Raw genomic sequence first — 49,456 nt, forward strand, 5'->3', positions numbered from 1 at the left:
AGGATAAACCCGCTCGACTTGCATGTATTAGGCACGCCGCCAGCGTTCGTCCTGAGCCAGGATCAAACTCTCCATAATAGTTGTCCCAAAAAAGTGAAGCAGATGCTCCGAGGAGAATTCCGATTACTTTTTCGGGGCCCATAAAGGGTTGATGATTTGTGCTCATTTGATGCTAGCGAGATTTTACAATCTCTTTTATAGTCGATTACTCGACTGTGCTTACTCACTCGTTGTTCAGTTTTCAAAGATCAATTCCCTACAATTTCCGTCTCGCTCTCGCGACCGGACTTACAATATAGCATAATCATCCAACCAGATGCAAGCTTTATTTTCTACAAATTTCGTTGAAAACTGCAACCCGTTTTGGCCGGATCAGTAATATACCATGGGCAAGTAGATTATGCAACACCTTTTCAAAAAGAATATCGATTGAGTTCTTGCTCCACAANCCTACAATTTCCGTCTCGCTCTCGCGACCGGACTTACAATATAGCATAATCATCCAACCAGATGCAAGCTTTATTTTCTACAAATTTCGTTGAAAACTGCAACCCGTTTTGGCCGGATCAGTAATATACCATGGGCAAGTAGATTATGCAACACCTTTTCAAAAAGAATATCGATTGAGTTCTTGCTCCACAAGTTCTTGTTCAAACTGCTCTTTTAGAGAATCATTGCTTGGCGAAGTGGAAAGCCCCATTTCCTTGAACTCACGAATCAAATTCTGAATCTCATGAAGATTACCTTCCTTCACATAATGCTCGGTCTGATTAATGACATGAAACGCCATAGCCTGATAAGCATCCGTGAAGCTCTGATCAATTCCCTCTGCACCTCTGTAATCCGCATAATACCGTTTAAATGTATCCATCAAGCTTTCATCCATCCTAAAACCACTCCTTTCATCATATAGATTAGCTTCCCACCTTCCCTGCCAAATTATGCAAGAAAAAGCACAACAAGCCCCCTGCATATGAAGCAAGGAGCTTGTCGGTAAAAAACGTTCTAACCTTTTCTATCTCTAATATTTCTATCTCTAATGTAGGAAGACGAATTGTCTATCTCTTATTTAACATCAATTGTTGTAACGGATTGATTTTGACCTTTCAACTGAATCAAATGACCAGCTGTAAAGTTAGCAAGATTTCCTGTCAAAGCAAACGTTGTCGCCACGTTGTAAGTCGTTGTTTGGTTGACACCATTCACGTTTTGCGTGATGGAGATTGTAGCAATTTTGCCTTGTGCATTAATTGTAGTTGCAGTTAGTGTACCAAGGATATCGAAAGTCGTATTTACCGGAGCTGAGCCCGTTACTTCTGCAAAGACAACTGTATTATTGTATAAACGTACTTTCACCGTGTCGCCTACAGCAATATCAGAAGCAGCTACTTTCACACCGTTACGCAAAATGAATGCATCTGGGTGAAGCGTATATACAGTAGTTGTACCATTTGTTGTTAAGGAAAGTACATTGTTATACACAGCTGTGTTTACTGTTCCTGTTTTTGTATTTTGGTCTTGATCTGGCAATTGCTCACCTGTACGATCCAACAATGCTGCTAGTTGTGCACGAGTTACATTTTGTTCTGGTCTGAAGCTGTTATCTTCAAAGCCGTTTACTAGACCTTTATCAACCGCTTCTTTCACATAACCTACAGAGCCAGCAGGAATTTTCTTAGCATCTGTAAAAGTAAGCGTACTGTTCATTTTCGTTTTAGCTTCTGCATCTAATTTCAATGCTTTCACTAATAGGGTTGTTGCCCATAGACGATTCGCTTCTTGGTTCGGTTGAACGCTATCATCGCTTTCAGTGAATAGGTCATTCTCAAGCGCTACAGCAACATAACCGACTGCCCAAGCAGGGATTTTGTCTGCATCTTTAAAATTCAATTTTGTTGCCATTTCGGCAGCAGATTCCGCTTGATCACGTAATCCCATCAAACGAACGGCAGCGGTAATTGCTTCGATACGGCTAACGGATTTGTCTGGTTTGAAAGATCCATCTTCATAACCTTCAAAAACACGCTTGGATGCCAAGCTAGCGATATAACGCATAGCCCATTGTGCATTTTTCATATCATTGAAATTAATATTAATTGTAATGTTCGTGTTCCCTTTGGCATCATATTTATCATTTTTTTGACTATAGTTGTTATTATTTCCTTTGTTATCTTTATCATGGCTTCCATTTGCAAATGCGGCAGTTCCGCCACCCAATGCCATTGTTAATACTAAACCTGTAGCTACGACTTTTTTCATAAGTTTGTTTTTCATTTAGAAAATCTCTCCCTTATTCAATATGATGTTATGCATAAGATGGAGCCTTCGCGAAGGGTTCCTGGTTATGCTACAAGGATTCGCCAAGGCTTGTCATTTTTTGGGGGTGTTGGTTTGAAATCTTTTAAAATCAAATCTCAAAGTCTATTAAAACCCCAGTGAAACTGGTACACTAAAGCCATATAGACTAACGCTAAAGGAGCTCTTTGTATGCGCTTACGTAACCCACGAGTTCAGCTCGTTCTTGCTCTCGCTTTACTCCTAATCCTTGTATCTGCCTTCTCCTTCGGCAAGATTTGGTTCAAACAAGGAAGCGCAAACGTAACTGCTGTAGCTCCAACGGTTACACATCATGACGTACCCGCTGCAAGTGAAGTGCCGGTTGCTTCAATCCAACCAACGAAAAATGAGAGTGCCGTCACGTATCCGACTGAAAACGTAGATGTCGTCGTGATTGGAAGCGAGTTAGAGGGACTCTATTTAGCCAGAGCTGCCGCGGATGAAGGTCTGAAAGTGAAAATACTAGATCCGCATCCAGCATTCGGTGGGCAAATTCTTCAAAGTCAGATGTTGTTTCTAGATGAAACACGTGATGATCAAGGGCACCTGCTCGTGCAGGGCCGTGCGAAAGAACTTTTCGATGGCTTCCGCAATGCCAAGATTCGCAAGCTGTCTGAATTTACAACTTACATGAATAAGTTAAGCAAGGATATCCCCATCGAATCCGGCATAACCATTCAAGATATTGAGCAAGTCGAGACACCCGATTATATGCACAAAATTCCATCTATCCTCTATCGTACGAACAGCAATGAGGTTAAGAAGATAACAGCCTCTTATTGGGTTGACAATAGTGATATGGCCGCATTACTTAGCCGGTTAGATACGAAGCGTCTCCCAGGCCTTGAGAAGTTCTACGGTCAGAAAAACATCGAATACATGAGTGCCGGTATGATGATGAAGTTCAAAAATGTCGATTGGAAGAAATTTAATACGACGTTCAATTCATTAAAACCTGAAGAAAAATCCAAACAATTCGGCGGTGGCAGTGTCAATGACAGCTATGCCATTGGTTTAAGCGGAATGACGAAAGCGTATCATGCTTCTAATGATCGTGTTTTCTTACGAGGTCTCAATGCTGTCAACCAGCGAGACGGAGAAGTCCTTATTAACGCATTGCTCATCTATACGGTGGATCCTGCCAATGCAGCTTCCGTACAAGAAGCCGTCAACTTAGGAAATAAAGAAACCGCGCTGATTCTACAGCATTTCCGCAAGACTTTACCAGGGTGGGAGAAAGCTGAACTAGGCGAACTGCCAACTTATCCTTACATTCGTGAGTATAATCACTATGAAATGGATTACACGCTGAAACCATCTGACCTCCTCGCAGGTACGATGTTCTGGGATAATGTAAGCATTGGCGGCTATCCCCTTGATTTGCAAGGAACGAGTGCGAACAAGTGGGGCATTGAGATGGGACGCCCAGATAAATACGGCATGCCATTGCGCAGCTTTTTGCTCAAAAATTATGAGAATGTTATCGCTGCTGGGAAAAATGTAGGCTCATCAGCCATTGCTTATGGCAGTACTCGTATTCAACCGAACACTAGTTTAGCCGCTGAATCCATTGGTGTTATCCTAGGTCAACTACATGGTAAGCAAAAGCTTCGGGAAATCACACCAGATCAAATGGCTACACTTCACCAATACCTAGCCGCTCATTATCAAATCAAACTGACTGGCGTGACAGCAACGAACAAAATTGCCGGTTGGAACGAAGAAGAAATCCGAAAGCTAGATGCAGGCGAGATTACTTATCCGAGCTACATTCAAACCCGAAAAAAACCAGCAGTTAAATAAAATTCACTTATAAACTGTGCCAGCGTTAGTTTAACGTGATGTACGGTTTTTTTTCTTGAAATAAGTATTGAAAGTAAGGCAATAAGGGATTACAATAAGCAATATACTTATATTCACTTATAAACGCTTAAGTAAAGGAGGTGCATATCCTTGTTTCAAGAAGAACGTCTGCATGCGATTCTCGATTACTTAAAATCAAATAAGCGTATCTCCGTAGATCTAATCTGCGAGTTATATGATGTTTCACGAGATACTGCTAGACGAGACATGGTTAAATTAGAAGAGCAAGGCTCGATCGTACGCACACGAGGCGGCGCGATTCTTCCAACACTTTCTAAAGAAGTCGGCAATTATGATCAACGTCTGCAAGCGGAATCCTCATCAAAGCTCACGATTGGCAAGACAGCTGCCGCTTTAGCGAAAGATGGCGATTACCTTATGATGGATGCGTCTACTACCGTTTTACATGCTGCCACTGCCCTGACCTCCAAGAACAACATTGTCGTCACAAGCTCTATCGAAACGGCGGCCATTCTCACCCGTAAAGATGAAATTACGATTCATATGCTCGGCGGTGTGCTGGATAATAAGCATCACAGTGTATATGGTGCTAAAGCGATTGAAATGTTAAAAGAATATCACGTCGATAAGCTTTTCATTGGTACCTGTGGCATATCGCAAGACGGACTCTCCTGCCCTAATGAGGAGGATTGTTATTTAGTCAGGGCCATGATGCAGCATGCGGATCAAGTGATCGTGCTCGCGGATCATTCAAAGTTCGGCAAACGATTGTTCCATCATGTCGTTGGTTTTGAAAGTATTGATATTCTTGTCACGGATCAAGCACTGAGTGAGGAAATGAAAGAACGTTTATTAGCCAATGAGGTTGAAATTGTACTTGCAGGAGGAGATAACGACCATGATTAAACTCATCGTTAGTGATTTGGACGGCACGTTGCTAGATCATCATAAGAAAGTAACCCAGCGGGAGATCGATACCCTGCAACAAGTGAAGGAATCAGGCATTACCCTTTGTTTAGCCTCAGGAAGAATGAATTTAGAAATGCAGCGAGTCCTTCAGGAGATCGATCATCAAGCTCATTCCGTCTCTCAAAATGGCGCTTTTATCCACTTAGTGGATGGGACACTTTTGCAATCAAAACTATTCGAGCCATCTCTAGCTACGCGTGTTTACCAGCTTTTCAAAGATGCAGATGTCGTTCAATTCATTTGTTCCGGTGATGCCAACTATATCGAAAGACTCAGCCCGGCAGCGGACGCGATCCAAGTCAGAATGTTTGAACCTTTTATCGTGCAAAACGACATGGAGCAGGCGCTGCAGGAAGCTTTTCCGGTTTGTAAATTTTCCTTATTTGGCAGCTTAGATATTTTATTAGGACTCAAGGCTCTGTTAGAAAAAGAACTCGGGGATCAATTGGACATTTATTTGTCAGATAAAGATTGTCTCGACATTATGCCTCACCAAGTTTCCAAAGGAAGTTCCCTGCTCACCCTGCTTACTCATTTAGGTTTGAAGCCTGAGGAGATCGCCTGTGTTGGAGATTCCTTCAATGATGTCTCCATGTTCCGCATTACACCACATAGCTTCGCGATGAATTCCGCACATCCCGATGTAAAAAAGCATGCCTCCTTCCAAGTGAATTCGGTATCCGAAGTGATTGCGCATGTATTAGCTCATAATGAAAAATGGACAAATGAACTTAAAGGAACCACGTCATTATGAAAAGATTGCTGATCATGGGCTGCTTATCTTACTTATTAACAGGCTGTACCCACGTTATTCTGGGGGCTGTATTGCCTGAATTACTGGCCCATTATGGTCGGAGCTACAGTGGCGGGGGTATACTCGTATTTCTGGAATTTGGCGGCTTCATGATAGGTGTACTTTCAATGCCTTTTCTAATTCGGCGTATCAGTCGGAGAAGTACGATTACATTGGCTTTTGTCTGTTTATTCATTGCGATGCTGTCGATTGCCTTATTACCTCCCTGGCCGTTATTCATAGGCCTAACTTTCATGGCTGGTGTCTCTTTCGGACTCGTGGAGTCCAGCATTAGCACCTTTGTTTTAATGGCTGCCAAAGAGCAACAAGCGGTTGCCTTCAGCAAACTTGAAGTATTCTTCGGGCTTGGCGCATTATTCATGCCGCTCGTCTCTAGCCTGCTGATTGCTGCTGGTTTATGGAAATATGCCTTCATGCTCTTAGCCATCAGTGCAATTGCAACAGGGATCATTTGGTCGAAGCTCTCCTTAGGCGAACATGATGAATTACTGGCGCATAAGGCGGACCGCACGCAGAAAACAATGAAAGCGCCGGTCCTTACCAAGAAGTCTTTACTCTTCTTAGGCTTGCTTATGGCCGTATTCTTCTTATATTGCGGTATGGAAAATACGATTGTTAATTTCTTACCGTCCATTTTCAAGGATCAGCTTCATGCTTCCAGCTCTATTTCAACGCTTGCGGTAACGGCTTATTGGATAGCGATGGTTGTGGGCCGGCTATTTACAGGCGTGATCGCGGAGAAAATGACGTATTTCCGTTATTTAGCTGTGTCGTTTGCCGGAAGCTTACTAACGGTACTAGTTTGGTTATTTAGCACGAGTCTGTGGAGCAGCTTTGCCGTCATTCTCTTATTAGGCATCTTCATGTCCGGCATGTTCGCAGTTGCCCTTATTTATGCCAATCAACTGTTGCCAGGACGTACTGAACAAACCACAAGCACGCTCATTGCAGCTGGCGGTTTAGGCGGAGCGATCTTGCCTCTCGGCGTAGGCTGGGGCATGGACCACTTCCATGTCGGTGTCTCCATTTGGTTTGTGTTGGTTAGTATGTGTGTGGTGTTTGGGATTATTTTGTACTCGGGTAAGTGGCGCGTGCCAGCATTGCGATCTGAAGCTTAAGAGAAAGAGAAAACCCTTCCGTTCCACTTGTGTGGAATTGAAGGGTTTTTCGTATACAAGTCATTATTCTTATTGGAATGCCTTTAATTGAATCACAATATCCTTGTTCTCAAACACGATATTCTTAATCCCAATTAATTTGGGTAAAAACGATTGCAGTGGAATTTCAACTGGTGCCACCTGAAGCCACGCACTCGGCAGCTGCCAGTTTCTAATCTGTGTGTTTACATGCTGGATGACCAAGTTTGGCGGCTCCCAAGCTAAGGTAAACGTCGTATGAGCACCAATTGGCACCTTATCCTGCCATCTGAGATTCACATCGGCTTCTATTGTAGAACCTTGTAAATTCAGCTTAGCCCCTTCCATGCGAAAATCATTCGGCAGTACGCTGTGATCGGCTAGCTGTTTCTTCACCAAATTGTTCACATCGTCTTCTGTTAAACGAACTTCCAGCTTCCGGGAAAGGATGATGTCTGCAACTTTGCTGCTAATTGAAATCTCCTTGTAGTGGAGATCGAGCGATTCCGTAGGTTTCACATACTGAATGACGATGACTAGCATCACCACAGCGATGACAGCCAGTGCCACAATAATAAGTAATATTTTCTTCAGCATGTTTCACACCCCGCAGATGATAATGAGTAGCTTACGTTAAGGAGCGTGCTACTCTTCCTTATTCTGCTGCTTCTCTTTGAGCCAGCGCGGCGCGCCTTTGCTCTTGCGATCGCGTTCGCGCTGCGCTTTGCTGACGGCTTTGCCCGCGGCAGCCGGTTTGGCCACCGCTGCCGGCTTCGCCGGAGCAGCCTCACGCTGGCCGCGCGCTTCAGGCGCCGCGGCACTGACACGCACCGCGCCCGCTGGCGCGGCAGCATCACGCGAAGCGGCGGTGCCGCTGCGCGAAGGTGCTGCGCCGCTTGGGCGCGCGGCTTCACGGCGGCTGCGCATCGTAGCCGCACTGCGATCTTGGGCCGGGTCAACCAACCGGCCCTCGTACATAGCCTTCGGCTCAATCGTGATGCCGAGCTGCTTTTCGAACTTTTCGATAATGAAAAGTTCCTTGGACGTCACGATCGAGATGGATGTGCCCTCGCGGCCCATACGTCCGGTACGACCTACACGGTGAAGGTAATACTCCGCATTCGTAGCCACATCCAAATGGAAAACGTGCGTCACACCTTCTATATCAAGTCCTCTGGCTGCAACATCGGTCGCTAGCAGCAATTGGAATTTCCCTTCACGGAAATTCCCCATCACTTTGGCACGGTCCTGCTTGCTTGCCTCCCCGTAGAGAGCTTCAACCGAAAGTCCTACATATTGAAGCTTGCCAACCACCTGTGCAATATCATCGGTCACATTAATGAACACGATGGCTGAGGTCGGCTTGATCATCCGAACGAGTCTTCGAAGTGTGTCGATTTTCTCCCGCTCTTGGCATACGACATAGTGATGCTCCAGCGTTTCAGCCGTGCGCTGCGATGGGTTAATTTTGATAATAACGGGATCCTTCAGCCACTTGGCAGCTGCCGTTTCCGTGCTTTGCGGAATCGTTGCTGATACGAATACCATTTGACTGGTACGAAGCATCCCTTTCAACACCGATTCTACATCCTGCATAGATCCAAGTTCAAACACTTGATCCACTTCATCGACAATGCCGATTTTGACATGATGCAGCGTGAGTTTTCGAATTTTCATAAGTTCAAGCAATCGTCCAGGTGTACCAACAACAATATGCGGGTGAAGGCGCAGTTTCTCCACTTGTCTAACAATGGCCGCCCCACCGATCAAAGATTGCGAACGAATGGGTCCACCACTCGTCAGTTTCTCAATTTCCTGCATAATTTGCATACCTAGTTCTCTCGTTGGAACAACGACTAGGACTTGCAATTGTTTTTGCGAAGCGTCGATCCGCTCCAATGCGGGGAGTAAATAGGCTAACGTTTTGCCTGTACCCGTCTGGGATTGAATAATTGCGTCTTTCCCTTGTAAAAGAACAGGGATGCCCTCGGCCTGTATGGGCGTTGGCTCACCAATCCCTAATTGTGCTAATTTATCTAAATAAGTTTGTGCAATCTGCAGCTGTTCAAAGCTTGTACTCAATGCTAAATACCCCTTTTCTCATCCAACCTCATGCCCATATTATATGCCAGAGTGCCTCAGCAAACAAATATCGACACGAAATCGGCCTATCTCACCGATCCCCACTCATTAACGAACTTCTGCTTAATGACATCGCGCGCACGAAACAGCCTTTGTCGAACAACGCCTTCTGTCACACAGAGTTCACTCGCCATTTCCTTGTAGGATAAATTATGAATCCATTTCATGGCGATAATTTGCCGATAAGCTGGGTTCAGTTCATTGATATAGGCAATTAATGCTTCCCGCATGACTTTCATTTCAACTTCTACGTCTGGCGGGGATGAATAATCCGAAGTTGGGGCTGATTCTTTGATAGAAAACATCATTTCCATTTCTGTTTCCAATTCATCTCGATTACGTCTATGTTTCCGCAAATGATTCAGTGTGACATTCCGGGTAAGCCTTTTGAGCCACCCTTCATATTTATCGATCTCCGTGAGCAAATAAGATTTATGAACCGCGCGAAGAAACGACTCTTGGATAATGTCCTCTACCATTGCGTGATCTCTCAAAATAAAGTTAATCATGGGATACACGAGCACATAGAAATCTTTATATATCTGTCCCTGTAAGCCCTTATCCAATGTGTTAAAGTCGCTGTTAAATATCTCTCTCAGTGACTCCATAGTTAACCCCCCTAGCCTACAGGTAAAAAGACCCATTTCATACTACCTTATTTTAGGATAAAAAAGGGGAGTAAACAATCGTTAAAGGAAAAATAATCGGAAAATCTTTCCTTGTGGGCTAGAATCGGTTGAAAATAGGCCTCTGCCTCCCACTTTTGACAGCATTCCCATCATCCAGTACACTAAAAGTGGTCTATCTACTCTATTTCCATCCGAAGGGATGATACGAATGAATACGGATTTCGAGAACGATTTTAATACCTTGGTTGCCAAAACAGCCGAACTGATTACAGGTGACACCTCACCAGAAATGATCGAGAAAATCAAGGTCTGGGCATTTTTTAACCACGTGCACAAAGCTCTTCCTGCGCTAACGTCCCATTGGAACCAATCTCATCCCGAGGGTAAAGCCGAAATGCGACGTATTTTCGAAGAGATTCGTGCGCTCAATCAAGCCAAGCAAGTTGCGAAGCCTGATTCGGAGTAAACGAACTTCGGTTACCAAGTCTTACCCACAAAAAAAGCGACCCCAATCCAAGGACTGGGAGCCGCTTTATTTTTTATTCATGATCCCTGAAGCCAGCTTGTCGAACAAGCGGGGGAACATATGGAATAGTTTGATCCCAACTCCTGCTACAAAAGGCAGATTCTTCTCTGGGATATTTTTCTCAACGGCATGGATAAGCTCTTTGACCACTTTTTCAGGCTTGAGCATGAACCACGCGATGTTTTTTACATAATTGCCGCTCGGATCCGCTTTATCGAAGAATGGTGTCGCGATTGGGCCTGGGTTAATGGCGGTTACAGAAACTCCTGACTTCGAAAGCTCTTGTCGCAAGCTATTCGTAAAACCAAGCACCGCATGCTTCGTTGCCGAATAACCAGTAGATTTCGCTGATCCAATTTTGCCTGCCATCGAAGCAATATTGACGATATGACCGCTGCCCGCCTTCAACATATGAGGAAGAACAGCTTGTGTGCATCGCACTAACCCCAAATAATTGACATCCATCATTTCTTCGAAGTGTGCCAACGGTGCATCCACAAAGGATTCGAATATGCCAAACCCTGCATTATTGATCAAAATATCAATACGCCCGAATTCAGCAATGATTTGTTGAACAACCTCATGAACCTCTTCGGTTTTCGTCACATCCATCGCATAGACCCCGTGTCGCCCTTGCAGGCCTGATGCAATCTGTTTCAATTTGCCTGTACTCCGTGCCGTCAAGACGGGAATAGCTCCTTTGGCTGCAAATTGCTGCGCCATCACGGCACCAATGCCACTTGAAGCCCCTGTGATCAAGACAACTTTACCTGTGATATTCAACGCTTGCCCGCTCCTTCCACAACAAAAAAATGGAGCTACCTTATTGTAGGCACTCCACTTGTTCTAACCTATATTACGTAATAATCACTTGAATGTCTAGTTCGCCAATGCCATCCATAATTAAAGGAATGGTTAATGCTTTCTTCGGCACAAATCCTGCTGCCGTTGCAGATTGGACAATCTTAGGTGGTGTGATATCAACCCGAACGCCCTGATTGAAGAGCATTGTGCTAGCATTACCACTAATCATATTACCAAGTTCGGAAATAGCACTCTTGCCCATTTCATCCATTTCGGTAATGACGAATCCGCCCATCATGGCAGACACCATTCTCAAAGCGACATCTTCAGCCAGGCCGAAAACAACATCGCCTTCCATTTGTCCGGTCATTCCAATTTGAATCCAGATGTACTTCTCCACAAATTTGACGTCTTTAACGCCGAGCTGCCCAGTGGTAGGACGAATGTTAGCAACTTGCTCAATGACGATTCTAGCCGACTCCAAAAAGGGATTTATGTACTCAGCCTTCATAGCTCCGCTCCGATCTCACTTGTGAATAAGTTCCGCAGAAAAACGACCTTTTTCAACATTATACCTAAAATTTCGGGACAAGTATACTGTCATTTTCACAAAAATAGTTCCATCTACTCAGATACACGCCCCCTATTTAACCTGCATACTTAAATTATCGAGGAGTAAATGGCGTGCACTTCATCTAATAAATCAAAAAAATATGAAATCTAACAAATAATCACCATTGGAAAATTATACAAATTGCTGTCTAATCCTGTTAAACTAGTAGTTAGAATTTCGAAAAGGAGAGCTGAAAGTCAATGACGATGCATCCCCCTTCAACTTCTTCCAGAAAATTGACTTTTTACCTTGCAATTGCACTTATACTCATTGGAATTGATGTCTTTTATTTACATCAACTATCCTATTTCCAACAAACCCATCTGGCAGTGATCTTTTTCGATATTGGTTTATTCGTCTTATTGGTACTACTTTCCTTCTTTGGAAAGCGAATAATTATGCGGCGTCAAGACTTCATCTCGGAATCGCTTGAACGATATAAATCACTGTTTGATAATCATCCTGATTCCATTATCTCATTTAGCTTAGACGGTGAGATTCTTTCTGCCAATCATGGATTAGAAAGTTTACTTGGATTCTGCCCTGAAACGTCGAAGTCTCCTTCTTTCCTTCCCATGATTCATCCACCTGATTTAGTCAAAACCTTGCATCATTTCCAGGTAGCTTCTACGGGAATGCCACAAAATTTCGAAGCTTCCTTCCTGCATCAAAATGGACAGCCCATTCCCTCTAATGTCACCTTCGTCCCTACGATCGTGGGCAGTGAAATCGTTGGCGTCTACGCGATACTCAAGGACTTGACCGAAATACGAGAGCAGAAAAAGGAAATTGATAAATTGTATAAACAGAATCAACTCATATTAAATTCGGTTTCTGAGGGCATTTATGGGATTGATACAAATGGAAGAACGATTTTCTGGAATAAAGCAGCGGAATCGATTACCGGCTGGAAAGTTGACGAAATGTTGGGACGTCGCATACATAATCTTATTCGACCTGCACAGCAGGATGGCTCTTTCGTTCCCATAGAGGAAAGCTCGACTGTAAGCACCATGCTGCAGCGTGAAGGCTCGATAGTTAATGAAGATCTTTTTTGGAAAAAGGATGGTACAAGCTTCCCTGTTGAATATATGTCTAGCCCTATGCTTGAAGGGAGCGGCCAACTTCTTGGCACTGTCATTACGTTCAGTGATATCACAGAGTTGAAGAAAACGCAGGAGTTACTTATCAAATCTGACAAACTCTCAGCCGTCGGTCAATTAGCTGCCGGTGTGGCACATGAAATTAGGAATCCATTAACCGCTTTAAAAGGGTTTCTGAAACTGCTCCATACAAGTTCCGCGAAGGAACAGTATTATGTAGAGATTATGCAAAAAGAGCTTCAGCGCATCGAATTTATCGTGAATGAATTCTTATTTGTGTCTAAACCGCAAGCTACCCATTTCGTTACAAGAACTTTGTACACGATCGTTATGAGCACGGTAGAGCTGCTTCAACCTCAAGCGTTGCTTGGTAATATTGAAATCGATGCCGAGGTTGACTCTGGGCTGCCGCCTGTTACATGTGACGAACATCAAATTAAACAGGTTTTTATTAATATTATGAAAAATGCCCTAGAATCCATGACGCAAGGTGGAACCCTGCATATCCAGGCTGAGCTTAACGGTCCAGGGGACCAGATTACGGTCCGTTTTATAGATCAAGGCTGCGGGATTGCGCCTGAGCGATTGCCGAAGCTGGGTGAACCCTTTTATAGTACCAAAGAAAAAGGAACTGGACTTGGCCTTATGGTCTGTTATAGGATCATTGAAGCACATGGTGGTTTCATGAATATACGCAGTAAACTGGAGGAAGGAACGATCGTTGAAATCACACTTCCAACAACAACTTACTCGGCCAAAGGAGCAGCAACAGGATGAACGGATTTTTAATCGATCTCGACGGTACTCTGTACAGGGGACATGAACCGATTCCTGGTGCCGCTGCATTCTTGCAGTGGTTGCACCAAGAACAACTCCCCTATCTCCTGGTGACGAACAACTCGTCTCGTACCCCGGAACAGGTTGCCGAGCATCTGCAAGCGCTCGGCATCGAAGTACCTGCGGCGGCCGTCTACACATCATCACAAGCGGCCGCTCAGTATTTAACCGAGCAGCATGCGGGCAATCGCGTGCACATGATCGGCGAAGACGGTCTGCGGATTGCCTTGGACGCAGCCGGCTTCGCTATCAGCGGGACGACGCCGGATTACGTCGTCCAGGGCATTGACCGCAGCTTCTCCTATGAGAAGCTGACGGAAGCGGTCCGCCTTCTGAAGCATGGCGCGACCTATGTCTTAACCAACCCCGACCGGATGCTTCCGTCGGATGGCGGGTTGATGCCAGGGGCTGGCTCCCTGGCCGCTTCGATCACCGCCGCCTCCGGCGTGGAGCCGGTGGTGATCGGTAAGCCTTCGCCGATCATTATGGCGTATGCCATTGATCGGCTCGGTCTGCCAGCCGCCGATGTCTGGGTCATCGGCGATAACGTGCATACCGACATCCGCGGAGGCGCGATGGCGGGGTGCCGCACGGCACTGGTCTTGACAGGCGTTGCGACGCCAGACAATGTGGACGAGCAGCTGGCGTCGGCGGGCTTGACGCCGGACTTGGTCTGTACGGATTTACTGGATTTCATTGCGCAGCTGGAATCAACTAACAAATGAGCGAAGTTTCAAACTTCCTCATCTCCCATTGATGGTTAGTTCGAATATATCAGACTAAAGCAGATAACACTGGATAATGCGCAGGTTACGAGCATTGGACACAAAACCGCACTACCTTGGATGCCAAGGCAGTGCGGTTTTCGGTTTTGGTTTTCAGTTTTCAGTATTGAGTTTCGTTCTCTGAGTTAACGTACTTTGCCCGTATCCTAGCCAGTATCCTTCTAGGTTGCCTACGCAGCGCTTCCTATCATATAATAAAGTTACAAAAGGTTTTTATGTCCTTTACAATTTCGATAAATTTTATTTGTATCCTAATCCAGCAAGCAGGAGGTATGCGCATGAATATGAACCAGTTAGAGACGCTGCTCACGATTTCCAAAACGATGAGCTTTCGTAAAGCTGGCGAGATTCTTAACTTGACCCAACCTGCCGTTTCCGCCCAAATTAAAAGCCTTGAAGACGAATTCGGCGCAATTCTCATCGATCGTAATCAGCCTGTTACCTTAACGGATAGCGGGAAACTTTTCTTAGAGCATGCAGAGAAAATATTGCGGATTGCCAACGACCTTAAGCAGCGTTTGTCCGATCTCAGTCAGACTCCGCAGGGTCATATCCATATTGGTACGACAACCTCAATTGCCATGCAAATATTGCCTCGTGTACTCTCTTATTTTCAAGATCAATTCCCATTAATCAAAACGACGATTCATTCCATGACTTCCTCTCAAATTATGACCTCAGTAGAAAACAGCCAAATTGATATTGGGATTACATACTTATTTGAGAAAAATCAATCCTTGGAAACATCGGTGCTTTACTATGATAATTTCGAATTGATTGTATCCACCAACCATCCTTTAAGTCGTTTCACTCACCTATCGATCGAGAAACTCCGAAACATTCCGTTTATCATGCTTTCGCCAGAAACAGCAGGTCGGCGTTTTGTCGATCAGATTTTCAAAAACTATGATGTTTCTCCTCATATCGTGATGGAGCTGTCGAGCAGCGAGGAAGTGAAGCGCATGGTTGAGCTCAATCTCGGTGTTGCGATTATATCGAAGATGTCAGTCGCAGATGAATTGCGACATGGCACATTGAAAATGGTAAAAGTAAACGAACTGGATATTACCCATCCGGTAGGCGTAGTATATAAGTCAGGACGTTACTTGAATTCTGCGATGCAGCAATTTCTGCGCGATCTTAAAGGAATGCCGGAAACGCAATTTATCGGTTCAGAATAGTTTGGCTTACGGTTTTGGTATGGCTAAAGCACATTCATAGAGGAGGCCTTGCAATGAAATTCGACCTACATACGCATCATGATCGATGCGGACATGCGCAAGATACGATTCGCGACTATATAGAAGCGGCCATTGCGAGCGGCCTTCAAGTGATCGGGATCTCTGACCATTCTCCATATTTCGGAAGTAAAGAAGATCATGCCCAACCCGCGATCGCGATGGCGAAAAGTGAGTTTCCGCGTTATATCGAGGAAGTGCTTCTCCTCAAACAAGAATATGCGAATAAAATCAACGTCCTTCTCGGCGTAGAATCTGATTATTTCCCAGAGTATGCGGATATCTATCGGCAAGAATACGCAAAATACCCGTTCGATTACATCATTGGATCTGTTCATCTTTCAGGCGGCGTTAGTATTTTTAACCGCAACCGCTGGAAGAGCCTGAACGAAGCCGAGCAGATCGCCCAAAAAGAAGAGTATTATCGCCTGATTGGTGAGTCGGCACGCTCCGGCATGTTCAATATCTTAGGGCATATCGATGCCATGAAGGGCTTCTATCCTGCTTTCTCCGATATCTCCACGCCCAAGGTTGATGAAACGCTGAAAATGATTGGTGAATCTGGTGTAGCGATCGAAATTAATACGTCAGGTAAAACCAAAGATGTCGGCGGCTGGTACCCCTCTCACGAAATTCTCGAACGTGCGCTGCATTACGGAGTTGAAGTTACCTTCGGATCGGATGCTCATGTGCCGAGTCGAGTAGCGGATGACTGGGAAGAGGTTCAGAAAACACTGAAGGAAATCGGCTTTCAACACTGGGTCTACTTCCAGCAAAAGCAGAAGCAAATCGTTGCACTCTAGCAGAAATTGCATACGTAGTTAACCTAAAAAAGAGGTGCCCCAGATCAATGGGACACCTCTTTTGGTTATATGAAGTAATGAATCACAACTACCTTACGATGTAGCGGCTAAGAAAGCTAACTTATCTTGTAACCGTTCGCTCAATGCCGCATGCATGTGCTCAGGTCTCATAGGTCGAAAGAAATAATAGCCTTGAATTTGACTGCAGCCATTCGTCACCAAGAAATCCGCCTGCTCTTCTGTTTCTACTCCCTCAGCAATGATCTGCAGCTGAAAAGCATTCGCAACAGATATGATCGCTTTGATCATATCGCGATCCTTTGCTTCCGTTTGTACGCCGCGGATAAATGATTGGTCTAGTTTGATTTTGGTCACCGGGAATCTTTTCAAATAGCTTAAAGACGAATAGTGCGTTCCGAAATCATCAACTGAAATCGAGATACCAAGTTGCCTTAACTTATGCAGTACTTCCATCTGCTCGTCCTGCATTGCCACGTTCTCGGTGATTTCCATCTCTAGATATTTGGCTTCCAGCCCCGATTGCTCGAGAATAGCGATCACCTTATCAACAAAACGATCATCATTCAATTGTTTGACAGAAATGTTTACCGATATGGAAAGGCGCTCATCCGAATCGCTATGCCAAGCTTTCATTTGATGGCATGCACCGCGGAGTACCCATTCGCCAATGGCATCAATCATACCCAGCTCCTCGGAGATTGGAATAAAATCCGCAGGTGAAATGTACCCTTTGGTCGTATGATTCCACCTCAGAAGTGCCTCGACACCTACGATTGTTCCCTTCAAGCAATCAATTTGTGGCTGATACACAATTTCGAGTTCATTCCGATCCAGCGCTTCACGAAGATGGTTCCCCATTTCGAGCTTCAAGATCGAGTGCATCGCCATTTGTTGATTGAAGAAGCTGTAGGAGCTGCCGCTTTCTTTCTTAGCCATATACATAGCGATATCTGCATTCTTGAGCAGCGCATCCCACGTTGTCCCCCCATGAGGGTACTGGACGATACCGATACTCACGTTAATAAAGAAGGCATGATTCGCCAGCATATATGCCGGCTGCAGGACCTCATTAATCTGTTCACAATAGGCTTGAATTTCCTGCTCCGTAGAGCAATGCTCCAACAAAATGGCGAATTCATCGCCACCGAATCTGGCAAAGGTGTGATACACCAGCTTGGATTCTTGAATCCGTTTCACGACCTCTTGCAGCATACAATCGCCCATATGATGTCCGTGTGAATCATTCACCATTTTGAAATTATCGAGATCAAAGAAAAGTACGGCCAGCGTAGTGCCATTCACTTCATTACAGACAATTTGCTCTTTCAAAACCATTTGAAAATGTGCCCGATTATGTATACCTGTTAATACATCGTGGTAAGCCATGTAAGATAATTGCTGCTCGGATTCCAGCATCCGTTTGGCCGACTCCTGCAGTTCCTGCTGCCCGGCCAGCAGTTCTTCATTCGCTGCGGTCAGATCTTCATTCGCAATTTGCAACTCCAGCGTTCTTTCCTTAACAGACTGACTTAAACGATCCCGCTGCCGGATAATATAGAAGATAAAGAACAACCCTAAAATCAGAACAAACAGGATAGCGCCTCGAATTATCACAATCTGCTCATCAATTGACTTAACGGCATCGGCCGTAGGAATCCCCGCAAGCTCCAATTTCGTATCTTGCAGATCGATCACAGTGATCAAAGCTGATTCTTGAAATATGTTATTGTCACCATAGAATGCAGCATTCCCATGGGTTCGAATCGCCATACGCAGCCCATTCGAGCCTTCCCCATCCATCCCTGCTTCAACAAGCAGTTGATCCATATTAATAGCGACCGAAACAAAGCCCCAGAATGTACCATCCTGGAATAAGGCTTTACGCGCTACCACCCCATTCACACCTTGAAGCAGTTGAAAAGGTCCTTCGATTGTCATTCTCTTCGTTACAAGCGTATGTAAAACTTGCTCATGCACATTGGCACGCGGGTCCTTCAATAGATTCCAATTGAGGATACTCTCATTCCCTTTAATGGGATATACATACTTCATAATACCTTGAGGCGCAATAATGACATTGAACGCAGATGCCTGCGCCCCGGTATAGAGAGCTTGCAGATAAGACTGAATCTCCACATCATCTTTATCGCGTAGGAAATTGGCACTCACGTAAGCTTCCAGACTTACCATCAAATTAAAATTACGATTAATGACTGACTTTAGAGCAACGCCTTGTGCCGAAAGTTGGGCATATTCCGTGTTTTTCAATTCATGGAGCAGTGATGTTTTGTACATCGTAAGTACAGACTCGGAAGAGGAGAAGAGAAGGACAAAGATGAGAGATAAAAACATATATTGTATTTTTTTCAAGGTTAGTATCCTCCCATTCGACAAAAGACGGTGACATAGTTCGACATCTTTCTCTATTATTTCATCTCCGCTCCCTAACTGGCAAATATTATTTAATTAATGCTTGTGGTCGACGAATCCGAACAGCCATAATTGCCGCTATTAAACATAAAAAACCTGCCATAGTAAATGGCACTGTATAGCTTCCGAGCCAATCTCGCAGCAGTCCAGCTTGAAACGCCGCAAAAGATGCGCCTAATTGATGGGCCACCACAATCCAGCCAAAGACCATTCCCGCTTTCTCTTTCCCGAAAATGTCTGAGGCGATCCGCACAGTGGGCGGAACTGTTGCTATCCAATCCAAACCATAAAAGACCGCGAACACAAGTAGTTCTGTATACCCTAATCCAAGCGCCTGCGGGAGAAAAATAAGTGAAATCCCGCGCAGTCCGTAGTACCAGAACAGCAGCCAGCGACCGTCAAAACGATCCGTCAGCCAGCCTGACATCGTCGTCCCGATAAGATCGAAAATCCCCATTAGCGCCAATAACCCCGCCGCGGTAACCTCAGGAATGCCATAATCGCCACAAGCTGGAATCAGGTGAGTGCCTATTAACCCATTCGTAGAAAAGCCGCAAAAGAAAAAGGTACCTGCTAGCAGCCAAAAAGCGCCATGTCGACTGGCATCCCTCAGTGTACGCAGGGGTGTTAGAAAGATATTTCCCTTAAATGGTGTAGGTGCCACCACTTGATCAGAGCCATAGGCTGCTGCGCCAACCTCATAGGGATGATTCCGCATCCAGATTGCAACAATCGGAATTAAAACGGCAATGACAGCAATTGCTGTATATATGGCGTAGCGCCAGCCAATGTCGACTGTGATTTTGGCCAGTAAGGGCAGAAACAGCAGTTGCCCCGTTGCTGCACTCGCCGTCAGGATACCCACCACGACACCTTTGTGCTGCACGAACCAGCGATTCGCAATGGTCACCCCTAGTACATTAGCCAGACAGCCCGTGCTCAATCCAACCAAGATACCCCACAGAATATCAAATTGCCACAAGGCTGTCATCATCGGCGTAAGCGCTAGACTAGCACCTATACTGATCAACGAAGTTAGCATCACTCGGCGTGTGCCGAACTTCTCCATCAGCGCCGCAGAGAAAGGCCCCATCAGGCCGTATAATAAAATGTTGATCGAGACGACGGAGGATACGTCAGCCCGGCCCCATCCGAACTCTTTTTCAAAGGGAAGCATGAAAATGCTAGGGATTGAACGGATTCCTGCCGACACAATCAGTGTCAAAAAGGTCACAGCCACAACAACCCAACCATAGAACCACTGCCGTCTTTTACCTGCTATTCCCATTAAAACAACCTCTCTCTATCTGATATGCATTCCCACGATTCCAACCTTGATATATAATTAAGCTAGTTAAACCTGAACGAATGGAGATATGAAGATGGATATACATAATATTCCTATGCGTCTAATTGATGAAGACACGGACCAGCCCCGCTATCAGTTCGATGAAGAGGCGCTGCAAGAATTAATGAAAAGCATTGGCGAAATTGGCCTGCTCTCCCCTATCAAAGTGCGAACGACGGCCGACAACCGGTATAAGATTATCTACGGAAACCGCAGGTACAAAGCTAGTAAAATGCTAGGACTAGAGGCGATACCGTGTATCGTTTCTAACGTTACAGATGAAATGGAAATCTATCTGGAGCAAATTGCCGAAAATCTGACGCGAGAAGGATTTTCTCCTATTGAGGAAGCCGAGGCTTTTCATAAGCTCATGCATGATGCGAAGTTTAGTTCCTCCATTAAATACCTTTCTAGTAAACTTGGCAAGCCTGAATCCTATATCAAAAACAAATGTGAGCTGCTCAAATTTGGGAACGCTATTAAGAAACTCATCGTTGGCGGCACTGAAATTCGCAAAGATAAGCTCACCGAGGATCAACTGCTCCCACTGAAGGATCTTCCGATGGAACATCGCGATCCTCTAGCCCTGATTATGGCGCGAGACGAAATGCCCGTCAGTGATGTCAAAAAAATAGCTAAAATGTTTAAGGATAAGGACATCTCAGACAGGATTAAAGGTCAGTTGCTCTATAAATCAGGTCCTGAGTTACTAGAAACTTGGTCGACTTTCCAGAACAATCGAGCCGAACGTGCGAAGCCTGTGGCTGCCAAAACGCCATCTGCGAAAGTAGAGAAGGTCGCTGTTACGGTGGAGACTAATGAACATATGCCTGTTAGTGCAGGTGTGACGGAGGCTATTGTCACTTTGAGTGTGGAGCCGCAAGCTGCGGATATTGCAATACCATCTGCCAGATCGCCAATTCAACTCAAATTGCAGCAATTACTTCAGTTGATTCCCGCGCCTCCCGCTCCTACAGAGCTACAAATGGAACAGGATGCGCTAAGCGAGCAGGATAGAGAAACATTCACACAGGACGTGGCGAAGTTAGTTGATCAGCTGCAAGCACAATTGGACGCATGGAAAAAGGTTCAAGATATCGTAGTTTCACATGCATAGTGTCATGCTAGCACCGCATTCGTATCCCCGCTCTTCCTAGTTAGGAGAGCCTGGGCAGGATGCGGTTTTTTGTTTAGGGATAGGCTCAGGTTCTGAGTTTATGCTTCATCAAATTTAGACCTACCATACTACCATACAAGTATGGTAGTATGACATTAAGCTTCATTTACCGAAGGAGAAACTCATGGATTTATACCAGAAACCGCAAATCAGTTCCACACGAGACGCTGTCTACCACACGCTAAAGGACCAGATTCTGAGCCTTGCGCTATTGCCAGGTGCCAGCATTTCTGAGAAAGAAATGTCCGTAAGCTTCAATGTGAGCCGAACCCCAGTGCGAGAAAGCTTCGTTCAATTGGCACAGGAAGGTTTGCTGGACATCTACCCACAGCGAGGCACGGTTGTCTCCCGCATTGACTTGGAGCTCGTCGATGAAGCTCGCTTCATTCGCGAACAGCTGGAAAGCGCGGTAATCCGCTTAGCATGCGGTACTTTTCCAGAGGAATCACTGCGAACGCTCCAGATGAATTTGGCCTCGCAGAAAGTGTGCATGGATGAGCAAGATTACAAGAAAATGTTTGAACTGGACGAAGCGTTTCATCACACGATTTTTGAGGGCTGCAAGAAAATGAACACATGGGCTGTCATTCAACAAATCAATGTGCATTTGAACCGTACGCGTATGCTGCGACTAGCTACGGATCATCATTGGGATGAGCTGTACGCCCAGCATAAGCAGATTACCCAGGCTATTCAAGAGGGGCAACCAGATGTTGCCGAGCAATTAATCCGCGCTCATCTGCATGTGGGCATTGCCGATCAACAATTATTGAAAGAGAAGTTCCCTGCGTATTTCAAATAATAGCATGATGATGGAGGCGAATGTGCAGCTATGAAAATGGTATTCCGCTGGTTCGGAGAGGGCAACGATACCGTTACACTTCGGCAAATCAAACAAATTCCAGGTGTGGAAGGCATCGTCTGGGCTTTGCACGATGTCCCTGCCGGTGAACAATGGCCGATGGACAAAATCCAAAAGATCAAAGCCCAGGCTGATCTCTTCGGGTTACATATGCAGGTTGTGGAAAGCGTTAATATTCACGAGGATATTAAGTTAGGACTTCCAAGCCGCGACCGGTACATCGCTAATTATAAGAAAACGATTGCCACTTTAGCACAGGTTGGGGTTAAAGTTATTTGTTATAATTTCATGCCTGTGTTCGATTGGGTACGTACCGATTTGCACAAAGAGCTTGAGGATGGCTCAACGGCCCTCTTTTATGAAAAGAGTAAAATTGCTGATCTTGATCTAGCTGAGCATGTGCAAAGGATTAATGCCAATCCCGACTTCAGCATGCCTGGCTGGGAGCCAGAGCGGCTTGCTCATTTGACGGAGCTATTCGATGCTTATCAACATGTCACCGAGGAACATCTCTGGGCAAATTTAACCTATTTCTTGGACGAAATCATCCCTGTCGCCGCCGAGCATGGCATTCGTATGGCCATTCATCCGGACGATCCGCCATGGTCCGTCTTCGGACTTCCGCGCTTGATGACGAGCCAAGCGAATATTCGCCGCTTTCTAGCTCTGTATGACAGCCCCTACAACGGGCTAACGATGTGCAGCGGCTCACTCGGAGCTAATCCGAGTAATGATATCGTTGCGATCGTGCATGAATTCGCGGATCGGATTCCTTTTGCTCATATTCGGAATGTTCGTGTGTACGAAAATGGGGATTTCATCGAGACCTCCCATCGGACAACAGATGGCACGGTCGATATTGCCGGCATTGTGCAGGCGCTGCACGAGAATGGGTATGAGGGCTTTTGCCGTCCAGACCACGGTCGACATATATGGGATGAGCACTGCAGACCGGGATACGGACTGTATGATCGCGCACTAGGCATTATGTATTTGTGGGGATTATGGGACATGATGTCCCGAAAAGGAGCTACATTACTTAAAGGAGCTGAAACTGATGACGATGAGCGAGTTAACTAATTTACCAAATTTTTCATCCCTGGAAGGAAAAGTTGTTGTGATTACAGGTGGCGCGGGCGTTCTATGCCGTGTGATGGCACTGGAATTAGCTAGACAAGGCGCACGCGTAGCGATTCTTAATCGCACCCATGAGAAAGGGATAGCAGTCGTTAAGGATATTCAGGCCGCTGGTGGCGAAGCCGTTGCAGTTGCTTGCGATGTCACTGTCGCTGAAAGCGTCGAGCAAGCAGCGGCTTCCGTAGCTGAGCAGCTTGGCACCTGCGATATTCTGATCAATGGAGCCGGGGGCAATCATGCCAGCGCGAATACAACGAACGAGATTTTCAAGTTAGAAGACTTAGATAATCCCGATGTGCAATCCTTCTATGATCTAAGCATTTCCGGTTTCCGCAATGTGCTTGATCTTAATTTCGTCGGCACGCTGATTCCTACCCAAATTTTCACCAAGCAGATGCATGGGAAAACAGGGGCAACGGTAATCAATATTTCATCGATGAGCGCACCCTCGCCGATGACCAAGGTTCCTGCCTATAGCGCGGCGAAAGCAGCCATTGATAATTTCACAAAATGGCTGGCTGTCCATTTGGCCGAAAGCGGCATTCGCGTGAATGCCATTGCGCCTGGGTTCTTTTTGACGGAGCAGAACACCAAATTGTTAGTGAAAGAAGACGGTTCATTGACCGATCGTTCTCATAAAATCATTTCCCATACCCCGATGCGCCGATTCGGCAAGCCGGAAGATCTGCTCGGCACGTTGATATGGTTAGCAGATTCCGACATGTCCCGTTTCGTGACGGGTACAACGATACCTGTGGATGGCGGATTCATGGCCTATTCGGGCGTCTAACACACGATGACGATATAGAAAGTAGAAAAGCTTCTCCTTATCCGCTTAACCCGATTTGGAGGAGCTTTCTTTTACGCTGCTGAGCCCTGTCTATGTCACGTCTTCATCTGGAATATACCCGATAATCCGCTCAATATCCGCTGCAATCACTTCTAACAGCACTGTGTAGTTTTCCTTCAGCAAAATTGCCGTTTCAAGCTTCACCGCAGCTGTATAGAGTGAATCCGCAGATAAACTACCTGCAACGCCGATTAGTGTGTGTGCCGCCCGCTTCGCCGCAACCCAATCCCCGTCCCGATAATTAATCAATAACTGTTCCGCGAAATCACTATAATTTTTCTTGAATAGCTGCAACATGACGAAGAGAATACTCTCCTTGCCTTCCACTCGGGCTAACGCGCTTTCCCAATCCATCGAAGTGATTTTCTTGTAATACGGTATTTCAATCATTTCGTCCACGGGCTGTGAATACGGAAATTCCTTAGCGCATTTCTCCGGCTCCATCCACATCTGTATGACTTGAAAAAGTCGTTTGACATCCAGCGGTTTACTTACCACATCGTTCATGCCTAGACGGATATACGCTTCTTGATCCTGTTTCACCACATTCGCGGTTAGCCCAATAATGGGCAACTGACGGAACCTCGAATTTTGCCGCAGCAGCGCTGTAGCCTCAACGCCATCCATAATCGGCATGTGAATGTCCATCAGAACGAGATCGAAATCACCTGTATCCAGTTTATCCAAAGCCTCTTGGCCATTCGTAGCTAACGTAACCCGATACCCACGCTCCTCAATGAGCTCCTGGGCGACTTGCTGATTAATTTCATTATCTTCAACTAACAAGATGTGTCCTAACTTATTTTCTAGGTCTAGTTTCGACTTGTTTCCCGATTCCTCTGAAGGGGAGGATGGATTCGAATGAAATAAAGACGCCATCGTCTGATACAACTCAAGTCGACAGATCGGCTTAACGAGCACTGCATCAGGTCTTTCCTCTTCAGGAAGGTTCAGCATTTCCTCTTTCCCAAGTGGCGACGTTACACAAATGATGCGCGTTCGATTCCTGTTCATCGTCTGAAGGAAATCTTGCCATGTCTCAATCCCATACATATCTTCACTTTCCATATCCAAAATGAGACAATCCATCTCATCCTGTTGTTCCACTGTGCTTCCTAACCACTCAAATAATCCATGCCATGAAGGCAGCGTCTGCACAATGACCGCAAAAGAGGCTAACGTTTCCTGCATGCTGCTTCTCATGAGCGGATGATCCTCAACCACTAACACATGATAGGGCGTGTGCACATCCCCAATTTCCCAAGCACGTGGATCGCATTGTTCAACCACTTCAAAAGGCAGGGTAAACGTAAAGCGGCTGCCCTGTCCTACTTCACTCTCTGCTTTCAACATCCCGCCCATTAAGCTGATTAAATGTTGACTGATGGTTAGACCCAGCCCCGTTCCGCCATATTCACGGCTTGTAGAGCCATCTGCCTGAGAAAAAGGCTCAAAAATGTACGCTAGTCGATCCGCCGAAATACCGATCCCTGAGTCTTCGACACTGAATTGGAGCAGCAGCTCATCGCTAGAAACCTGAAGATAGGGCTCGATTTGGAGCATCACATAGCCGGAACTTGTAAATTTGATCGCATTGCTGCACAAATTCAGAAGGACTTGCTTAAGGCGCAGTGGATCGCCGTGAAGGCGTTTGGGCAGCTCAGCTGCCGTGTTAAAGATGAGTTCAATTTGGCGACTCTTCGATAAAATACTGCAAATACTCGCTAGTTCCTTCAGCAATTCATCCAGTTGAAAGCTTGTCCGTTCCACTTCTAACTTGCCAGCTTCGACCTTAGAAATGTCCAATACATCATTAATGATGCCTAACAAGGTATGAGAAGATGACGTGATATTCGTTAAATAATCTTTCTGATGCTCGGAAAGCGGGGTTTTCCCCAACAACTGCGAGAGGCCAATGATCCCATTTAAAGGCGTGCGGATTTCGTGACTCATTTTCGCAATAAAATGACTCTTCGCTTGATTCGCCTGATCTGCCGCATGTCGCATAGAGGCTTCTGTGAAGTCGTGCACAGTACCCACAATCCCCTTCACTTCTCCATCTGCATGATGGTAGGCCGACAGGGTTACTCGGTAATCTCTTCTTCCCCCTTCAATAGAGGGAATGCCGACCTCAAAACGCACCTGATCGCCACTTCGCAGAACTTCTTGGAAATGCCGCTCCCACACCCATTGTTCGGATTCCGGTAGAAATGCGGTCATCTTATGACCGATCATACTCACTAAACCCGTCTGGTTCAGAAAACTTGCCGCTTGATTCACGGAAGTAATCTCCCCATCGATGGTAAAACCGAGAATACCTTCCTGCGAATTCTCAACGAGAATCCGATTCCGTTCTTCGCTTTCCTGAATACGACGCTCCGCTAAGGTCCGCTCTGTAACGTCCGTCACCGAACCAATTACTTCAAGTACATGACCATCTTCATAAACAGGTTGGAGCGTTGTTAGCACAATTTTAGATTTGAAATCAACCTCGTAAGCCACTTGCTCCCCTTGATAGGCGGCTTCGTATTTCGTCTGTAAAAACTGCGCAGTTTCCTGTGAAAAATGGGAGACAGCATGCACGTCCTTTTCGATAAAATCGTCAGACTTCAATCCGAGCTGGTGCAATAATTGACCATCGATCATGGCGTAAGTGAGCTTGTTTTGAGATTTCTTGAGCTTAAACGTAAACCCTGGCTGCAGCCGAAGGATATCGGAAAGCTCTTGCTGCATATGACGAACTTGCCTCTTGAGCTCTTCGGAGCGTAGGAAATATCGGATTAACCCTGCTACGAACAGTCCCGCACCCATATGAAGGAGTAAGTTCGGAATGACCAGCGGCATCGCCGGTAATTTATAAATAATGACCATATCAACGAATAGGACACTAACTGGACATAACGAAAGCAGGACCCATTTGATCCAATAGCTTTTGATAAAATAGTTAATGAGCATGCTTCCTGCATAAATAAGAAATGCCAGAATCGTTACCCGTATCAACACAGCCGGGTCGATCATGGCTCTGCCAATAATAATGACCACCGTCGTAATGAGACCAGAGACGCTGCCACCGATATAGGTTGCCATCACGATTGCAATCGCTTTCAGATCCAAAATGTGACTATCACCCACGTGGACGCCGAGATAGGCAAGAACAACGCCGAATAACCCGTGTATGATACCCGTCCATAGCTTAAATCTCCATCTGGCTGCTTTTTGCATATTAGGCGAATAACAAATTTGAATGGATAGAAAAACAAAAACAGCTACGATCGAAAAATTGTTTAACAGGTCTTTCCACATCACAATCACCCCATCGTATAACTCCTATGTCCACTTATTTCTATTATAAGTGTCGAATTATGAGAGGTCTATACGTCTAAATAATCTACTTGTGTAATCGCAGAAAATACGAGATCAATGATCTCCGCTCTTGCTTGATTGACGAAGCCTAACGTCGTTTGTTGCAAATTGTCCGTAGAGATGCTTGATGTTAGCAACAGCTTATGTGGAAACACATAGATGGATAGTTCATACGGTGAAGCAACATGTTTGATCACATCGCTAATGTTTGAATGGGTATACGTCGCTGGCAGCTCAATCGCGTACATCAAATAGATGGATTCCTGCCTGGATTGTGTGAGATGGAACATTTCCTTATAGGAGGTATTCGCATACGAATGCCAAAGAAAGCCGAATTTATAATGCGGCTCTTCCTCCCAGGACTGCTCGAACTGGGTAATTAACTCGAGAAACTGCTGGCGATAATAGTGGATTAGATTCATGGAGGCCCCTCGCAATTCCTTTAGAATTACTTGCAATACTTAGATCTTATCTAAGAATTGTTGTAAAACTTCAGGTTTAAATTTTAGGAGCGCATGTTTTTTGCTCATACTTCGCTAATGCCTGGAGGAGAAGCCATGATGACTTCTCTTATTTCTTCTGCAACGCAACCCACATCGACTTATTCCTGAACTCTTCCTCAGCGCCAAGCTCTCGTCCGAACCAGGATGGGGCTTCGAAACGCTGCGCGGCCTCCAAATCGGCAAATTCAACTTCGACTACTAATAGGTCAATCTGCTTATACTCATCGATTTCAAAAGTGACCCCGCCTGCTTCGAGCGTTGTGCGAATTTTCTCTAATGGAATTAATCCCGTACGCTCCAGCAGCTGTGTGTAAATCGGCGCGGTAATGTTGTACTCGATTTCTTCGCGTACCATCCCGTGACCGAATTTGAACGTATGTGTATAGTGCGACTCTCCTGAGCTGTCCACGAGCTTGCGCACACGAATTTCTTGATCTTCGGAGAAGGCCAAGTACGTTTGATAAATGTACTGCTTGGACACTTGTGTCAGTTCGTTGTTCGCTAACTCTTCCGCAGGGAATGCGGATAATAAATACTTTCTTTCAATTTCGGCACCCATGATCGGTTAGCCCCTCTCTATTTGTTCATGGCTCGAAAACGAGCTGGTGAAATCGCGTTCCATACACGAAACATTTTACCAAAATGAAACTCATCTGCAAATCCACAAGCGTCCGCGATGGCCTTCATCGGCTCATCTGTCAGCAGCAGCATCGTCTTCGCCTGCTCATTGCGAACCTTATTTAAGTACTCTTTGGGCGAGATCCCCACATGTTTGATGAACATTTTACGTAATTGAGAGACAGAAATATGATTGGTTTTCGCCAGTTCTTCCAGCCGTATGGGCTGCTCATAGCAGGTTTCAATCCACAATTTCGCCTGCTGGAAGGCTTTCATATAAGGGTCCAGTGACGTATTCGTATCTTTCATAAAATGAATCATGCGTGATAGCACATACTGGAACTCCGCCTGCCGCTCGTGCGGATCATTCCCTCTCATGTCCCATATGCGTGTAAACTGCGCTTCCAGCCAATCCGATTGCTCTGGTGAGTACCGCTTATAAAAAGGCAGATCCAATGCCTCGATGGAAACTGGCTTCAACCAATTCTGGTGCTCGTAAGGGATATCGAAAGCATCAAAAAGGAGCATCCTAATACATAAGGGCTTATCGGTTGATGATGCCATGGTCAGCGTAAAACCTGGCTTCAAATAGAGCAGATTTCTTTCATTAACGTGCAGCGGCTCCTCCTCAAGTTCATGGCGAAACTCCCCTTCACCGCGCTGAATCCAGTACAACGAGTGCACATCGGTAGTGTTGCGAATATCTTTCCAGCCGGGGACAGGCGGCTTCTCATAGGAAAGCCGATGATGATAAATACGGTGATTATTCAAAGTATTGCTCACCAGCCTTGTAGCGATTTTGACAAATGGCGAGATGGTTTATCCATTCAATTCAGCCATTCTTCTATGATACGCTTTACGAAACAGACATGAAAGGGGTTTGACTCTTGTGATACGTACTTTTCAGCAGCATAACCTGCGACCTACCCGAATTTTGAATGGCTTATGGGATTTCATCACGGATCCTGACAATAAAGGTGTTTCTGAAGGCTGGGCTTCACAATTCCCTGTGGGCTCCAAAAAATCCGTCGTTCCGTCTTGTTGGAACAACGAATTGGGCACCTACGATTATATCGGTGCTGCTTGGTATCGCACCCATTTTGATACGACCCGTGAAGCGAATATTCGTCTGGTCTTTGAAGGCATTCTTCACCATGCAGATGTGTACGTCGACGGCCAGCATATAGGCTATCACTTTGGCGGATTCACGCAGTTCGCGATGATTCTTCCTCATTTGACCAAAGGTAAACATGAACTTGTGATCCGTGTTGATAACACCGTGGATTGGCAAACGCTGCCGACCGATATCGCTGACTGGCACTCTTATGGCGGGATCATTCGCTCTGTTGAACTGCAAGAACTGCCTGACGTTTATATCGATACGATGAAAATTGATTATCAATTGAAAGATAACGTAGCCGATGTTCAATTGCAGATTTCACTGAGCTCATTGAGTCATGAAGATAGCTCGGTGGAAGTGAGCGCCACTACAGAAGGACTCTCGCTCTCCGCTGCTCATGTACTGGTGGTTGCTGGGCAGTCAACTCAGCTTACACTAAGCGGCAGTCTTGCTGATATTCAGCGGTGGGATGTCGGACAACCTGCCCTGTATACCTTTACGGTTACGGCTGGCGAAGACGATCTTATCGATCGGACAGGATTCCGTACAGTTGAGGTTCAGGGCAGCGACATTCTACTGAATGGCAAAAAGCTGTACCTGCAAGGTGTGAACCGCCATGAAGAGCACCCCGAATGGGGATTTGCTTTCCCACCGAAGTTGATGCTGAAGGATCTGGATATTTTGTCCGACATGGGCTGCAATATTGTGCGTGGATCTCATTATCCGCAAAGCCAGTTCTGGATCGACCTGCTTGATGAGCATGGCATGCTGCTCTGGAGCGAGATTCCGATGTGGGGTTGTTTCATGAGTGTGGAAACACTGGCTAGTCCGATTTTTAGAGAACGTGGCGTGCACATGCTCGAAGAAATGATTAGCCGCGATTACCATCACCCTTCCATTATTTTCTGGGGTGCGCACAACGAAATTGATACGCGGACAGAAGAAGCGCTTGAATTGACGAAGGCTTTTGTAGGCAAAATCCGCAGTATGGATACCAGCCGACTCGTCACGTACGCAACGATGCATCCGGAGCAGGATATTGTGCTTTCCTATTTCGATGTGATTGGAATCAACAAATATTACGGATGGTATGAAGGCAGCGTTGACGGTTTTGGTACTATGCTGCAGAACTACTACCTTAATGCCGAGAAGCAAGGCGCTGGCGGCAAGCCTGTGATCATGAGCGAGTTCGGCGCGGCGGGGATTTTCGGTGATGCAGGCTGGGAACCGCGCTTATTCAGTGAAGATTATCAAGCGGAAGTCGTGACTCGCGCGTTGAAAATCTTCCGCGACGACCCGCGCATCGTCGGGACGCTGATCTGGCATTTCGCCGACATTCGCGTCGATGTGCGGAGCGACCGGCCTTACTTCCGCGATCGCGCGCGGAGCTTCAATAACAAAGGCTTGCTCAGCGAGTATCGCAAACCGAAATTGGCTTATCGCTTAGTGAAGGAGATTTATCGATCGGAACGATAGAAGGAAGGGACTCAGCCTATGTGGGCTGGGTCCCTTTTTTAGTAGCAAAACTACTTGAGTTATTTCGCGTTTCAACGTTCCCCACTCCGCCTTTTGTTTAGCACAATGTAAATCTACCTTGCATTTTATATAGAGAAGCTAAATAGAAACGAGGTGATCGGAATGGCTTGTGCAAAAATTAAAGCTGTTCGTCAACCTGACTTAGTCTTAATCACTTGGACAAGAAACCCTTTAGTTGCTGGTTCTCCTCGTAGAATTACTTCTTTTCGTGTGATCGGCAGTGCTCAACCTTGCAGAGCTACTTTAGTAACGAATGGGTTACTTATTACGGCGTTGAACTGTTTGCTCGACGATTTCAAAATCGTGTACCAGAAAAAAACGACCAGTATTAGCGGTTATTTGTTATTGCAACGTTTTCGCGTTCAATAGCAAGAGTGGAGCAGCGTAGGCTGCTCTTTTTTACATAGCCCGATATATATAAACAACGTTTTTGGGACCCTCTTTAACGATCAAAAGCTCAGATTGTCGCTCGCCTTGTATGGTATAAATTTTCGTACCTACTGGTAAGTTTGTAGACATCTCATTTTCAAAGTCAGAGCCCTCGATATATTTTTTCTTTATTTCACCTAATTCGTGATCAATTAACAAGTTGTTTTGATTGTACTGCTCTTGCTTCTCAGCGCGCGTGTAAAATCGTGATTCGTAAACACATAAGATGTCAGCACCCTTGTTCTGATTTAAAATAGTTGCAGCTGTCTGGTTCCTTTCTAACTGGCTGATCTGATTGGCCCCTTCCACTTTCGGATCGGCGTAACAACCAACTAGCTGAAACAGTAGAAGAAGACTTGAAAGATATTTTAGGATTCGTACCATCTTACCATCTCCATATTTTGTTTCATATCGAGTTCCTTAATATTCCATTTTAAAATAGTATACCATCGATTGAATGTTAAATCTGTTATACAAACGTTCCCGCCATAACCCATAACAAAAAAAAGGGACCTAGGCCAACGGGGCCAGGTCCAAAGTTTATATTAAAAAAGGGGGTCTTGTTTATTATAATACCCTTTCTATGTTATCGGACTGTAACGGGAATGTTCCAATTGTGTTACAAATTTCTGTGCTCAGTTTTACACTCCCAGATTTAGAAAATCCGGGTCGTCCACTCCCGCAGCTTCGCGACAGCCTCAACGTAGTAGTAGTCCCCATAAATGAGGCCTACGTTGACGTTCTGGCCGACTGGCTTGTGCCCTGTGCCCTCACGCAAGATGGACTCGCGCTCGCCAGCGAAGTCCGCATAATCGCGCGTGAGCGCCTCAATCATGCGGATCGCTTGCTTGCGATACAGCCCCGCTTCATCCACCGGCACAAGGTCGGCGATCTCAAGCAAGCCCGAAGCCGCGCATGCTGCCGCGGACGTATCTTTGAGCAGATCCGCATCGTCACCGGTGCGGAAATCCCACAACGGAATCGGATCGACGGTCGTATTCGCCATGAAATAATGAGCAACGCGCTTCGCCGCTTCCAAGTACCGCTCTTCTCCCGTATAGCGGTACACATTCGCTAAGCCGTGCAGTGCCCATGACTGCCCCCTGCTCCAGGAGGAGGTCGGGGAGAAGCCCTGGCCCCCAAGCGCTTCGATAAACGCGCCGCTTACTGGATCAAAGCTAACGATATGACGTACGGAGCCGTCCTTCCGAATGAAATGCGCGAGCACGGTGTCGGCATGTGCCATGGCTACCTGCGTAAAGCGCGTATCCTCCGTCTCCTTCGCGGCCCACAGCAAGATGGACAAGTTCATACACGAATCAATGATGGCCCAGCCATGTTTGTCTTGATTCCAAGCCCGCAAGAACTGCCCTGCCTGATTGAACCGGCCAGCCAAGAAGTTCGCTGCTTGCAGCCCTCTTCTACGTCCGTCCTTATCACCGGTCATGAGGTATTTGGCTACAGCTGTAGGCAGAAATTGAAAGCCCACATCGTGGTGGAAATTGTTCTCTTGCAGAAAGCATGCCTCTATGTTAATATCCCATTTCCAAGCTTGCTGACGATATTTCTCGTCTTTGGTAACGTCGTACATGATCCAAAGAATACCCGGCCAGAAGCCTGAAGTCCACCAATCCAAGCGAGCATCATCGTAGATGCCTTCTTTCTCTACGTGCGGAGATTTCGTACCGATTTGCTCGATCATCCGATCTACTTTGGACTGCAATTGTGACCATAAAGTCGTCATTTCCATACCAACTCACTCCTCAACTTTAAACTATTCCAACTAACCATTCTCATTTCACCAGTCACTTATCTCTTACCCCACACTCGCCGCTGACTTCCACAAAAGCCGTCCTCAAACCCTCACAACGAGCCGAAACCATCGAGGCTCCACCACGCGGATCCATGTATATACAAGCTCGCCCATTCGCAAGCTCAATCGATCTCGAGCCCCTCACTGTACCCAAGTTATCCAGAAGCTTGCCACTTCCCGCTAGTCCAAAATGAATACGAACAGCCGCATCCGCGCAGAATACGCCCTCTGCATCATAGGCTTTTGCCTCAATCATCACATGGCCGTTCGGCTCCTCATAACTACTTAACTGCAGGGACACAGGAACTCCCCAGCTTTCTGTCTGGAAGACGAACGTAGTCTCGTCCGATACTACGTCCCCGCTTTCATTTCTCCCTCTAGCTACAACCTGATTCATACCTGGCAGCAACGTAACATTCCATCGCAGCCCCGCATTCGGATAATCCCGTACATCCCTAGTTCTTACCCCAGCACTTTCACCGTTGATGAATAGCTCAGCCTGAGAGCAATTCGAGTACACACGAATCGTCTGCTCCTCTTCTGCTGATCCTGTGCGCACATCCATGGCACCGCCATAAATCCGTATCATCGGCTTCTCTAACCAGTAGGATTGGAAGACGTAATAGGCTTCTTTCTTTTTAAAATCCCTCTCCACAACGCCCTTCATATTCAAGTAAGGGATCGGCGAGTCTGGACGTACAGGTGTCGAGAAGTCCTTAAATGACCACTGCGCAGTCCCCGTCAGCCACGGCATTCCTTGCTGCGCTCGCAGATACCAGTCAATCATGTCGCAGAAATACGTCTCCGACCAATCACCGAGGCTCGACACACGCGGATCACCACCGGTTAGCAAGTAATCCCCGTCACGCTCATCGGCACCCTGTCCGGTTTGAATATCTGCAAAGCCTGTATACGGCTTCTTCACATGCCGACCTGCGACATTATCCGCCCCCCACTCTACGTGGAGGAAACGGTCAGTGTTTTCAAAACCAGCACGCGTGTAAGATTCATACTCAGGATATACACCTCGGTACCAGCCCGCCCAAATCGAAGGGGAATACACATCAACAATATCTCGGCAAAACTCACAGCGTCGAATAGCTGTCAACCTCGTATCATCTAGCTCATGCGATAACGCATGAAGCTCACGCATGAAATCTCGAATCGCTTCTTCGTCGAAATAGTTGAAATCCGCTTCCCAATCGTTCTCATTCCCCAAGCCCCACAAAATAATGGAAGGATGGTTCCGATGCTGCGTAATCATTGCTGTAAGCATATCTTTACATTGCTGACGATAGCTGGCCCCGCCCAAACCTCCGCGGCACCAAGGGATTTCTTCCCACACTAGCAGCCCAAGCTCGTCGCATTGATCCAGCACAATTCGCGACTGCTGATAATGTCCCAACCGAATGAAGTTCGCGCCCATGTCCTTAATGAGCCGCATTTCACAGGCGATCATCTCTTCCGTCATCGCGGCGCCAACACCCGCGTGATCCTCATGACGATGCGTCCCATGTAACAGTAAGCGCTCTCCATTTAGATAAAACGGTCCCTTTTTCTCAAATTCAAAATAACGAAGTCCAAATCGAACGGTCTCCGCCGTTTCGGTTCCCGTCCCCTCATCCTCCAGCGTCACCTTACAGGTATACAAGCGAGGCGCATTCGGGCTCCATAAATGAGGCGCATCTACCTCGAAATCGGCCACCACTTCGCTGCCGTCCCACGTCACCCTATTTACTGTGGCTGCAAATATCTCTTGCTCCGTATCATCCCATACCTGTAAACGTAATCGTACTGAACGCTTGTCTGCTTCCGGATGATACAGCTTAACCTGAACCTGAATATCCGCACGATCCGCGGACACCTGAGAAATCACATGAACGGTTTCCAGTGAAACAGCGGGTACATACACCAAGTTCACATAGCGATAAAGTCCGCCATATAAGTTAAAGTCACTGACATCGGATGGGATCGTTTCCAAGTTACGTGTATTATCACACCGGATCGCAATTGGCACTTTATTCTCGTAGTAAGCAGGAAACTGACCCTCACGAAGCCGATCCGTGATATCGATTGTAAATTCATCATAGCCACCCTGATGCTCACCCACGCGGTCTTCATAGACATACACCTCCGTATGCTGCCCCGCACCTTCAAAATGCAATAACGTTCGGCCATTCAGATACGGATTATCTACCTCAAGCAGTGTTCTGTACCAGCCTTGTCCTTGATAATAAGGAACGTCGGGGTCCATCGCGTCTAAGGCATTGAAGCAATGCGGAAGCTCAACCTCGCTCCACGCCAAGTTATAATGATTATTTAATTTATCTTTGCGCCATACTTCCCAGGCACCGCCTAAGGAGCTTTGAATATATGCCCAATTATGAGTAAGCCGTTGTGTAATCATCTTTGATCCTCCTAAAGGTGCTGCGAATATCCTCTCCATTATAAAGATAAAGGAGCGCCCCCACTTGGCAAAATCAAAGATCATGTTGTCATTTTATAAGATTTTGCAAGCCTACACGCGGTTCTTCTAGCGGAAAATACTCCAATCCCATGCTGCCTGTATAGCCAGTCGCATCAATCGCTTGGAAAATCTGATTATAATTCAGCTCTCCATTATCGATCTCGTGCCTGCCAGGGCATCCTGCCGCATGAAAATGGCCAATCCATGCCCTATTCTCACGAATAGTAGCAAGGAGATTTCCTTCGGTCACTTGTTGATGATAGATATCAAATAACACCTTCACGAAAGGGCTTTCAATTTCTTTCACAATAGCGAAAGCTTCTTCCGATGAAGCTAAGAAATAGCCGGGATGATTCACACGCGTGTTCAGCGGCTCAATCAGCAGTGTTACGCCCTCTTTTTCCAAAAGAGGCACACAGGCACGCAATCCATCTATCAGTGATTGACGCTGAGCGTCTCGCGACACACCCTCTAGCTCTTGTCCCACTTGGGAGATGAGCTTCGTACAATTCAAGCGCTTCGCTACCGCGATCGATTCCGTAAGCCCTTCTATATACACATGGCGTTGTTCAGGATCGACTAGACTTACCATTTTCGTGCAAAACGCAGCAATCGTAACACCCGCTTCAGCCACAGCTGCCGCAACGGCATCGATCTCTTTATTCCACCACGTCCAGAATTCAATCGTATCGTACCCTAGCTCTTTCACTTCCAATACACTGTCTCTAAAGTCACGCCCACGATAAACGGCATCCACACAAACAGAGAGTTTCATCCTCGTCCCTCCTTCCATTCTGATCTTTTCTCATTGTATGGTAAAATGATGCAAATGCCTATCCCGAAAATTTTATGCTAGGAGTCCTATTGATGATAAGAACGCTGGCCATCACAACCGACTTTGCTGTGCTTCACCAAGTTCCGCTTGAAGGGCTTTCAGACCCATCGATCTTATGGTACTGGGTTGATTTCGATAATCCGAGCGAAGAAGAGTCGCTGCAATTGAAGGATCATTTTCATTTTCATCCATTAGCGATTGAGGATTGCTTCTATCTTCTTCAAAGGCCGAAAATCGATCATTATAGCGATGTTCATTTCTTTGTCATGCATGCCATTGATGCCAAAACGCTGGATGCAGAAGAAGTCGACATGTTTCTAGGCAAAAATTATATCGTGACCTTTCATCTGCGAGCTTCCAGGGAAATCGAAGACGCTTGGAGTCGGATCACACTCAATGATAGTTTCCGAACACAGGGTCAAATCTACGCGGTTTATCTGATTCTGGACAATCTCGTCGATCAATACTTCCCGAGTGTATATCAAATTGAAGATCAGCTCAATGATATCGAGAACAATATGAAAACAGATGCGATAGACGAATTGATGAATGAGGTTTTTGAAATACGTTCTCGCCTGTTGAAATTACGCCGAACAATCGTTCCGATGCGGGACCTCTTGTATCGACTCATCAGTACAGAACGCATTGATCAGGTTCGTGAGCAGCTTGTTTTTTTCACAGATATTCATGACCATCTCCTCAAGCTTTCTGAAATGATTGACTCGAACCGTGAGATTACAGCGGATATCCGCGATAGTTATATTTCCCTCAGTTCCAACCGTATGAACACGATTATGAAAACCTTGACGGTAATTACGACCATCTTCATGCCGTTAACGTTTATTGCGGGACTGTATGGGATGAATTTTGCCTATATGCCGGAGCTACAATGGCACTGGGGATACTTCGCGGTGCTTGCTATCATGCTGGGTATTGGCTTCGGCATGTTCGCTTGGTTTCTTAAGAAGGGTTGGTTTAAATAGCTTTTGGATGAAAAAATAAGCCCTCCAAAGGTCGGAGGACTCATAAGGTACGCATAGATCTTACTCGCTTTAATTCTGATAATCATAATTATACACGACAACATTATCGACGTAGAGGGTGCCAACATCCGCCGAATAAGCGGAAAACTCCATGTTATCGATGTTGGTGACAGCTGCCTTCAAGGGAGCGCTGCTCGCTCGTAAAATAGAATCGATATAAAGATCAAAGGTGTCGGTTACCGTATTGATTTTGACTTCCACCAAATAAGGCGTATTCGCACGGTAGGGCATAACGGTTGTTGTGTCATTCAACTTGATATTCCCGTCTGCTCCGAAAACAACTTTGACGGCCTGTGTAGTACCACTGGACATAATCATCCGCCAGTTGGTCGTCGTCGAGGTTGGTGTCAGGTAGGCAGCGGCTTTGATCGTGCCCGTCAATGCCGTGAATGCTTTCGTTAAGTACATGCCATAACCCGTCAGTGTTTTGTTCATCTTCGTCGACTGGTCGAACCAGTTGCCGGAGTTGTAATATTTCTGAACCGCGACAGTCCCCGTGTTGTTCGTTGTTGCCGTCCAACCAGACAGCACACTGCCGACGGCTGTGGTTTGATCCGTTGCACTTACGATCGGCGCAGCTGGTGCGGCAGCTGGCGTAGGTCTCACAGGCGGCGTTGGCGCTGTCACGTTCGCATACACCTTGGCATTGTTCACATACATGGCCCCAACCGTGTTGTTCGTAAAGAAGCGAAGCTGCCCAACATCTGTAACTGGCGCACGGAAGGCGACTTGACTGAGCTTCAGCGTACCGTTGACGTACAGATCAAATAGATCGGTCGACGGGTTCAGTACGATTTTAATCGCATACCAAGTTCCTGCTGCATAAGCTTGCACATTCTGCCAGGTGCCACCTACATTTGCTTTTAACATGCCCGTATCGAAGGCAAGTGAGAGCGCTGTACTCCCTGCGCTGTTGCCCACATAAATCCCAGACCAATTCGTCACGGCATCTACCTTCACACTCGCTTCGATGGATGTGCTGCCTGTTTCCGTAAACGTACTGGTGATATCAGACCCTGTTCCTGCAGTCGCCGAAGTCTGATTGATTTTCACACTTTTATCTGTCGCACTTGGATCAGCGACTACGCTGACTGTACCGCCGTTTTCCGTTTTGCTCCACCCCGCTGGATAACCGCCAGTCGTATCCGCATCAAAGGTGCTGTTCACATCGAACAATTTGAATTTGGCTTTGAAGTTATAGCCGTCTGCCTTATTCACATTCACTGTGAATTTAATAGTCGGTGATAACTGAGTTACCGTGATGCCGTCATCATAAGAAACGACCCCTGCTGCGCTTTTCGCAATCTCAACCGAAATCGTCCCCGTGTTCGCTTGTGTTGGATCTGAGATACTGATATCGAATGTATTGCCGGATTCCTTCGTCATCACGGAGGATTTCTTATTTACGGTCAGTTCGCCTACCGTTTTGACTGCATCGTTCCAGAAGTTATATCCCTTCATGCCTAGCGTATTCTCACTCACCGCATGCGCACTTGTAGAGTTTTCCAGGATTTGAATGTTCGGATTTGCCGCATAAGCAGCTGTCTCAGCAGCTGACTTATTCGGAAGCAATACATAGGCATAGGTGCCATCTGTGGGATTGATCCCATGATCCTGTACGAGCTCCATGTAGTTGCGCGTGTAGGTCACGCCGTCCGTGTAGGCGGAGTTAATAGCTCCCCAATCACCTGATCTTGCGTATCTCTTCCCTTTGATTGTCGTCGCCGTTGGGAAATAATACCCTCCTGTACCTTCCAAATACATAGAGTTTACTCCTGTCATCGTCTCCGACCAGCCTAAGCTGTTTGATTTCGATACCCCATTTACAACCAGATCATTATTGCCTGCCGCATTCAGCTTGCGATTCTCGACAACGGTCTCGATCGTCCGACTATCTGTACTATCGATATCAGAACCGAGATTGACCACTTCGTCATCAAACATAAACCAAGACTTTTTGGCCTTCAGTGTACTCAGCTCAGCAGCCAAATACATCCCTTCTACGCCATATAAGCCGTCCATTTGCGTCCCGCCAGCCCACGTAATCGTATTATTCCATGGCGCACTAATGCCGCTGGCATTCGCACGTGTCAGTGTATCCACCGTCGTTCCTGGTAAACGATAGGGGTTAACCGTCGCCCAGTAGTTATCCGAGAACTGCGTATAGTCATTGTTATAGAGATACGTCATGCCATCCGATGTGTGCCAAGCTTTCAGATTTTCGCCATTGATCGATTCATAGTTCTTCGTTTTGTTGGAGTACATCCCTACCGTAAAGCCCCAACCTGGGCGCAGATGGACGAAGCGGTCCTCATTCGGATATTGGACATGCTTGATGAGCTCGCCACGCGAGACAACCGCCGAATCATTCATAATCGATTTCACATTCGCAAGATCCGTCAGCGACATCGCTGCGTACACCGCGCCTGTTTGGTCGGACTGAACCCAATACTTGACCATGGATTTAAAATTCGCTGCATGCGGTGAGGGTGCGAAACGGCTCACGCTTGCGACAGCCGCGATCAATGTATCGCCGCTGATTTGATCTTGCACCATGTACCGGGAAATCTCTCTGCCCCGGAACGCATCCATCGTAAGACCATTATAGGCAATTGGCTCATACGTTCTATAAACCCAATCATAAACATGAGACACATCGGGATCCGTAATTGCCCAGCTAGAACCCGTTAAGATGAACAACACATTGCTCAAATCGGCTAACATGGCAAGTCCATATCCTCCGGCATAAGGGAACCAAGCATGCTGGAAATACGATCCATCCTCATACATGCCATCACTCGTGTTCACATACTCGAATAACTGACTTAGCGTATCCTTAACTAAGTTCAACTTCACCGAGCTTTTACTCAAAATCCCGCTCATCATGACGATATTGGCTTTCCAAATCCGGTTAGCCGCAACATAATCGCCTGTGAATCCTTTGGGAGTTGGGTCAAAATGATCCATCGCCGCAATATAATTCGTCTTCTGCGCAGCAGATAAATCATCATAAAGCATCGCCGTCATCTCGCCCAAGCTTTTGGACGCTGATACCTCCGTGGACCACCAATTACTGGAGTCGCGATCCACGTTCTCCGAATACCAATTTCCATAGATCCAATCGATACCGCTGATAATATCTGATTTTAGTGTCGTATTACCGGCTAAAGAAGACCCAGTTGTTTTATACGCAATGGTCATCGCTTTCAATCTGCCTAAGCTCTGTGAGGCACCTGTGATCGTTGTCAAGTCAGACCATAAATACGTACGTGCTCCTGTCTTAATTAGACTTGACCAATACGTATTGGCATCGGCATCAATTTGCGTAATACGCGCTGCGATATCTGGATCAGCGGTGCTGTAGCCGGAGCCGACAAGATTGTTTACAAGCTTCGTACGCAGACTGTCATATTCATCAGCAGCTTGCGCCGTTTGGACACCAGCAACACCGAAAATTTGAACGATTACACACAGGAGTAGTAGATAGAGAAACGTTTTTTTACCTAAACGAACGACTGCACTCATAAATGGCCTCCTTCAATATAGATACTCGGTAAATTGTAAGCGTTTACAATAAAAGTGTGGACATCCAGATTAGAACCCGGATTCCTTCCTATTCCTCCATCTAGCTGTCATTTTAATACGCGCTGTTGCTCTTCCCGATACGCGATCGGCGTCTTGCCTTCCTCAAGCTTAAATGCTTTGGAAAAAGATTGCCCCGACATATAGCCAATTTGCTCCGCAATATCACTGATTTTCACAGATGTATGAGCCAGCAGCTCCTTCGCCTTCCGCATCCGTTCGGCAAGAATAAAATCTTTGATCGTTTCGCCCGTCTCATCCTTGAAAATCTTACGGAGATAGGAGGAACTGATATAGAACTGTTCACTTAAACGCTCTTGGGATAGGTCTAACCCTAGATGATTAAGGATGAAGGCCTTGACCTTATCAACTAATTCTTGGTTCTTTACATTGCGTTTCGCTTCCAAGTACGTAATGATTTGATCATACACATTGCTCATATACGCCACCATGCCATGCATGGTCTCTTCCCTCAGCAGGTCCGTGTACGTCACATTTTGCATCAGAACGCCAACTTCAAGATCCGAATCCATTTCATAAATACACGTGATCGACGATGAGAACAACTGTAAGAAAAAGCTGCGCACAATTTCAATATGATCTGTCGCCTGCTGTCCCATATACGTTTCGAACTCTGCGAAATAACCCGTCACAGCGCCTGAGTCACCCATCTTCAAACTGTTCAGCAAATTCCTTTCAATGGATACAGGGTAAGCAATATGCTTCTCGCCTTTCTCCATATTTTCGTACAATATGATATTATTATTTCCCAGAATGAGCTTGTAATTGGCAGCCACGGTCGCTTCATAGTAGCTTACGTTCAGTTGTTCAAGCCCTATGTAGGGCGTGCTCACCCCAAAGGTAAACGTGTAGGCGTCCGTAACGGCAATTAATGCCTGTGCTTCCTTCAAAATCGCATACGCGATTTGCTTTGCTTCACTAATCTCTATACGCGGACCGAAATTCAACACGAGGGCAATCTGGTTCGTTTCGAGCTCAAGAATGAATCCCTTCTGATTTTGAAAAACCAGATTGTTCAGACTCTCCTTCATTTGCAGGAAAAGCGTATTGCGTACTTTCTCTGAATGCTCATGGCTAAACTTGGCATATTGATCCATGGAAATGAGACAGGTGACAAAGCTGCCATCGGTTTCGAGCGTTAGACCATAATATGCTAACCTTTCGAAGGTTTTGGCCGTCACATCTTCTTTTTCCACCAGCAGCGCACGCAAAAATTGGTTTCGACTATAAATCTCATAGTCCTGAAGCATATTTTCCAAATTCCGATTCTTATCCAAAATCCGTGTGACATTGCGCTCGATCTGTTTGATGCCCTTCAGACTCGTGAGCTCCTGCTTCTTATCCTCCGGGGCGAGATCATTCCGAAGCAAGGATAGCATCCGTTTGAGCGGCGATGAAATGCGGTTTGAGAACAAGAAAGAGAAAAACACACTGAACAAAAGGACGAATACCCCGAATAAGAGAGCCGTTCGCGCCCACAGCTGAATTTTGTAAGTCACGATGGACATCGGGATGGTATAGATATACGTCCAGCCGTATTTCTCCGACGACATATAGGACACTAATGTCTCTACGCCATCAATCTTTTTGACACTATAATCCGTCTCTTTCCCCACAGGCATTTGCAGAATCTCAGAAGCATTCGTAATATTTACGTTTGAGCCTGCTTTTTGCGTAATGATATTGCCAGCTTGATCGGCCACCATGATGCCGGCGTTCTGATTGGTTTGGATCGAATCGACAACTTGCTGAATGTACATGCCTTTAATATTAATAACCACATAAGCGGTAGGTAAGCCTGTAAAATAAATAGGAATCGCTTTCACAATCGTAATCACGGATTCGTCCGGTTTTAAATTTTTCTTCACAAGTCGCGTCTTCACGTAGCTCTTCTCGAATGTTTTGGACGTAAGCTCGCTTGCAAATTGTTTATCGCCAAAATCACTGAGCGGCACTGGACCTTGTTGAGACGACAATACGAAGGCATCCTTGTGATAATAAATGTAAACCGAATCGATATAATTGTTCGTCGAAAGCACATCATCCAGCTTCGCTTGCAGCATCTGCAGCGTAATCATATCTTGCTTCTTATAGTAATCCATATAGGATGCGTAGAAAGAATCAAGGAAGATGTTGCCCATCGATTTATCAACTTCAGCTAAGACCAGCTCTTGGGCATTGCGCAGCAGGGTCAGGGAATTCGTGTTGCTGGTAATGGCTTCTTCGCGTAAAACGGAGGACGAATAGTAATACAAGGAGCCCCCTAACGTGATGGTAATCAAGAGAGAAAGACCTATGAAATAATAAAAATATTCTGCGAAGTTGCTCGTTAGTAATGATTTATCGTGACTAGGCTTCATAGCGACCCTCCTGATGGTAACCTCTGTAGAAAGGCATGCGGACGGGAAAGGCAACTACCTATATAAGCGGCCCTTCCCTCGCAAGTATTGCCATTATACCTTGTTCATTCTACCGAATTCCATCCTAAATTATAGACCACCAGCGGTATAGTTCGTGCCTTTCAGCTCATTATATTTCTTCACACGAGACTCCAAGATTTGCTTACCGCCTTTTTTCTTCCAGTTCTCCACATATTGATCCCAGTTGCTAAGCGGTTCCGCACCGGTTACGAATTTGATGAACATTTCATCTTCATATTTGTCTAAATCTGGTCCGAGTGTTTTTTGATCATCGGTTAGTGGGATCCCGAAGAAAATGTCCGCGTACAAGTTATACTGACGTGCTGCCATAATGAAACGGTTGTTCTCAATTTGCGTTTTATCTTGGGAAGCATTATTGATTTTATCTACAAGATCTGGCTTATAGATGATTTGTGCTAAAGGATCCAACCATTTCTCTTCCATGGCTTTCTTCCCAGCGTCTGTACGACCTGAGACAAGATCGTTGTAGTGTACACCTTTAATCCCATAGCTTGCTAGTTCCCAGCCTTCATCAGTCGCTAAGTAATCAAGAAGTTTAATTGCTGCAACTGGATCCTTGGCTTTCGCTGAAATATTAAGCGTACCATTAATGCTGCCACGGGACTCCACGCCGCTCTTGCCGTCTGGCCCCTTAATTAATTGCGGGAACGGATCCCATTTCGCTTGCGGATTCACTTCGCCCATTTTTAAATTCACAGCTAATACTTGCGGCGCAATGGACCACCAAGCTGTGAAGGAACCCGATTTACTTTGAACGAGCTTCTGGTTTGCTTGATCCCCTTTAATAATGAATATCTCAGGATCAATGACTTTCTCATCCCAAAGCTTTTTGATGTAAGTGATCGCATTCTTATACTCTGTAGAAATGATGGGGGAGTAGATTTTATTATCTTTCAAATAGTTCTGTTTGGTTGAACCAGAGTCAAATGGCATGATGCCAAAGGCGCCGAAGATCATACTAAAATCGCCTTTCCAACCGCCTGTTGCACCAAGTCCGTACGTATCATTTTTCCCGTTCTTATCCGGATCATTCAACGTGAATTTCTTTAGAACATCCTCGTATTCGTCCAAGTTCGTCGGCATTTTGGCCCCCACGTTAGCGAGCCAATCTTCACGAATCACAGGTACGATTTTGGCAGGGATATTCTCATACGGAATCGCAATCGTTTTTCCTTTATATTTGACGAGGTCCCAGGATTCAGGCTTAATGGTCTTCTTGAGGTTCGGCCCGTATTGGTCAATCAGCTTGCCGATATCGAGGAAAAGCCCATTATCCGCATAAAGCTGGTAGTCAAAGTTAGCTAACTTACTAATATCCGGAATATCGCCGGAAGCGGCCATGACGTTATATTTATTTTTCATATCTTGCGCAGGCACCATAATGCTGTCGATGATTGTATTGGTTTTCTTCTCAATTTCAAGTGTAGAGGGATTGTCAGCTTTCCAAATACGGCCGCCATCTTGTTGGATAATGGATACTTTGGAAGGTTCCGCCGGCTTCGCTGTAGCTGCTGCGCTAGGTGCTGCACTCGTGCTCGGCGCTGAGCTTGCTGAATCCGTTTTGGCGTTACTGCATGCTGCTAATAAGGTCACTACACACACTGCACATGTTACTGTCGCTAGGGCTACCTTGCTCTGTCTCTTGTTAATCAATTGATTTACCCCTTTCAAGTACCTGCATATTTATTATGAGCCATACTGGCTAATAACCAAAGTATTTTTCTTCCTTTTAGCCTTTAAGTGAACCGACCATAATGCCCTGCACGAAGTATTTCTGAAGGAACGGATACACACAGATGATGGGAATCGCCGTCAGCATAACGGTGGCCGAACGAATGGTCTCGACAGGCGGCGGCAATCGGTCGCCATCGATTTCCAGATTGTTGGAGGCATACATCGTTCTGAGCAGCACCTGCAAGGTGTTGATTTTGTTATTGTTGATGTAAATGATGACATTCAGATATTCATTCCAATGGGTAACCCCATAGAACAGGGTGAGTGTAGCGATAATGGGCATGGATAGCGGAAGCATGATATGCGTCAATGTCTTCATCTCCGAACAGCCATCGATGCGAGCAGATTCTCTTAGCTCTTTCGGCACGCCTTGAAAGAAATTCCGCATTAAGACGAGCAGCCATGCACTGATGGCACCGGGAATCATTAAGGACCACACCGTATTAATCATGCCTAGGCTTTTAATAACGAGATACGAAGGAATCAAGCCTCCGCCAAAAAACATCGTAATAATGACAACCGTCATCAGAAAATTTCTGCCTGGCATATCTCGCACTGACAATACGTAGGCACCTAGCGTCGTCATCAACAAATTGATCGCCGTCCCAACGACCGTAATGAAAATGGTGGTTTGGTAGGCTTTTAGTAAACCCACATGATTGAACACATAATTGTAGCCTTCGAAGTTAATCTTTTTGGGATACAGCATGAAGCCGCTGCTCTTAACTACTTCTTCCATGCTAGATAAGGAAATGAACAGCATATTGACGAGCGGATACAATGTCGTTAAGCAAACCAGCAGGAGGATGATCAGGATGATCACGTCGACAATGCCTTTGCGATGAAGTTGATTCGTTGAACTCGTCCGCTTTACCATATGCCACCATCCTCATCGAGCTTTTTGGCGAACCAGTTAGCCGTCAGGACAATGAGCAATCCAAGCACAGAACGGAAGAGTCCAACGGCTGTTGCATAGCTGAAATTATTCCCGCTTTGAAGTCCGACGCGATAGATATAGTAGTCAATTACTTCGGCGACTGGGGAAACGACCTGGTTGTACATCACAACAATTTGCTCGAAGCTGACGGATAAAATGTTCCCTAAACTCATCAGCAGCATGATGCTGACAATCGTTCGAATACCTGGCAGTGTAATGTGCCACATCCGATGCCAGCGATTCGCACCATCTAAACCGGCTGCTTCATATAAGTCAGTGTCGACCCGTGTTAAGGCAGCCAAGTAAATGATGGAACTCCAGCCGATTTCTTTCCAAATCGAGCTTCCGACGAACAAACCTCGGAAATATGAAGTAGATCCTAGGAAGGGCAGTGAATGCCCGCCAAAATACGTAATGATTTGATTAATAAAACCCGTTTCACCAAAGAAATTATAGGTAAGCGCATACACAACGACCCAAGATAAGAAATGCGGCAAGTAAGAAATCGTTTGGATGATGCGTTTGGCCCCAGTGAACCGCAATTCATACACCAGTAAAGCAAAAATGATCGGTGCAGGAAATCCAAAAATGAGCCGATACATCGCGATGATGAGCGTATTTTTCATCACTTGCCAGAAATCACCGCTCGACATAAAGCGTTTAAAATGATCCATCCCTACCCAATGACTATGGAAGATGCCGTCCATGAAATTGTAGTTTTTGAAGGCGATGATCAGTCCTACCATCGGTGCATAGTGGAAAATTAGGTAATACGCAAGCACCGGTAAAAAGAGAAGGTATAAAGGAATGAATGGTTTCATTCGGGCAAAAATCCGCCTTTTGCTGGCTGCGCTTATCGGGGGAGATGCTAGTGCCCGACTCTCTGTAAGGGTCTTCATGTGACTCTCTCCTTTGTATTCGCTTCCGAATCGTCCGGACGACCGAAGCGACTTTGGCTCACTTCCTATGCCCCTATTATGGCATCAGATTTGGACGGATTTAAATATTCCATTGTGCTTTTCGAGGTTGAAAACGCTTTATATCCTCGTGTTCAAACTGATTATGTAGGTTAAAAACGCTTTTCTGGCGTAAAAAGTGCCATAATTTCCAGATGATTAGGAGGTTCCGTCTTGTATCGAATGGGGGATATCCCTTATAGTAAAGGGCAATGAGGTCTGAATCCGAGGGTAATGATTGACTGTATAACCTAGGGGAGGGGGAATGTTGGATGAGTGACCAAGTGCAGACCACTAGTTATACCATCGATGATTATACGAATCATTTTCTGGCAGCCTACCCCGTTCATTGTGAGTTTCGGACCGTGCCTCTCCAACAGCGATTGCTGCATTCACATAACGGCTATGAAATCTACCTCGTCCTCGAAGGATCAGGCTCCTATCTGGTTGGCGATCGCGTCTACCCGCTCCATGCTGGAAGCTTGACGATCATCCATCCGAATGTCATTCATCGTCCATTTCATGGACAGAGTAAAGAGTTTCATCGCTACGTCTTATCTATTGATGAGTCTTATTTAGACCGGCTGCATGCCATTTGCCAATTGTCGGATTTGTCTATACCTCGTCATCTTGCGGAGCGACATCCAGATGCCAATCATTATTTTCTAAGCGCACAGCAGCTGGGCCGTGTCCAAGGGATTCTAGCTGAGCTAACGCACGCGTTAATTACGTGTGAACGCAGCTACGAGCTGGCCGTGTTGAAACACATCGCTGATTTGTTCCTTATCGTATTAGGTTTGGATGACGAGGCTGCCTCATTAAAAACAGGTGATCAGCACCTCGTAGGTGATGTGCTTTCGTATTTGATCGCGCACCATCATGAGCCTGTGCAAATCGAAGATTTAGTAGCGCGGTTTCCTGTTTCTCGTTCGCAGCTCTTTACCTTGTTTAAAGAGACCACCGGCACGACCATTAAACAGTTCCTCATCGAGTATCGCCTCAATAAGGCGAAGCGCTTGCTCATGGAGACGGACCTTGCTGTCACCGATGTTTCGGCCTCCGTCGGCTTTGGCGACATGTCGCACTTCTTTCATGTGTTCAAGAAAGAAATTGGCCTCACGCCCAAGCAGTACCGGGTTGAGGCTTTTAAAAAGAAAAGCAGATTGGGGTAGAGTAGGCCTGACTAGTGCTATGTGCTACGTGCTATGTGCTGATTGCTGCCTGTTGCCCCTTGCTTCTTTCACTTCTCCAAACGGAAATAGTTGGAATTCCACTAGGTAAATACACTTTCCCCCTATTTTTCTCTCCCATCCTCGATCCTTTCCCTACTCCAAACGTAAATAACTGGATTTCCTGTAGGTAAATTCGCCTGTTTCCTGTTTCTTGCTCCCACCTTCGCGCCTTCCCTAGCTCAAATGCAAATAGCTTGATTTCCTGTAGGTAAATTCGCCTGTTTCCTGTTTCTGCTCCCACCCTCAGCGCCATTCCATACTCCAAAAGCAAATAGCTGGATTTCCTGTAGGTAAATTCGCCTGTTTCCTATTTCATGTTTCCACCCTAAATCACCCTTCCATACCCCAAACGCAAATAACTGGATTTCTGCTCTTAGAATTAATAGTGGACGTCTCTTAGTGTAGCAGTAATAATAATCTTAACTATGACTAAGAGGTGTC

39 protein-coding genes and 1 rRNA gene are annotated in these 49,456 nt (G+C 45.9%); 17 read left to right on the plus strand and 23 right to left on the minus strand.

The window, feature by feature from the left end; all coding sequences use genetic code 11:
• The 3 genes from A8709_RS13235 to A8709_RS13245 all read right to left on the minus strand — a co-directional run.
• Window positions 1-78 (minus strand): 16S ribosomal RNA (locus tag A8709_RS13235); the annotation flags it as partial.
• A 529-nt stretch (window positions 79-607) separates the two neighbouring features.
• On the minus strand, window positions 608-886 hold the full coding sequence (locus A8709_RS13240; protein WP_065852864.1) for a hypothetical protein: 279 nt from the start codon (window positions 884-886) through the stop codon (window positions 608-610).
• Between the two features lie 179 nt (window positions 887-1,065).
• A complete protein-coding gene (locus A8709_RS13245; protein WP_065852865.1) occupies window positions 1,066-2,274 on the minus strand; it encodes an S-layer homology domain-containing protein in 1,209 nt (402 codons plus the stop codon).
• A gap of 213 nt (window positions 2,275-2,487) precedes the next feature.
• Between A8709_RS13245 and A8709_RS13250 the strand changes: the two genes are divergently transcribed.
• The 4 genes from A8709_RS13250 (at window position 2,488) to A8709_RS13265 (ending at window position 7,062) form a co-directional block, all read left to right on the plus strand.
• A complete protein-coding gene (locus A8709_RS13250; RefSeq protein WP_065852866.1) occupies window positions 2,488-4,140 on the plus strand; it encodes an FAD-dependent oxidoreductase in 1,653 nt (550 codons plus the stop codon).
• Between the two features lie 150 nt (window positions 4,141-4,290).
• Window positions 4,291-5,067 carry a DeoR/GlpR family DNA-binding transcription regulator gene (locus A8709_RS13255; RefSeq protein ID WP_065852867.1) on the plus strand — a complete coding sequence of 259 codons (777 nt, stop codon included), beginning with the start codon at window positions 4,291-4,293 and terminating at the stop codon, window positions 5,065-5,067.
• Window positions 5,060-5,884 (plus strand): Cof-type HAD-IIB family hydrolase, encoded by an 825-nt coding sequence (locus tag A8709_RS13260; RefSeq protein WP_065852868.1) that lies wholly within the window; start codon window positions 5,060-5,062, stop codon window positions 5,882-5,884. The genes A8709_RS13255 and A8709_RS13260 overlap by 8 nt, the downstream gene beginning before the upstream one ends.
• The gene (locus tag A8709_RS13265; protein WP_084224906.1) at window positions 5,881-7,062 is read left to right on the plus strand and encodes an MFS transporter; all 1,182 of its coding nucleotides are present in this window, start codon (window positions 5,881-5,883) and stop codon (window positions 7,060-7,062) included. Before A8709_RS13260 ends, A8709_RS13265 begins: the two co-directional genes overlap by 4 nt.
• Window positions 7,063-7,131: 69 nt before the next feature.
• Here A8709_RS13265 and A8709_RS13270 read toward each other — a convergent pair whose 3' ends face one another.
• The 3 genes from A8709_RS13270 to A8709_RS13280 all read right to left on the minus strand — a co-directional run bounded on the left by A8709_RS13270 (window position 7,132) and on the right by A8709_RS13280 (window position 9,830).
• Window positions 7,132-7,677 carry a hypothetical protein gene (locus A8709_RS13270; protein WP_065852870.1) on the minus strand — a complete coding sequence of 182 codons (546 nt, stop codon included), beginning with the start codon at window positions 7,675-7,677 and terminating at the stop codon, window positions 7,132-7,134.
• 48 nt (window positions 7,678-7,725) lie between these two features.
• A complete protein-coding gene (locus A8709_RS13275; protein WP_065852871.1) occupies window positions 7,726-9,162 on the minus strand; it encodes a DEAD/DEAH box helicase in 1,437 nt (478 codons plus the stop codon).
• Window positions 9,163-9,248: 86 nt separating this feature from the next.
• Window positions 9,249-9,830, minus strand: a complete 582-nt coding sequence (locus A8709_RS13280) for an RNA polymerase sigma factor (protein ID WP_065852872.1) — start codon at window positions 9,828-9,830, stop codon at window positions 9,249-9,251.
• A gap of 229 nt (window positions 9,831-10,059) precedes the next feature.
• Between A8709_RS13280 and A8709_RS13285 the strand changes: the two genes are divergently transcribed.
• Window positions 10,060-10,317, plus strand: coding sequence for a DUF2573 family protein (locus A8709_RS13285; protein WP_065852873.1), 258 nt, complete (start codon window positions 10,060-10,062; stop codon window positions 10,315-10,317).
• Window positions 10,318-10,383: 66 nt separating this feature from the next.
• Here the strand turns inward: A8709_RS13285 and A8709_RS13290 are convergent, their stop codons facing one another.
• Both A8709_RS13290 and A8709_RS13295 read right to left on the minus strand, forming a co-directional pair.
• Window positions 10,384-11,160 carry an SDR family NAD(P)-dependent oxidoreductase gene (locus A8709_RS13290; RefSeq protein WP_065852874.1) on the minus strand — a complete coding sequence of 259 codons (777 nt, stop codon included), beginning with the start codon at window positions 11,158-11,160 and terminating at the stop codon, window positions 10,384-10,386.
• Between the two features lie 73 nt (window positions 11,161-11,233).
• Window positions 11,234-11,692 (minus strand): chemotaxis protein CheX, encoded by a 459-nt coding sequence (locus tag A8709_RS13295; RefSeq protein WP_065852875.1) that lies wholly within the window; start codon window positions 11,690-11,692, stop codon window positions 11,234-11,236.
• A gap of 302 nt (window positions 11,693-11,994) precedes the next feature.
• Here A8709_RS13295 and A8709_RS13300 point away from each other — a divergent pair, with 302 nt between their 5' ends.
• From A8709_RS13300 to A8709_RS13315, 4 genes are all read left to right on the plus strand, one after another.
• Window positions 11,995-13,674, plus strand: a complete 1,680-nt coding sequence (locus A8709_RS13300) for a PAS domain-containing sensor histidine kinase (RefSeq protein ID WP_065852876.1) — start codon at window positions 11,995-11,997, stop codon at window positions 13,672-13,674.
• Window positions 13,671-14,459 (plus strand): TIGR01457 family HAD-type hydrolase, encoded by a 789-nt coding sequence (locus tag A8709_RS13305; protein ID WP_065852877.1) that lies wholly within the window; start codon window positions 13,671-13,673, stop codon window positions 14,457-14,459. The genes A8709_RS13300 and A8709_RS13305 overlap by 4 nt, the downstream gene beginning before the upstream one ends.
• Window positions 14,460-14,797: 338 nt before the next feature.
• Complete coding sequence (locus A8709_RS13310) at window positions 14,798-15,700, plus strand: LysR family transcriptional regulator (RefSeq protein ID WP_065852878.1); 903 nt, start codon at window positions 14,798-14,800, stop codon at window positions 15,698-15,700.
• A 53-nt stretch (window positions 15,701-15,753) separates the two neighbouring features.
• The gene (locus A8709_RS13315; protein ID WP_065852879.1) at window positions 15,754-16,560 is read left to right on the plus strand and encodes a histidinol-phosphatase; all 807 of its coding nucleotides are present in this window, start codon (window positions 15,754-15,756) and stop codon (window positions 16,558-16,560) included.
• 93 nt (window positions 16,561-16,653) lie between these two features.
• Here the strand turns inward: A8709_RS13315 and A8709_RS13320 are convergent, their stop codons facing one another.
• Both A8709_RS13320 and A8709_RS13325 read right to left on the minus strand, forming a co-directional pair.
• Window positions 16,654-18,951: a putative bifunctional diguanylate cyclase/phosphodiesterase gene (locus A8709_RS13320; RefSeq protein WP_065852880.1), complete on the minus strand. Its 2,298-nt coding sequence runs from the start codon at window positions 18,949-18,951 to the stop codon at window positions 16,654-16,656.
• Between the two features lie 88 nt (window positions 18,952-19,039).
• Window positions 19,040-20,299, minus strand: a complete 1,260-nt coding sequence (locus A8709_RS13325) for an MFS transporter (protein ID WP_065852881.1) — start codon at window positions 20,297-20,299, stop codon at window positions 19,040-19,042.
• Between the two features lie 94 nt (window positions 20,300-20,393).
• Here A8709_RS13325 and A8709_RS13330 point away from each other — a divergent pair, with 94 nt between their 5' ends.
• The 4 genes from A8709_RS13330 (at window position 20,394) to A8709_RS13345 (ending at window position 24,325) form a co-directional block, all read left to right on the plus strand.
• Window positions 20,394-21,476, plus strand: coding sequence for a ParB/RepB/Spo0J family partition protein (locus A8709_RS13330; RefSeq protein WP_065852882.1), 1,083 nt, complete (start codon window positions 20,394-20,396; stop codon window positions 21,474-21,476).
• A 184-nt stretch (window positions 21,477-21,660) separates the two neighbouring features.
• The gene (locus A8709_RS13335; protein WP_065852883.1) at window positions 21,661-22,338 is read left to right on the plus strand and encodes a GntR family transcriptional regulator; all 678 of its coding nucleotides are present in this window, start codon (window positions 21,661-21,663) and stop codon (window positions 22,336-22,338) included.
• 30 nt (window positions 22,339-22,368) lie between these two features.
• Window positions 22,369-23,478: a mannonate dehydratase gene (uxuA, locus tag A8709_RS13340; protein WP_065852884.1), complete on the plus strand. Its 1,110-nt coding sequence runs from the start codon at window positions 22,369-22,371 to the stop codon at window positions 23,476-23,478.
• Window positions 23,456-24,325, plus strand: a complete 870-nt coding sequence (locus A8709_RS13345) for an SDR family oxidoreductase (protein ID WP_244163182.1) — start codon at window positions 23,456-23,458, stop codon at window positions 24,323-24,325. Before uxuA ends, A8709_RS13345 begins: the two co-directional genes overlap by 23 nt.
• Before the next feature lie 90 nt (window positions 24,326-24,415).
• Here the strand turns inward: A8709_RS13345 and A8709_RS13350 are convergent, their stop codons facing one another.
• From A8709_RS13350 to A8709_RS13365, 4 genes are all read right to left on the minus strand, one after another.
• A complete protein-coding gene (locus A8709_RS13350; protein ID WP_141692521.1) occupies window positions 24,416-27,688 on the minus strand; it encodes a response regulator in 3,273 nt (1,090 codons plus the stop codon).
• 68 nt (window positions 27,689-27,756) lie between these two features.
• Window positions 27,757-28,170 carry a hypothetical protein gene (locus tag A8709_RS13355; RefSeq protein ID WP_065852886.1) on the minus strand — a complete coding sequence of 138 codons (414 nt, stop codon included), beginning with the start codon at window positions 28,168-28,170 and terminating at the stop codon, window positions 27,757-27,759.
• Between the two features lie 148 nt (window positions 28,171-28,318).
• The gene (locus A8709_RS13360; RefSeq protein ID WP_065852887.1) at window positions 28,319-28,810 is read right to left on the minus strand and encodes a CYTH domain-containing protein; all 492 of its coding nucleotides are present in this window, start codon (window positions 28,808-28,810) and stop codon (window positions 28,319-28,321) included.
• Between the two features lie 17 nt (window positions 28,811-28,827).
• A complete protein-coding gene (locus A8709_RS13365; protein ID WP_065852888.1) occupies window positions 28,828-29,640 on the minus strand; it encodes a helix-turn-helix transcriptional regulator in 813 nt (270 codons plus the stop codon).
• A gap of 118 nt (window positions 29,641-29,758) precedes the next feature.
• Here A8709_RS13365 and A8709_RS13370 point away from each other — a divergent pair, with 118 nt between their 5' ends.
• Together A8709_RS13370 and A8709_RS13375 are read left to right on the plus strand one after the other, a co-directional pair.
• Window positions 29,759-31,465: a glycoside hydrolase family 2 protein gene (locus A8709_RS13370; protein ID WP_065852889.1), complete on the plus strand. Its 1,707-nt coding sequence runs from the start codon at window positions 29,759-29,761 to the stop codon at window positions 31,463-31,465.
• 162 nt (window positions 31,466-31,627) lie between these two features.
• The gene (locus tag A8709_RS13375; protein ID WP_065852890.1) at window positions 31,628-31,894 is read left to right on the plus strand and encodes a hypothetical protein; all 267 of its coding nucleotides are present in this window, start codon (window positions 31,628-31,630) and stop codon (window positions 31,892-31,894) included.
• Between the two features lie 30 nt (window positions 31,895-31,924).
• Here the strand turns inward: A8709_RS13375 and A8709_RS13380 are convergent, their stop codons facing one another.
• From A8709_RS13380 to A8709_RS13395, 4 genes are all read right to left on the minus strand, one after another.
• Window positions 31,925-32,338 carry a hypothetical protein gene (locus A8709_RS13380; RefSeq protein WP_065852891.1) on the minus strand — a complete coding sequence of 138 codons (414 nt, stop codon included), beginning with the start codon at window positions 32,336-32,338 and terminating at the stop codon, window positions 31,925-31,927.
• 271 nt (window positions 32,339-32,609) lie between these two features.
• Window positions 32,610-33,704 (minus strand): glycoside hydrolase family 88 protein, encoded by a 1,095-nt coding sequence (locus A8709_RS13385; RefSeq protein ID WP_065852892.1) that lies wholly within the window; start codon window positions 33,702-33,704, stop codon window positions 32,610-32,612.
• Window positions 33,705-33,759: 55 nt separating this feature from the next.
• The gene (locus tag A8709_RS13390) at window positions 33,760-36,174 is read right to left on the minus strand and encodes a glycoside hydrolase family 2 TIM barrel-domain containing protein (RefSeq protein WP_084224907.1); all 2,415 of its coding nucleotides are present in this window, start codon (window positions 36,172-36,174) and stop codon (window positions 33,760-33,762) included.
• An 88-nt stretch (window positions 36,175-36,262) separates the two neighbouring features.
• Complete coding sequence (locus A8709_RS13395) at window positions 36,263-37,009, minus strand: hydroxypyruvate isomerase family protein (protein WP_141692522.1); 747 nt, start codon at window positions 37,007-37,009, stop codon at window positions 36,263-36,265.
• Window positions 37,010-37,101: 92 nt separating this feature from the next.
• Between A8709_RS13395 and corA the strand changes: the two genes are divergently transcribed.
• Window positions 37,102-38,052 (plus strand): magnesium/cobalt transporter CorA, encoded by a 951-nt coding sequence (gene corA, locus A8709_RS13400; protein WP_065852895.1) that lies wholly within the window; start codon window positions 37,102-37,104, stop codon window positions 38,050-38,052.
• Between the two features lie 69 nt (window positions 38,053-38,121).
• Here corA and A8709_RS13405 read toward each other — a convergent pair whose 3' ends face one another.
• The 5 genes from A8709_RS13405 to A8709_RS13425 form a co-directional block, all read right to left on the minus strand.
• Entirely contained in the window at window positions 38,122-41,637 is a 3,516-nt protein-coding gene (locus A8709_RS13405) for a polysaccharide lyase 8 family protein (protein WP_065852896.1), read from the minus strand.
• A gap of 107 nt (window positions 41,638-41,744) precedes the next feature.
• Window positions 41,745-44,075, minus strand: coding sequence for a helix-turn-helix domain-containing protein (locus A8709_RS13410; RefSeq protein WP_065852897.1), 2,331 nt, complete (start codon window positions 44,073-44,075; stop codon window positions 41,745-41,747).
• Window positions 44,076-44,204: 129 nt separating this feature from the next.
• A complete protein-coding gene (locus A8709_RS13415; RefSeq protein ID WP_065852898.1) occupies window positions 44,205-45,809 on the minus strand; it encodes a type 2 periplasmic-binding domain-containing protein in 1,605 nt (534 codons plus the stop codon).
• A gap of 76 nt (window positions 45,810-45,885) precedes the next feature.
• Entirely contained in the window at window positions 45,886-46,767 is an 882-nt protein-coding gene (locus A8709_RS13420; RefSeq protein WP_065852899.1) for a carbohydrate ABC transporter permease, read from the minus strand.
• The gene (locus tag A8709_RS13425) at window positions 46,761-47,726 is read right to left on the minus strand and encodes an ABC transporter permease (RefSeq protein WP_065852900.1); all 966 of its coding nucleotides are present in this window, start codon (window positions 47,724-47,726) and stop codon (window positions 46,761-46,763) included. The genes A8709_RS13420 and A8709_RS13425 overlap by 7 nt, the downstream gene beginning before the upstream one ends.
• Window positions 47,727-48,055: 329 nt before the next feature.
• Here A8709_RS13425 and A8709_RS13430 point away from each other — a divergent pair, with 329 nt between their 5' ends.
• Window positions 48,056-48,955, plus strand: a complete 900-nt coding sequence (locus A8709_RS13430) for an AraC family transcriptional regulator (protein ID WP_065852901.1) — start codon at window positions 48,056-48,058, stop codon at window positions 48,953-48,955.
• The last annotated feature ends 501 nt before the right edge of the window (window positions 48,956-49,456 follow it).

The organism is Paenibacillus pectinilyticus (genome assembly GCF_001700435.1).
GTDB lineage: Bacteria > Bacillota > Bacilli > Paenibacillales > NBRC-103111 > Paenibacillus_E > Paenibacillus_E pectinilyticus.

What these genes read in the sequence shown, in the direction of transcription:
- A8709_RS13240 (WP_065852864.1), bottom strand. Translation starts at nt 886, where the DNA reads ATGGATGAAAGCTTGATGGATACATTTAAACGGTATTATGCGGATTAC.
- A8709_RS13245 (WP_065852865.1), bottom strand. Translation starts at nt 2,274, where the DNA reads ATGAAAAACAAACTTATGAAAAAAGTCGTAGCTACAGGTTTAGTATTA.
- A8709_RS13250 (WP_065852866.1), top strand. Translation starts at nt 2,488, where the DNA reads ATGCGCTTACGTAACCCACGAGTTCAGCTCGTTCTTGCTCTCGCTTTA.
- A8709_RS13260 (WP_065852868.1), top strand. Translation starts at nt 5,060, where the DNA reads ATGATTAAACTCATCGTTAGTGATTTGGACGGCACGTTGCTAGATCAT.
- A8709_RS13265 (WP_084224906.1), top strand. Translation starts at nt 5,881, where the DNA reads ATGAAAAGATTGCTGATCATGGGCTGCTTATCTTACTTATTAACAGGC.
- A8709_RS13270 (WP_065852870.1), bottom strand. Translation starts at nt 7,677, where the DNA reads ATGCTGAAGAAAATATTACTTATTATTGTGGCACTGGCTGTCATCGCT.
- A8709_RS13280 (WP_065852872.1), bottom strand. Translation starts at nt 9,830, where the DNA reads ATGGAGTCACTGAGAGAGATATTTAACAGCGACTTTAACACATTGGAT.
- A8709_RS13285 (WP_065852873.1), top strand. Translation starts at nt 10,060, where the DNA reads ATGAATACGGATTTCGAGAACGATTTTAATACCTTGGTTGCCAAAACA.
- A8709_RS13295 (WP_065852875.1), bottom strand. Translation starts at nt 11,692, where the DNA reads ATGAAGGCTGAGTACATAAATCCCTTTTTGGAGTCGGCTAGAATCGTC.
- A8709_RS13300 (WP_065852876.1), top strand. Translation starts at nt 11,995, where the DNA reads ATGACGATGCATCCCCCTTCAACTTCTTCCAGAAAATTGACTTTTTAC.
- A8709_RS13305 (WP_065852877.1), top strand. Translation starts at nt 13,671, where the DNA reads ATGAACGGATTTTTAATCGATCTCGACGGTACTCTGTACAGGGGACAT.
- A8709_RS13310 (WP_065852878.1), top strand. Translation starts at nt 14,798, where the DNA reads ATGAATATGAACCAGTTAGAGACGCTGCTCACGATTTCCAAAACGATG.
- A8709_RS13315 (WP_065852879.1), top strand. Translation starts at nt 15,754, where the DNA reads ATGAAATTCGACCTACATACGCATCATGATCGATGCGGACATGCGCAA.
- A8709_RS13325 (WP_065852881.1), bottom strand. Translation starts at nt 20,299, where the DNA reads ATGGGAATAGCAGGTAAAAGACGGCAGTGGTTCTATGGTTGGGTTGTT.
- A8709_RS13330 (WP_065852882.1), top strand. Translation starts at nt 20,394, where the DNA reads ATGGATATACATAATATTCCTATGCGTCTAATTGATGAAGACACGGAC.
- A8709_RS13335 (WP_065852883.1), top strand. Translation starts at nt 21,661, where the DNA reads ATGGATTTATACCAGAAACCGCAAATCAGTTCCACACGAGACGCTGTC.
- uxuA (WP_065852884.1), top strand. Translation starts at nt 22,369, where the DNA reads ATGAAAATGGTATTCCGCTGGTTCGGAGAGGGCAACGATACCGTTACA.
- A8709_RS13345 (WP_244163182.1), top strand. Translation starts at nt 23,456, where the DNA reads ATGACGATGAGCGAGTTAACTAATTTACCAAATTTTTCATCCCTGGAA.
- A8709_RS13350 (WP_141692521.1), bottom strand. Translation starts at nt 27,688, where the DNA reads ATGTGGAAAGACCTGTTAAACAATTTTTCGATCGTAGCTGTTTTTGTT.
- A8709_RS13355 (WP_065852886.1), bottom strand. Translation starts at nt 28,170, where the DNA reads ATGAATCTAATCCACTATTATCGCCAGCAGTTTCTCGAGTTAATTACC.
- A8709_RS13360 (WP_065852887.1), bottom strand. Translation starts at nt 28,810, where the DNA reads ATGGGTGCCGAAATTGAAAGAAAGTATTTATTATCCGCATTCCCTGCG.
- A8709_RS13375 (WP_065852890.1), top strand. Translation starts at nt 31,628, where the DNA reads ATGGCTTGTGCAAAAATTAAAGCTGTTCGTCAACCTGACTTAGTCTTA.
- A8709_RS13380 (WP_065852891.1), bottom strand. Translation starts at nt 32,338, where the DNA reads ATGGTACGAATCCTAAAATATCTTTCAAGTCTTCTTCTACTGTTTCAG.
- A8709_RS13385 (WP_065852892.1), bottom strand. Translation starts at nt 33,704, where the DNA reads ATGGAAATGACGACTTTATGGTCACAATTGCAGTCCAAAGTAGATCGG.
- A8709_RS13390 (WP_084224907.1), bottom strand. Translation starts at nt 36,174, where the DNA reads ATGATTACACAACGGCTTACTCATAATTGGGCATATATTCAAAGCTCC.
- A8709_RS13395 (WP_141692522.1), bottom strand. Translation starts at nt 37,009, where the DNA reads ATGAAACTCTCTGTTTGTGTGGATGCCGTTTATCGTGGGCGTGACTTT.
- corA (WP_065852895.1), top strand. Translation starts at nt 37,102, where the DNA reads ATGATAAGAACGCTGGCCATCACAACCGACTTTGCTGTGCTTCACCAA.
- A8709_RS13405 (WP_065852896.1), bottom strand. Translation starts at nt 41,637, where the DNA reads ATGAGTGCAGTCGTTCGTTTAGGTAAAAAAACGTTTCTCTATCTACTA.
- A8709_RS13410 (WP_065852897.1), bottom strand. Translation starts at nt 44,075, where the DNA reads ATGAAGCCTAGTCACGATAAATCATTACTAACGAGCAACTTCGCAGAA.
- A8709_RS13420 (WP_065852899.1), bottom strand. Translation starts at nt 46,767, where the DNA reads ATGGTAAAGCGGACGAGTTCAACGAATCAACTTCATCGCAAAGGCATT.
- A8709_RS13425 (WP_065852900.1), bottom strand. Translation starts at nt 47,726, where the DNA reads ATGAAGACCCTTACAGAGAGTCGGGCACTAGCATCTCCCCCGATAAGC.
- A8709_RS13430 (WP_065852901.1), top strand. Translation starts at nt 48,056, where the DNA reads ATGAGTGACCAAGTGCAGACCACTAGTTATACCATCGATGATTATACG.